We start from the raw sequence: 55,614 nt of genomic DNA, 5'->3' as shown, positions 1-55,614 counted from the left end.
CATACGCGGGTTATGTCCCGGGATTTGTCCATCGATCAGGGTCGGGCAGTTGGCATCGATGCGCCCGACGAAGCGGATCGGACCGCTGACGTCCTGATAACCCTGGTCGCGGATCAGCTTCTGGATATTGAAGTCCTTCGGCTGGGTCGCGCTGAAGTTGGTCAACTCCACGTTCTTGATGTGATCGAACGGAATGCCGTAGACCTTGGGATCCAGCTCGGACAGGGTACAGAGCAGGATGGGGCCATCGGGCTGGTTCAGGATGCCGAGGGGATTGATGCGGTCATAGCAGAGCCAGACAGTACGCTCCTTGATGACACGCTGGATCTCGGCGCTGAATTTGCGGCCACGCCAGAGGGCGTCGCGGATCAGGGTGCTGCGGCGGATCTCCGGATTGCCAGCGAAGGGGCGAGGTGACTGGTGCACGCTCTCCAGCCAGCGCTCGGCCAGTTCGCTCTGGCTGTCGCGGATCACCTGGCCAGCCTTGTCGATCAGCGGGTTCAATTCGGTCAGCACGCTTGCCGGCAACAGTTGGCTCGCCTGGTCGCTCCAGGTTTTCAGGGCCACTGCCAGCGAGAGCGGCATGATGTTGGCAAAGTCATTGAGACCATGGCGCTCGAAGCACCAGCCATGAGGCTTGCTGCGCTCATCGGAGGTGAGGTCGAACAGTCCCATGCCGGACATCTCTTCCAGGTCCCGTTGCACGGTACGGAGACTGACGTGAATGCCTTCCTCTTCCAGTTTTACCTGGAGTTGGCTGGCGGTCAGCTTGTAAGGGCGGTGCGGGATGCAACGCGCCAAGGTCAGTTGTCGTAACAGCTTCTTACTCATGGTGCATGCCTTCACTGGTTTAGCGTTGAGTGTATCCTAGCCATGGCCTGCGACAGTCTATGTCGCAAGTTTTGCTGCGACAACTGTCGCCATTTTCATACATGAAGAAACAAAGCATTGATAAATAAAACAAAATAACAAGTAAAAGGGGTTGTTTGAGCCCTTTTTTTATTGAAAACAAGCCTTGCGAGAATGCTCGCGACCAGGGTGACTGGAAGGAAATGGAAGCAGTATGGAGGGGGAGGTGGGAAGGAGGTGAGGGACGGGCCCCCACCTCGACACGTCGTTATGCCAGCCAGGACCAGGCTGATTTGGTGATGGCTGCGCCCACCATGTAGCCGAATACTGCGAGAGCGGCCACTCCGGCCACCAGCTTCTGACCGCGGGCAGGACGCTTGAGCGCCATGACGCCCAGGCCGATGTAGATCACCAGGGCAATCAGCTTGGCCATCAACCAGGGCTGCTGGCCAGGGCTCATCTGCAGGGTCACCGCCAGCAGCACGCCAAACAGCAGCAGGAAGGTGTCGTTGATGTGGGGCAGCACCTTCAGCCATTTATGTTGCAGCCGCCCGCTGCCCGCCAGCGCCAGGCTCCAGCGGTAGAGGAAGAGCAGCAGGCTGACCAGGGCCAGGGTCATGTGAAGGTGTTTGAGCATGGGGTAATAGGCAATCATGTTGCTTCCTTGTCGTTGTCGGGCAGACCGCTGTTCCATTGATGGGCGTGGGTACGCTCCTGTCCTTCCTGATCGTCTTGCAGCAGGTCGGAGAGGATGTCGCGGTATTGCAGGCTCTTGTTGATATAGGTGTGCTCGTCGTCCAGGTAGTTGACCTGTTCCCGCAGCAGCCGGTTGTCATACTGCTTGAACATCTGCCCCGCACGCCAGGCCTGATTGGCCCTGAATCCCAAGAGGGTGAGTGCTTCTACCCCAAGATCCACGGCCGACCCCAGGGTTTCGCGGTGCACGCTGTCTATCCCGTGGCGCAGGATCTCGTGGGCATGGGGTCTGTCCTGGGCACGGGCCAGTATTCTGAGGTGCGGGAAGTGCTTTTTCACCATCTCGATCACTTCGAGGGAGGTGGCCGGGTCATTGAGGGAGAGCACCAGGAGTTTGGCCTTGTGGGCGCCGGCCGCGTGCAGCAGGTCGAGTCGGCTGGCATCCCCATAAAACACCTGGTAGCCGTACTTTCTCAGCATCTCTATCTGGCTGGCATCCTGCTCCAGGATGGTGGTGCCAATACCGTGGCCGTGGAGCAGGCGCCCCACTATCTGACCGAAGCGACCGAAGCCGGCGATGATGACCGGGTGTTCCACCAGCTCGGGCTGTTCGTGTTCGGGGGTGTCGCTCTGGTTGCGGTAGTCGAACCAGGGCTGGATCACCCGATCGTTGAGGATAAGCAGCAGCGGTGTCAGTGCCATGGAGAGGGCGACGACCAGAGTCAGCAGTGAGATGGTGCTGCCCGGCAGTACCTTGTTCTGGGCGGCGAACGAGAATAGCACGAAGGCGAACTCCCCGCCCTGGGCCAGGGCCAGGGCGAAGGTCCAGCGCTGGTTCGGGGAGAGGCGAATGACAAAGCCGAGCCCCATCAGCACCAGCCACTTGAGCACCATCAGACCGATCACCAGTGCCGGGATCAACAGGGGATGGGCGGCAAAGAGGCTGAAGTCGATGCCGGCACCCACCGACATGAAGAAGAGGCCGAGCAGCAGCCCCTTGAACGGCTCTATGTCTGCTTCCAGCTCGTGGCGGTATTCGCTGTCCGCCAGCACCACGCCGGCGAGGAAGGAGCCGAGGGCGGGGGAGAGGCCGACGGATTCCATCAGCACGGCGATGGCGATCACCAGCAGCAGGGCGGCAGCGACGAAGATCTCCCGCATGTGGGACTGGGCGATGGCGCGAAACACCGGCCGCATCAGGTAATGACCACCCAGCACGATGCCGGCGATGGCGGCCACCACCAGCAGGCCGTGCTGCCAGCCTGCCAGCTCTGAGCTGCCGCTGCTGGCGACCGGTGCGATGGCCAGCAGCGGCAGGATCGCCAGGATGGGGATGACGGCGATGTCCTGGAACAGCAGCACGGCGAAAGCGGAGCGGCCGCTCTCGCTCTGCATCAGTTTGCGCTCCTGCAGGCTCTGCAGCACGATGGCGGTGGAGGAGAGCGCAAGAATGAGACCGATGGCGAGCCCCTGCTGCCAGGGCAGACCCAAAAGATAACCCACCCCGGTCAGGGCGACACCGGTGAGCAGCACCTGCAGACCACCGGTGCCGAGGATGGGCCCTTTCAGTTGCCACAACAGGGCCGGGCGCAGCTCCAGACCGACCAGAAACAGCATCAGCACCACCCCGAACTCGGCGAAGTGCATCACGTCTTTCTGCTCGCCCACCAGACCAAGCAGGAAGGGACCTATGATGATCCCCGCCAGCAGGTAGCCAAGGACAGAGCCCAGCCCCCACCGCTTGGCCAGCGGGACGGCGATCACCGCCGCCGAGAGGTAGATCAGGGCATCAAACAGCAATCCATGTCCCATCAGCGGCTCCTCCTTAACATGATGAATGCCGGTGAGGGCTGGCCGGGCCTGCGCCCGGATCGAGTGTGTGTCATGGGAGTACCCCCAGCAGATCGCGCAGATAGGGGCTCTCGGCCAGCTGGGCCGGGGTCAGCTGCTCGTCACGCAGGGCGCACAGCAGTTGGCGATAGTCCTGGCCGCAGCGGCGCAGCGCCTCGGGATCCTCGAGTTTGTGGAAGGAGTGCAGCACGAAAGGGGGCAGCCAGCGCATGCCGCACAGCTGTGCGGTCTGCTGGAAGGGGAGCAGGAAGTCGAGCAGCGGGCGCTGGTTGTAGCCGGCGCGGCAGTAGGATTCGGGGCCGCCCCCCGTGGTGATGGCGCTGAGCCACTGCTTGCCGCTGAGGGCGTGGGCCTCGGGGCCGTAGGCATAGCCGTACTCCAGCACCAGATCCATCCACTCTTTCATGATGGCCGGGCAGGAGTACCAGTAGAAGGGGTGCTGGAAGACGATGATGTCGTGCTCCGCCAGCAGGGCCTGTTCCCGTTTCACGTTGATGAACATGTCCGGATAGCGCTGGCAGAGATCGTGCAGGGTGATCCCCTCCAGCCCCTCGATGGCGTGCAGCAGTTGCTTGTTGGCCCGGGAACTCTGCAGCGCCGGGTGTGAAAAGATGACCAGAATGCGTTTCATGGGATTCCTGAAGAGGGTCTGCTGCCGGCACATGCGACAGATTGTGAGCTGAAACGTTATCAAGAAGCTCCCTGGCCCGCCAGTTCCGGGATCAGTGCGCGCAGCGCCGGATTCAGGGTCTGGTGGGCGGGGTAGCAGAGGCCGATGCGGCGGAACATCCGGGGGCCGCTCACGGGCAGGGTGCACAGGCCCGCTTCGTCCTCCACCAGCCCGTCGGGCAGGAAGCTGATACCCACCCCGGCCAGCACCAGCGCCATCACCAGCCCCTTGCTCTCGGCCTTGGCCACCAGATTGAGGGTGAGCCGGTCACAGGCCAGCAGGCCTATGGTTTGCTGATGGGCTTCGCAGGGTGGGCACTCAATAAAATCATAATGTTGCAACTCAGCCAGCTCGATACGCGCCCTGCCCGCAAGAGGGTGTCCCCTGGGAACGCACAGCACGTACTCCTCTTCCCAGAGCGGCAGGAAGATTTCGTCCTCCCGGCGCAGGGCATCCAGGGTCAGTCGGCAGTCGGCCGGGGTGCCGTAATCGGAGAGGGTGAGATCCAGCTCGGGCAGTACCCCCTGCACCCGCCGAAGCAATCCCGCCAGCCGACGGCGGCTGAGGTCGGGCATGATGGCCATGTTGAGTCTCGCACGCGTCGCCTTCTGGCGAAACAGGGTCGGCAGGCGACGCGCCTCTTCCACCAGCTTGACGGCGTGGGGATAGAGATAGTGGGCCGGATCCTTCGCTTCCACCCCCTTCTTGCCCCGGATGAAGAGGCTGTCCCCCAGGCTCTCTTCGAGCTGGCGAAGGCCGGCGGAGAGGGAGGGTTGGCTCACGTGGCAGCGGGCTGCCGCCGCCGTGATGTTCTTCTCTTCATAGATGGCGATGAAGAAGCGCAGCAATCTCAGGTCCAGCATGGGGATACCATAGTTAATTCAGATGATAACCAGCGGAAAACTATATTTATCGCCGATGGATGTAGCGACTATAGTGACTGGGTCCCGTGCTGGCCAGCCCTTGTTTGACGCCCATTTCAACGCATCAGAAGGAAAACTCCATGTCCAAGTCCCTCGTGGTGATCACCGGCGCGTCCGCCGGGATCGGTGCCGCCATTGCCCGCGCCTTCTCCGCCGCCGGCCATCCGCTGCTGTTGCTGGCCCGCCGGGTCGAGCCCATGCAGGCGCTGAACCTGCCCGATACCCTCTGCATCGGGGTCGATGTCACCGACACCGCCGCCATGAAGGCCGCCGTGGCGCAGGCGGAGGCGCAATTCGGCCCGGTGGGATGTCTGGTCAACAATGCCGGCGTCATGCTGCTGGGACAGGCCGACGTGCAGGATCCCGCCGAGTGGCAGCAGATGCTCAACATCAACGTGATGGGGGTTTTGAATGGCGTGCATGCGGTACTGGCCGGCATGAAGGCCCGCCGCAGCGGCACCATCATCAACATCAGCTCCATCGCCGGTCGCAAGACCTTCCCGAACCATGCCGCTTACTGCGCCACCAAGTTCGCCGTCCACGCCCTGACCGAAAATATCCGGGAAGAGGTGGCCGATGTGGGCGTGCGGATGGTGACCATCGCTCCGGGCGCGGTGGAGACCGAGCTGCTCAGCCACACCACGGACGAGAGCATCAAGGCGGGCTATCACGACTGGAAGGATCAGATGGGAGGCGTCATTGCACCCGAGGTGATCGCCGACGCCGTGCTCTACGCCTGGCACCAGCCGGCCAACGTCTGCGTGCGGGAGATCGTGCTGGCGGCCACCCGCCAGCAACCCTGATGCAGACGGGGGAGGGGTTGACCCTCCCCCTGGGCCAAGGGTTACCATAGGCCCTCTTTCGTCATTGAGTCGTCTCATGGTCCTGACCCGTCGCCAACTCGCTCGCGCCCGCCGCTGGCTCCCCCTGTGGAGTCTGGTGCTGGTGCTGATGTCGTTTGGCAGCCGTGCGGCCACCGATCTCTGTACCCTGACGCCCCATTGCAGCCAGAGCGAGCGTACCCTGGAAAAAGCCATGCCCTGCGGCAGCTTCACCTCGGCGCTCGCCATGACGGTGCTCACCAGCGACAGCCTGACGGTTGCCCGGCTTGAGCCCGACAGGCCGACATACCTCTCTCCCTCTCTGTTCATGCCGGAGGCGCCCCTGGAGCGTCTCGAGCGTCCGCCCCGTCACCACGGCTGAGTCGAGTTTCCCTTTCCGGGCATTTCTTCTTAACCGAGGTGAGATATGTACAAGTCCCTGTTACTGGCCGTGCTGGCCGGTACCGTCAGTTTTTCTGCTCTGGCAACCGGGCAGATGACCGTCTACAAGTCCCAGTATTGCGGTTGCTGCAAGACCTGGATCAAGCACATGGAAGAGAACGGCTTTGAGGTCAAGGTCGTGGAAACCGAGCAGCTTGACCCGATCAAGCAGCAGCATGGCATCACCCCGCAGCTGGCCTCCTGCCACACCGGGGTGGTGAACGGCTATGTGGTGGAGGGGCATGTGCCCGCTGCCGACGTGCAGAAGCTGCTCAAGGAAAAACCGGCGATCCGCGGTCTGACCATTCCGGGGATGCCCCAGAGTGCGCCGGGCATGGATATTCCGGGTCAGCCCTATCAGGTGCTGAGCATCAGTGACGAGGGCGCGACCAAAGTCTGGTCGAGCTACCCCGGCTGATGGATGCTGACCGTGAGCAGACACACTTCCATCATGTGAGGCACACCTGAGCGAACCCGTGTCGCCCACGGTCAGGGAGGAGGGCCGCCATCGCGAGATGGCGGCCCTTTTTCGTCGATTTGGGGGGGAATGTCCGGGGAGCCCTTGCAACCCCGGGCGACAAGGGGCAGATTGATCGCCAATTTTTATTTTCTCAGGGACGCTTTTCCCGCTGCCTGCCGGTGTGCCGTCTGGATGCGTGCAGCACCAGCGGGAGGGGCTGCCCTGTGACAGCGCAAAGGATGCGACATGTTCACCTTTTCCCGGGGGTTGCTGCTGGCTTGCCTGCTTGCTGCGCCCTGTTCCCATGCCAACGAAGAGTCCGCCATGCCTACAAGCGATACTTCCACCCAGCCTGTCATTGTCCCCCCGGTGGCTGCCAAGCACCCCCATACCCTGAAAAAACACGGGGACACGCGCGTCGACAACTACTACTGGCTGCGTGACGACGAGCGGCAGAAGCCCGAGGTGCTGGACTATCTCAAGGCCGAGAATGCCTACACCGAGGCCATGCTTGCACCGATCAAGCCGCTGCGCGAGCAGCTCTACAAGGAGATGGTGGCCCGTATTCCCCAGCAGGACGAGTCTGTCCCCTATGTGAAGAACGGCTACCGCTATCAGACCCGTTACGAGCCGGGCAAGGAGTACGCCATCTACTCCCGCAGCAAGGTGGAAGGGGACGGGGCGCCCGCCCTGCTGCTGGATGGCAACCAGCGCGCCGAAGGCCACGAGTTCTATGCCCTGGGGGCGCTCGAGGTGAGCCGCAACAACCGCTGGCTGGCGGTGGCGGAAGATTATCTCTCCCGCCGTCAATACAGGATCCAGTTCCTCGATCTGGAGAGCGGCGCCTGGGCCGCCGACACCCTCGAGAACACCTCTGGCAACCTGGTGTGGGCCAACGACAGCAAGACGGTCTTCTACGTGCGCAAGCACCCCAAGACCCTGCTGCCCTACCAGGTCTATCGCCACGAGCTGGGCACGGACCCCGCGAAGGATACCCTGGTCTACGAGGAGAAGGACGACTCCTTCTATGTGAGCCTCTACGCCACCACCTCGGAAGATTTCATCGTCATCTCCCTCTCCAGCACCACCACCAGCGAGGCGCGCCTCATCGATGCCAATGTGCCGGGTCAGACGCCACGCCTGTTCCTGCCCCGCCAGGTGGATCACGAATACAGCCTGGATCACTACCGCGGTCGCTTCTATGTGCGCTCCAACAAGGACGGCAAGAACTTCGGCCTCTATGAGACCAAGGAGAGCCCGGTGGATCGCTGGAAGGCGGTGATCGCCCCCAATCCGGACGTGCTGCTGGAGAGCTATGCCCTGTTCAGGGACTGGCTGGTGCTGGAGGAGCGCAGCCAGGGGTTGACCCGGTTGCGTCAGGTCAACTGGCAGAGCGGCGAGCAGAAGGAGATCGCCTTCGACGATCCCGCCTATGTCACCTGGCTTGCCTACAACCCGGAGCCGGACACCAGCGCCCTGCGCTATGGCTACTCCTCCATGACCACGCCGTCCTCCACCTACGAGCTGGACATGGACAGCGGCAAGCGGACTCTGCTCAAGCAGCAGCCGGTGGCGGGCTTCGTGCCTGCGCAATATGCCAGCGAGCGACTCTGGATCACCGCCCGTGACGGCGTAGCCGTGCCGGTGTCGCTGGTCTATCGCAAGGACAAGTTCAAGAAGGCAGGGGGTGGTGCAGGCACCAATCCCCTGCTGGTCTACGGCTATGGCTCCTACGGCGCCAGCATGGACCCGGACTTCAGCAGCTCACGCCTGAGCCTGCTGGACCGGGGTTTCGTCTACGCCATCGCCCATATCCGGGGTGGCGAGGAGCTGGGCCGCACCTGGTATGAAGAGGGCAAGCTGCTCAAGAAGCAGAACACCTTCAACGACTTCATCGACGTGACCGAGGCGCTGGTGGCGCAAGGCTACGGCGCCAGGGATCAGGTCTATGCCATGGGAGGCAGCGCCGGCGGCCTGCTGATGGGGGCCGTCATCAACCAGGCGCCCCAGCTCTATCGCGGCGTGGTGGCTCAGGTGCCCTTCGTCGACGTGGTCACCACCATGCTGGACGAGTCCATTCCCCTCACCACAGGGGAGTATGACGAGTGGGGCAACCCGAACAAGAAGCGCTACTACGACTACATGAAGGCCTACAGCCCCTACGATCAGGTCAAGGCCCAGGCTTACCCGAATCTGCTGGTGACCACGGGGCTGCACGACTCCCAGGTGCAATACTGGGAGCCGGCCAAGTGGGTGGCCAAGCTGCGTGAGCTGAAGACGGACGACAACCAGTTGCTGCTCAGCACCGACATGGAGGCCGGTCATGGCGGCAAGTCGGGCCGTTTCAAGGCCTATGAGGACATCGCCCTGGAGTTCGCCTTCATTCTGGAGCTGGCTGGCAGCAAGGCGTGATGGCCGGGCCCAAATGAAATCAGCTTGTTACCAAACCCCGTTCCGGCAGCCCCGGATCGGGGTTTTTGCATCTTGGCGACAAAAGCGTCATTAACGTCGTGTTTATGCTGTTCAGTAAGCACTTCGCAATATAACGGACCAGGTTTCTAATCCTTGCCAGTCAAGGGTTGCGAAAGAATCTGGGCGTGCTTTTTATTGCTTCCCTTTGATAGTTCATGTAATTAATCTGCCCTTGAGAAATGAATGATCCGCTTCAAACTTCTCGCTATTTAAATCCGCCATTTTGCTGTTTTGTTTGATTTATGTTGGTGTTATGTGCTTAATCGGAGCGTTAATGCTTTTGAACTGACCCGTTTCTGGTCAGATCACCTCCGATCGGCATGACGCTGATTATCTCACCGCAGGATGATGGTGGCTTCTGGAAGGGCGCGTGCCGCTCGACCATTTCCTCGTACGAGGTCGTATAGGCGAACCCAGTCTTGATGCGGGTCTGTCTCATATTCTCCCGGGAAACGGGTGAAATAAATCAATGAAAAGGATGAAGAACATGAAAGGATTATCCTTGGCGTGCGCCTTGTCGGCGGCTCTGGTCGGTGTGTCGTTTGGTGGTCCGGTGCAAGCGCAGGAGCGCTTCGTGACCATAGGCACCGGCGGTCAGACCGGCGTCTACTACGTGGCGGGCCAGTCCATCTGCCGCTTCCTCAACCGCGGCGCCGCCGATCACCAGATCAAGTGCAACGCCCCGGCCAGTGGCGGCGGTGTTGCCAACGTCAACGGCATCCGCTCCGGCGAATTCAACTTCGGCATCATGCAGTCCGACCACCAGTACAAGGCGATGAAGGGCGTCGAGCCGTTCAAGGCTGAAGGTCCGATGGATGACATCCGCGCCGTCTTCTCCCTGCAGAGCGAAGTGTTCACCATCCTGGCCCGCAAGGACGCCAAGGTAGCCAGCTTCGACGACCTGAAGGGCAAGCGCGTCAACATCGGCAACCCGGGTTCCGGTCAGCGTGACACCTTTGAAGAGATCATGACCGTGAAGGGCTGGGACAAATCCGCCTTCAGCCTGGTTTCCGAACTGAAACCCGCCGAGCAGGCCTCTGCCCTGGGTGACAACAACATCGATGCCATGAGCTACTTCGTCGGCCACCCGAACGGCGCCATCCAGGAAGCCTCTACCACCACGGACACCGTGCTGGTGCCGGTCACCGGCCCCGAGATCGACAAGCTGCTGGCCGAGAAGAGCTACTACAGCAAGGCCGAGATCCCGGGTGGTCTCTACAAGGGCAGCCCGAACCCGACCCCGTCCATCGGTGGCAAGGCGGTGCTCTCCACCAGCGCCAAGGCTGACCCTGAAGTGGTCTACCAGCTGGTCAAGTCCGTGTTCGACAACCTGGACCGCTTCAAGCGCCTGCACCCGGCCTTCGCGGATCTGAAGGAAGCCGACATGATCAAGGTGGGTCTCTCCGCTCCGCTGCATGAAGGCGCTGTGCGTTACTACAAGGAACGTGGCTGGATGTAATCCGGCTGCGTCTTCGGATGTGCCCCGGACTCGCTCCTCCTTCGGGGGAGCGAGTCTCATTTATTGCAGTACCTACAGAGTCACACTATGCAGCAAACACAACAACAAGAGGCGTTCTCGGCCGAGGAGCTGATCGCCCAGGACGTCGGCGCCAGGCTGCCCGTCGGCCCCATGAGCTGGATCATCGCGGGTCTTGCGCTGATCTGGTCCCTGTTCCAGCTCTGGATTGCCTCGCCGCTGCCCTTCTCCCTTGGCATCGGCGTCCTCAACGACACTGAAACACGCTCGATTCACCTGGCCTTCGCCATCCTGCTCGCCTACCTGGTGTTCCCCGCCATGCGCAGCTCACCGCGAGACAGGGTTCCCCTTGCCGACATCGCCCTCGGCCTCGTCGGTGCCGCCGTCGCCAGCTATCTGTTCGTGATGTACCAGGAGCTTGCCCAGCGTCCCGGCAACCTGACCACCATGGACTTCGCGGTGGCCTGCGTCGGCATTCCGCTCCTGCTGGAAGCGGCCCGCCGCGCCCTGGGCCCGGCCCTGGCGGTCATCGCCATCGTCTTCCTGGCCTACAGCCTGGCCGGTCCCTGGATGCCTTCCCTGCTGGCCCACCGCGGGGTGAGCCTGCATGCGCTGGCCAACCACCAGTGGATCACCACCGAAGGGGTGTTCGGCATCGCCCTTGGGGTCTCCACCAGCTTCGTCTTCCTGTTCGTGCTGTTTGGCGCCCTGCTCGAGCGCGCCGGTGCGGGCCATTACTTCATCCAGCTCGCCTTCAGCCTGCTGGGTCACCTGCGCGGCGGCCCGGCCAAGGCGGCCGTGGTCGCCTCGGCCCTGACCGGCGTCATCTCCGGCTCCTCCATCGCCAACGTGGTGACCACGGGCACCTTCACCATCCCCATGATGAAACGGGTCGGTTTCTCCAAGGAGAAGGCCGGCGCGGTGGAAGTGGCCTCTTCGGTCAACGGCCAGATCATGCCGCCGGTCATGGGGGCTGCGGCCTTCCTGATGGTGGAGTACGTGGGCATTCCCTATGTGGAGATCATCAAGCACGCCTTCCTGCCGGCGGCCATCTCCTACATCGCCCTGCTCTACATCGTGCACCTCGAAGCGCTCAAGCTCGGGATGCAGCCCATCGGCAACCGTCAGCCGCGCCCCTGGCTGCGTCGCTTGACCGGCTTCGCCTTCGGTGCCGCCCTCATCAGCGGCCTCTCCATGGCGGTCTACTACGGTCTGGGCTGGCTCAAGCCGGTACTGGGTGACTATGCCCTGCCGGGGATCAGCGTGCTGCTGGCCGTCGCCTACCTGGGACTGCTGAAGATCGCCGCGAGCAACGCGCCGCTGCCGGCGGAAGACCCGGACAAGCCACTGGACGAGTTGCCCGAGACCCGCGCCGTGCTGCTCTCCGGCCTGCACTTCCTGCTGCCCGTGGTGGTGCTGGTGTGGTGTCTGATGGTGGAGCGCCTCTCCCCCGGCCTGTCGGCCTTCTGGGGTTCGGTGATGCTCATCATCATCCTGCTGACCCAGCGACCGCTGCTGAACTGGCTGCGCACCGACGGCAAGCATGACTACGGCTCCTTCACCGATGGCGTGGTGGACCTGCGCGAGGGGCTGATTGCCGGTGCCCGCAACATGATCGGCATCGGCATTGCCACCGCCACTGCCGGCATCATCGTCGGGGCCGTCTCCCAGACCGGCGTCGGCCTGGTGCTGGCGGATCTGGTGGAGTTCCTCTCCATGGGCAACCTGCTGCTCATGCTGATCCTCACCGCGCTGCTGAGCCTCATCCTCGGCATGGGGCTGCCGACCACTGCCAACTACATCGTGGTATCGAGCCTGCTGGCGCCGGTGATCGTCACCCTGGGTCAGCAGAACGGCCTCATCGTGCCGCTCATCGCAGTTCACCTGTTTGTCTTCTACTTCGGCATCATGGCGGACGTGACCCCGCCGGTGGGGCTGGCCTCGTTCGCCGCGGCCGCCGTCTCCAAGGGCGACCCCATCAAGACCGGGATCACGGCGTTCTACTACAGCCTGCGTACCGCGGCGCTGCCGTTCCTGTTCATCTTCAACACCGATCTGCTGCTCATCAACGTGGACTTCGCCCACGGCGTGCTGATCTTCTTCGTGGCCACCATCGCCATGCTGATCTTCGCTGCCGCCACCCAGGGCTTCTTCCTGGTGAAGAGCCGCTGGTACGAGAGCGTGCTGCTGCTGCTGGTGGCCTTCACCCTGTTCCGTCCAGGCTTCTGGATGGATCTGCTGCACGACCCGTATCGCGACACCGCCCCGGCCGAGCTGGCCCAGACCATGGGTCAGGTGGAGGCCGAGAGCACCCTGCGCCTGCGCATGGAAGGGGAAGATGCGGTGGGCAAGTTGCGCCGCTTCACCGTGCTGCTACCGGTGCCGGATGGTGCGAGCGGTGAGGATCGTCTGACCAAGCTGGGGATCCAGACCTATGAGCAGGGCGGCAAGATCCTGATCGACACCGTCACCTTCGGCAGCCAGGCGGCCGATCTGGGGCTGGAGATGGATCAGCAGATCCTGAGCGTCAAGGCGCCCACCGAGCGCTGGCCCAAGGAGCTGATGTGGCTGCCGGGCTTCCTGCTGTTCGGGGCCGTGGTCTGGCTGCAACGCCGCCGGGTCGCTCGACCCTGATCATCACCCAATAAAAAACGGCGCCTTCGGGCGCCGTTTTTTATGGTGGGCTGTGATGCCGGCCGCTTCGGGCCATCAGTCCAGGGCATCAGTTGGACTGGGTCTGCTTCTGTTTTTGCAGTTGGTCGAGGGTCTGCTGCTCCTGCGGGCTGAGGCCAAGCTGCTCGCAGGCCTGTTCAAAGCTGATGCCAAGATGGCACATCATGATATCGATAGCGGGCAGGTAGTTGGTCATAGCGTCTTCCATGGTGATCCTCCAGAACTGTCTCTTATGCCCGAGGGCGGGGATGGGGGCAATTAGACTTTAGGTGTAGGGTGCCATCTGCTTCAGCCTCTGCCACTGGCCGGGGGAATTTGCTACTCTTGCGGGCACTAAAGAGGTTGCCGCCCCAGGGTGAGCAGCCGGTGAGGAGCAGGGCATGTTATTGAGTTTCTTGATCATCGCATCGGGCTGGTGGCACATCCGCGCGGCTTACGGCTCAGACTCCCGTCAGTTCTACATCAGCAAACCCCTGACCATGCTGTTCATCATCGCCCTGGCGTTTGGCTACCAGAGCGACGATCACAACGGCTCCCACGCCTGGATCCTGCTCGGTCTCTGCCTGTCGCTGGCGGGGGACGTGCTGCTGATGCTGCCACGGGATCGCTTCATCCAAGGGCTGGCGGCATTTTTTGTCGCTCACCTCTGCTACATCGTCGGTTTCGCCCAGGGGCCCCTGGTGCTCAAGCTGGTGGACGGCCTGCTGCTGTTGCTGGTGGCCGGCATGGTGTTCGGGCTCCTGTGGGGCCAGCTCGGCGAGATGAGGATCCCCGTCTTCTGCTACATGCTGGTGATCATCGCCATGGCCTGGGTGGCCGCCGGTGCCTGGCATGCCTCTCTCACTGCCGGCAGCGCCGCCGCCCTGGTGGGGGCGCTGATGTTCCTCTTCTCCGACAGCATGCTGGCGCTGGACAGATTCCGCCGCCCCTTCCCCCATGCCACGGCCTGGATCATGAGCAGCTACTTCGCGGCACAGTTCCTGATCGCCGCCTCCCTGGCGGGCTGACTGGCGGGCAGCCATGAAAAACGGGCCTTCTGGCCCGTTTTGCTATGTGATCCCCACCTTTCACGCCTCGACCGGTTCTGCGTCAGGGGCCCTCGGGGCCGGCTGCTTGAGCAGCAGCATCAGGGCGCTGGCGATCAGCAGGAAGATACCCATCACGTAGAACACCTGGTTGTAGGCCATGATGGCCGCCTCGCGGCTGATGGTGTTCGACAGCATGGCCCGGGCCTGCAACTGGGCCTGCTCCGGCCCGGCTCCCTGGGCCATCATGTTCTGGGCCAGCTGCATCAGATAGGCCTGCCCCTCGATGCTGGTGGCGGCCAGGGTGCTGCCGATCTGGCTGACATGAGTCCGGGTGTCGTTGTCGATCAGGGTGGCGATGATGGCGATGCCGAAGGCGCCCCCCAGGTTGCGCAGCACGTTGAGCAGGGTCGAGGAGGAGGGGATCTCGTCCGGCGTCAGGCTGGCGGTCGCCACCAGGGAGAGGGGCACCATGATGAAGGGCTGCCCCAGGGCCCGCACGATGAGGGACTGGATCAGCTGGGGCCCGGCGTAGTCGGCATTCATGTTCACGTTCATGAAGCAGCTGATGGCGAAGACCAGAAAGCCGAAGCTCACCAGATAGCGCGGATCTATCTTGTGGGTCAGCTTGGGCACCAGGGGGAGCACCAGCAACTGGGGCAACCCCATCCACATCAGCACCTCACCGATTTCCAGGGCGTTGTAATTGTGGATCTGGGTCATGTAGAGGGGCAGCACATAGATGGAGCCCATCAACCCCATACCGAGCACCAGGTAGGCGAAGCAGGCCAGGGCGAAGCGCGGGTTGTGCAGCAGCCGCAGGTTGACCAGGGGGTGGCGGCGCAGCAACTGGCTGATGACGAAGAACACCAGGGCCACCACCGAGATGACGGTGAGCCGCACGATGAAGCTCGAGCCGAACCAGTCCTCCCGGTTGCCCTCTTCCAGCACCACCTCCAGGAGTCCGAGACCCACCGCCATGGTGAGGATGCCGATGAGATCCACCCGCTTGATCACCTCCCAGTCCACCGGCTTCCTGTCCAGTCCGTGGGCCAGCATGGCCATCACCAGCAAGCCGGGCGGCACGTTCAGATAGAAGATGTAGTGCCAGGACATCTGCTCCGTCAGCCAGCCCCCCAGGGTCGGACCGATGGCGGGGGCGAAGGTGGCGCACAGGCCGAATAGCGCCATGCCGGTGGCTCGCTTGTGCAGCGGCAGCAGGCTGACGATGAGGGAGAAGGCCATGGGGATCAGGGCCCCGCCGGTAAAGCCCTGCAGCGCCCGAAAGACGATCATGCTGGTGAGGTTCCAGCTGAACGAGCAGAGCACGGAGGCGACGATGAAGGCGCCCGTGGTCCACAGCAGGTAGCGCCGCACGCTCAGTCCCCGGCTCAGCCAGCCGCTCAGCGGAATGGCGATCATCTCCGCCACCAGATAGGAGGTGGAGATCCAGGAGCTCTCGCTCAGGGTGGCCGAGAGCGCCCCCTGAATGTCTTTCAGGGAGGCGTTGGTGATCTGGATGTCGAGGATGGCCATGAAGGCGCCGATGAGGCCCCCCATGACCGCGATCCAGTTGCGGCGTGGTATGGCGTCCATCAGTGGGCGGCCACCACGGGATCAGGGGTGCGGGTGTCGACGATCACCTCGGTGGAGAGGCCGGGCAGCAGCTTGCCCGCCAGGGCGCCCGGATCCGGGATGCGGATCTTGACCGGCACCCGCTGCACGATTTTGGTGAAGTTGCCGGTGGCGTTCTCCGGCGGCAGCAGGGCGAACTTGGCGCCGGTGGCCGGAGAGAGGCTGTCGATGATCCCCTCGACCGGTTGATCCGGATAGGCATCCAGGATCACCTCCACCTTCTGGCCCGGCTGCATGTGCTGCAACTGGGTCTCTTTGAAGTTGGCCTCGACCCACACCTGGCTCAGGGGCACCAGGCTGGCCACCTGCATACCGGACTGGACGTAGAGCCCTTCCCGCAGGCTGCGCTTGCCGATGATGCCATCAGCGGGGGCTCGCAGCTCGGTGTAGCCGAGTTCCAGCCTGGCTTGTTCAAGCTGGGCCTCGCTCAATGCCAGCCTGGCCTGGTTCTGCTTGGCTTCGGCATCCAGCACCAGCAGCCGCTCGCGGGCGGCCTGCAAGGCGGCTTTGGCCTCCAGTGCCTGGGCCTGGTTGACCTGCAAGCCGGCACGTACCTCGTCCAGGCTGTCCTGGGAGCTGTAGTGACGCTCATTGAGCTGGCTGACCCGGCGCACCTGCTGCTGGGCCCGGACCTGCTCGGCGTTGGCCGAGCTGACTTTTGCCTCGGCCTGGCGGATGAGACTCAGCTGCTGGATACGGGTGGCGGCGAGGTTATCCGCCGTCGCCTGGTTGAGGTGCTGATCGGCCTCGGCCTCCGCCACCTTGGTCCTGTATTCGCGGTCGTCGAGCCGGGCGATGAGCTGGCCGGCCTTCACCGCCTGGTTGTCGGTCACCAGTACTTCGCTGATGTAGCCGGAGAGCTTGGAACCGATGCCGGTCACCTCGCTTTGCAGGTAGGCGTTGTCGGTGCTCTCGAAGTAGCGGCCATGCAGATACCAGTAACCGGCAAACAGCAGGCCGAGCAGGGCCAGCACCAGGGCGGCCAGCAGGGGGATCTTCTTGTGTTGACTCATGATATTGGTTTTCCTGAACTGTGGCGGGCAGGCTAACATCGTGCAACTGTTTCGATTAGTATCCATTCATGAGATATACAGTTTCACTGGTGAAACAATGGACCTGAATGCTGCCTTAATCCTCGTTCGTATCGTTGACAAGGGCTCCTTTACCGCCGCAGCCCAGGAGCTGGGCATGACCAAGGCGACGGTGAGCCGCCGCATTGCCGAGCTGGAGCTGCGTCTCGGCGCGCGGTTGCTCTATCGCTCCACCCGGCAGCTCACCCTGACGGAAGCCGGTGAACAATATTATCTACGCTGCAGCAAGGCGGTGGAGGAGCTGGCCCAGGCCGAACTGATGCTCAGTGCCAGCCAGCAGGAGGTGACGGGGACCCTCAAGCTGGCGGTGCCCATCGAGACGGGACAGCTGGTGGTGGGCAGGCTGGTGGCGAACTTCCTGCAAGCCTATCCGGGCATGAAGGTGGAGCTGGAGCTGACCAACCGCATCGTGGATCCCATCAGCGAGGGGCTGGATGCCATCGTGCGGGTCGGCGACATGAGCGACTCCAACCTGGCGGCGCGGCGTCTCTGGAGCACCGAGCGGCTGCTGTGCGCCAGCCCGGACTATCTGGCGCGCCACCCGGTGATCCAGAGGCCCGCCGATCTGGTGCATCACGAACGGATCGCGGTCAGCACGGGGTTCCTCGCCTCACACTGGTGTTTCGAGCTGGATGATCGCGAAGTGCTGGTGGATCCCCCATCCCGCTTCCAGGTCAACAACATCACCTGTGCCAGGGAGGCGGCGAAGGCGGGGCTGGGGCTGGCTTCCCTGCCCGCCATGCTGTGCCATGATGAGCTGGCGAACGGGACGCTGGTCTCCTTGCTGCCGGAGTGGCAGCAACCCAGGGTGCCCATCTACCTGCTGTTTCCCGAGCGGCGCCTGATGCCGCGCAAGCTGAGGGCATTCATCGATTTTCTGGTGGCCAACGGCCCGGCTTACGGCATCGACAAGCTGCTGTGAAGAGCCCGATGCGGCGATGATTGAACTGGCAAGGGTTTCGAGGACAACGTATGGAGCGGTGGATGAACCTGTATCGGGCATCTCACTCCCGGAAGATGCTCGCCCTGGAATGATGGTAGTGCTGGTGATGACGGCACTGGCAAGGGTTTCGAGGACAACGTATGGATCAGTGGATGAATCTGTATCGGGCATCTCACTCCCGGAAGATGCTCGCCCTGGAATGATGGTAGTGCTGGTGATGATGGCACTGGCAAGGGTTTCGAGGACAACGTATGGATCAGTGGATTAACTTGTATCGCGCCTCTCACTCCCTGGAGGCGCATGCCCTGAAAGGGGCCTTGGAGGTAGAGGGAGTCAGGGTGCGCCTCAGCGGCGAAGGGCTCTCCGGCGCGCTCGGGGAGCTACCGGTGGATCTGCTGCAAGTGACCCTGATGGTGAACGAGCGGGATCGTCAGCGGGCAGGCCGGATCATCGAGCGCTACCAGCAGCGCCAGGGCAATGGCTGGCTGTGCGGCCAGTGCGGGGAGGAGAACGGCGCCAACTTCGATATCTGCTGGCGCTGCCATCACGATCCCCAGGATCATTGAACGCCCCTCGCGCCCTCAGCGCAGGGTGAAGTCGATGTCATCCCCCGCATGGGCATCGTGGTAGGTAGCGAGATCCAGCTCCTTCTCGCTGCGGGCGATGAGCACGGAGACCAGGATGTCGCCGGAGACGTTGACCGTGGTGCGCGCCATGTCGAGGATCCGGTCTATGCCGGCGATGAGCGCCACCCCTTCCAGCGGCAGTCCCACGGCAGTGAGGGTCAGGGTCAGCAGCATCAGCCCGGTACCGGGTGTGCCCGCCGTGCCGATGCTGGCCAGTGTGACGATGCTGATGATGGTCAGGTAGTCCACCAGATGCAGATCCACCCCGAAGGCCTGGGCCACGAACAGGGCGGTGACCCCCTGATAGAGGGCGGTGCCATCCATGTTGATGGTGGCGCCGATGGGCAGCACCTTGGCGGTGATGGCGGGGGAGACCCCGAGCCTGCGTTCGGCGCAGGCCAGGCTGATGGGCAGGGTGCTGCTGCTTGAACTGCTGGTGAAGGCCACCGCCTGGGCATCGACGATGCTCTTGAAGTAGTGCAACGGGTTGAGGCGCGCCATCAGGAGCAGCAGGCTGCTGTAGACGCCGAGCACGTGGAGCAGGCAGCCGAGGTAGACGGCGCCGATCACCTTGAGCAGCGGCAACAGCAGGCTGACGCCGTACTTGCCGGTCATCCAGGCCATCAGGGCGCAGACGCCATAGGGGGCCAGGGCCATCACCATCTGGGTCAGCTTGAACATGCCCTCCGCCAGAGAGGTAAAGAACAGGATGGCGGGGCGGCCGCGTCGCCCGGTGGCGTTGAGGGCGAGAGCGAGGGCCACGGCGAACACGATCACCTGCAATATCTTGCCATCGCCCATGGCCTGCACCGGGTTGCGCGGCACCAGGTGGCTCAGCACGCTGGCCAGGGTGGGTTGCTGCGCCATGGCGCCCCGTTCATAAGGGCCCATGTTGGCGCCCATGCCCGGTTCCAGCAGCCAGCCCATCATCAGGCCGATGCAGATGGCGACGGCGGTGGAGCAGAGATAGAAGCCGATGGCCTTGCCGGCGATGCGGTCGAGCCGCTTGCCCTTGAGCAGGGCGGTGAGGCCTGCCAGGACGGAACAGAAGATGAGGGGCACCATCAGCATCTGGATGGTGTTGACGAACAGGACGCCGATGGGCTTGAGCAGCAGGGCCTGCTCGCTGAAGCAGAGTCCCAGACCTATCCCGGTCAGCATGCCGAGCAGGGTCTTCAACCAGAGCGGGCGACGGGTCCAGATCCGCCAGGGTTTGAAGACCAATCCATGGAACAGCATGACGCCAATGTCCTTATTTCTGTCTGCGGTGGCAAAAAGGGGCGACAGTGTAGCCATCCCCCCGTCAGGTTGCCACATTATCGACAAAGCGGCGCTCACGACCAGCCCGCTGGCGTTAAAAAAGGCGTTTTGTTGGCCTATATCAAGAACCCTCTCCGGGCTTCGGGCTTTAATTGTCATCTGACATGATGATTAAAGAGGTTCGAGATGTCCCAATCGATACACGGTCACGAAGTGATGGAGATGATGCTGGAGCAGGAGAATCCGTTTACCCGGGCCAGCCTCAGGGCGGCGATCGCCTCGCGCTTCGGTGCCGAGGCCCGGTTCCACACCTGCAGCGCCAGCGAGATGGACGCTGACGCCCTGATCGACTTCCTGGCCAGGCGCGGCAAGTTCATCGACTCGGAGTCAGGGTTCCAGACCCGCGCTGACAAGATCTGCAACCACGGATGATCGCCAGTGGCGAGCGCGGTGGGGCGCTCGCCGAATCCCGCCACCTTTGTTATATTTCGCCCTCCTTCCCCTCTTGTTGAAAGGTTCTGCCCGGGCGCTCTATGGACACATTCTCCGCTGCCGTCATGCTGTTTCTGATCATGGATCCGCTGGGCAACCTGCCGGTCTTCCTCTCCATCCTGCGCCATGTCGACCCCAAGCGTCGACGCAAGGTAATGCTGCGGGAGCTGTTGTTTTCACTGGTGATCATGATGGGCTTCCTGTTCGCCGGTCAGCAGATCCTGAGCTTCCTCAACCTGCGTCAGGAGGCGGTCAGCATCGCGGGGGGCATCATCCTCTTCCTCATCGCCATCAAGATGATCTTCCCGAGCCCCGGTGGCGTGACCGGGCTGGCGGCGGGGGAGGAGCCCTTCCTGGTGCCCATGGCCATCCCCATGATTGCGGGCCCCTCCATCCTGGCTTCCCTGCTGCTTCTGGCCAACCAGGAGCCGACCCGGATGGTGGACTGGTCATTGGCCCTGCTGATGGCCTGGGGGGCCAGCGCCGTGATCCTGATGTTCTACGAGCTGTTCAACAAGCTGCTGGGTGAGCGAGGACTCACCGCGGTGGAGCGGCTGATGGGCATGCTGCTGGTGATGATCTCGGTGCAGATGCTGCTGGACGGGGTACACCACTATCTGGCGGTGACGGGTCAGAACTGACGGGGCGAATGCTGATGTCAACGTGAAACGGGGCTTCTTGAGCCCCGTTTTTTTGCGCGTCAGGCGGCAGCGGCCGGGCCATCCGCCGAGGTTTCCAGCTTGCCCATGATGAGGGCGAGCAGGGTCTCCCGCAGCCAGCGATGGCCCGGATCCTCCTCGTGGCGTTGATGCCAGATGAGCAGGTGGGAGATGCTGTCCAGGGCGATGGGCAGCGGCAGCGGCACCAGGGGATAGACCTGGGTGGCGTGGCGGGCATAGAGCCGGGAGAGGGTCACTATCATGTCAGAGTGCATGCCCATGCGCAGGGCCGCCTCGAAGGAGGGCACGGTCGCCTCGATCCGGCGATAGAGATCCTGCTCCGCCAGCTTGTGATCCAGCATCCAGCGATCCCGCCCCTCGCAGTAGGTCTGTACGTGGGGGTAGGCGAGGTAACGGGCGAGATCCCACTCGGGCTCCTGCAAGGCAGGGTGATCCCGCTGCACCAGGCAGGTGAGATCGTCGATGGTGAGCAACCGCTGACAGATGGCGTTGGGCAGGGTGTCGAGGCGAAAATCCGAATTGATGCAGTTCTCCCGCACCGTGAAGGCGATATCCACCTGGCCCTGGCTCATCTCGGTCAGGCTGTGCTCGGTCCACTCCTCGTAGCGCAGGCGGATGCCAGGAGCCTGACGCTTCAGTTCGCTCAGGTAGAGGGGGGCAAACAGGGTGAAGGCGCTGTCCATGCTGGCAATGACGAACTCCCGCTCCGTGCTGGCGGGATCGAAGTCTGGCGGCTGGATCAGGTTGTCCAGGGAGAGCAGTATGGGTTGTAGCTGCTGCTGGAGATCCAGGGCGCGGGGAGTGGGATCCATCCCGTAGGCCGAGCGCACGAACAAGGGATCGTCAAAGGTCTCCCGCAACCGTCCGAGGGCCTTGCTGACGGCGGACTGGCTCAGGTGCAAACGGCGTGCAGCCCGGCTGCCGTTGCGCTCTTCCAGCAAGACTTGCAGGATTATCAACAAATTAAGGTCTATGCGTGCAAGCTGTTCCAGCAACATGATATGAATCCTCTTCAATTCCTAGATGAATATATACCATTTGTTTTCATATCTTGGCGATCCTATGCTCGACGGGTCTCTCGCCCTGGTGGCGGCTGGTACAGGATGTAGCGGTTGAGGGGACAAGTAGCACCGACTCATACGGCGGCCCATGGTCGCCGTATTTTTTTGCGCCTCGTCGCCGTTTTTGCGCGATTTTTTCGCCAACTTGCACCTGCCTTGATTTTGCCCAACAATCGATACGCTTTCTTTTGATACAACCTCCAGGTATCTAACAGTCAGGAGTCTCCCTATGGGACTGGGTGGCATTCATATCTGGCATCTGCTGATCCTGCTCGTGGTCGTCGTCGTGGTGTTTGGCAGCAAACGCCTGGCTGGCGCCGGTGAGGATCTGGGCACTGCCATCAGGGATTTTCGCAACGCCTTGCGCGACGATGACAATATCCGGAATAAGTAGGAGTAAACGTATGTCTGTAGACGAGAAAGTGGAACTGAACGAGACCTGTGACAGTTGCGGCTGTTTTGCCGAAATTGGCACCATCATCGGCGAAGGTGACGACGTCATGGAGCTGGTGATCGAGGCCGCTGCAGAAGCCGACGCCCGCGAGAAATTTGCAGCTTACGAGGCGCTGGCCAAGCAGGTCACTGCCGACGCCAAAAGCAGCAGCGAGCTGAGCCAGGGCCCGGATGGCGTGATCCTGAAGGCCCGCCTGCAATTCACCTGCACCGCCGAGAAGCTGATCTTCGAGATGCGCGCCCGCTCCCTTTGAGATCGTGATGACACGGCAGGCTTGCCTGCCGTCTTGCTCTGCCCCTCGCTTTTTCCCTCCCTTTGCGTTGTATAGTGAGTTATCCCACGGACGATCCGTTTTCCGTCCGGCATGCGCCGATCGGCAGAAGATCCCGCGACGCCCCATGACTTGGCGCAGGCGCCTTCTCTGACAGACCCGACGGTGCGCACCGGCCCACAGCGAGGTGGTTACATCATGATGCGGCGATGGATCTGGGCCCTGCTGGCTCTCTGCTCTCTCCCTCTGCTGGCGGCGGATCTCAAGCCGCAGTTGCTGCCCCAGGCCGGTGATCTCGAACACATCCTGCAAAAAAAAGAGCTCAGGGCCCTGGTGGTCTATGAGCGGGGGTTTTTCTTTTTCGACAAGGGAGCCCAGTACGGCATCCTGGTCAATCAGCTTCAGGGATTCGAGCGCTGGTTGAACCAGACCTACCTGGCCAAGGAGAAGCTCAAGCTCAAGATCATTTATATCCCGGTGCGCCAGGACAAGCTGCTGGACTACCTGGCCGAGGGGCGCGGGGATCTGGTGGCCGCCAACCTGACGGTCACCCCCACCCGGCGCGAGCAGGTGACCTTCTCCCAGCCGCTGATCGCCCCCATCGAGGAGTGGGTGGTGAGCCAGCGGGATCTCCCTGCCTTCAATCGCATCACCCAGCTGTCCGGCCGGCGGATCTGGGTGCGAGCCAGCTCCAGTTATTTCGAGAGCCTGCACCAGCTCAACTGGCTGTTTCGGGAGCTGGGGTTGCCCCCGGTCTACATCGAGACGGTTCCCGAATACCTGCAGGACGGGGACCTGCTGGAGATGGTGTCAGCCGGGATCATTCCGCTGACGGTCACCGACAGCTTCAAGGGGCGGATCTGGCTCGACATGATTGGCGGCCTCAAGGCCCACAGACTGATACCGCTGCGGGACAAGGGGCGTAGCGCCTGGGCCCTGCGCAACAACAGCCCGGAGCTGCTCAAGGCGGTGAACGCCTACATCTCGGAGTCGAGCAAGCGGACCCTCTACAGTGACATGACATTGCGCCGCCTGCTGGCGCAAAGCGACCGCATGAGCAACATACTGGCGCCGGACCCGCTGGGGCGCCTGTCGACCATTCGCAAGGTACTGGAGGCCCAGGCGGACAAGTATCAGCTGGACTGGCTGATGCTGGCCGCGCTGGCTTACAAGGAGTCGGGGCTCAATCCCAATGTCGGCTCTCACCGGGGGGCCGTCGGCATCATGCAACTGCTGCCGAGTACCGGCAAGGAGGTGGGGATCCGAGGCGCCAGACTCACCAGTCTGGAGGGCAATGTGGAGGCGGCCTGTCGCTACATGCGGCTCATCCTGGACACCTACTTCAATGATCCCGGGATGGACAGGCTCAATCGCCATCTGTTCGCCCTGGCCGCCTACAATGCGGGTCCGAACCGTGTCCAGGCATTGCAGGCCAAGGCGGCCGACAAGGGGCTGGATCCGAACGTCTGGTTCGGCAATGTGGAGCAGCTGGTGGCCAACGACGTGGGCCAGGGGCCCATCAACTACGTTGGCACCATCTACAAATACTACGTGGCCTACCGTTTCAGCCTGCCCCAGCTGGAGGGCAAGTCAGAGGCCATCGAGGCGGTGCAGCCCTGAGCCTGTCAATGCTGGCCGGGGAGGGGATCCTCGTGATGCTGCGCAAGGGGTTCCCAGCCCAGATCCCGGTGCTGCTGGTACCAGGGCATCAACAGCCTGGCCGGGGTGGGATCCGGTTGGCTGGCATGGGGTCTCTGACTGAGGGAGGGGTGGTCGCGCAGTTCCATCATCGGCTCCTTGACACTGGGCTATCGGGGCGGTTGTCTGGGTTATGCCACCATCAGATGACAGGGAGATGACCCTTGATCCCGGCAGACTTTGCCTTGCTCGCCGATCCCGGCGCCGCCCTCAAGGCCCGATGCCAGTTGATCCGCCAGGCTCGCCACCGGATCCTCGCCCAGTATTACAGCTGGGAAGAGGACGGCAGCGGCAAGCTGCTGCTGGCGGAGCTGGTGCGGGCGGCCCGGCGCGGAGTGGTGGTGCAACTGCTCATCGACGATCTCTACGGCGGTGAGAACCGCTTTCTGGAGGCGGTGGCGGCGGAACCGGGCATCGAGGTGCGCCTGTTCAACCCCTTCTGGCTGCGGGGCTGGCGTCCTCTGACCCTGCTGCTGGAAGGGGTGCTGAGCTTTCGCCGCATCAACCACCGGATGCACAACAAGCTGCTGCTGGTGGATGGCAGCCAGGTGGTGATCGGCGGGCGCAATATTGGTGATCGTTACTTCGGGCTGGGGATGCCGCCTCACTTCATCGACCTGGATCTGCTCTGCCGCGGCCCCCTCTGTCAGCAGGCCGAGCAGGGGTTCGCGCTGTTCTGGCACAGTCGCTGGAGCCACCCGGTCCGTCGTCTGTTGAGACGCCCCTTGCTGCCAGCCGAAACCCGGGCCCTGAATGACTTCCTGCTGACCCTGACCGACCCCGCCATGGCGGCCGCCTATGATCTGCCGGCCACTCTGTTTGATGAGTGCCCCGTTCCCCTTTGCTGGCATCCCGGGCGAGGGCAGTGCTGGTTCGATCGCCCCGGCAAGGGGCTGGTCGCCCGACCGACCACGGCGCCCCTGCTGGGACGCATGCTGGCGAGCAATCAGGGGGCCCTGAGGTTGGTGAGCCCTTACCTGATCCTGACACGGGGGCTGCGTCGCCGGCTCAAGGGGCAGCGACGGCAGGGGGTCGACATCGAGATCCTGACCAACTCCCTGGCCAGCACGGACGTGCCCCTGGTCTATGGCGCCTATCGACGTCACCGCCCCTGGCTCGAGCGTCAGGGGGTCAACCTGTTCGAGCTGACGACGGAGGCGTTCAGTCTGCATGCCAAGCTGATCCTGATGGGGAAGGAGGAGGCGCTGCTCGGCAGTTTCAACCTGGATCCCCGCTCCCTGATGCTCAACACCGAGTTGATGCTGCACCTCCATAGCCCGAGGTTGTGCGACGAGTTGCAGCAACTCATCGATGGCTGGTTGCAGCAGGCCGTGCACCCGGTGGCGGCGTCCCCCTCTGCATGGCGGCGGCTGCTGGCGCAATTGAGCGATTGGTTACCTTTGCACCGTTGGTTGTGAGTGGGATCCGCCTTGTGCGAGATCTCGCAAAGCCTTGTGCGCCTTCGAAGATAACGTTTGCCATCCAAAAACGGGACTGGATTGCATCGTATTGTTTTTAATCGATTTATATTAAGAGCGGAGTAACAATCCAGGTTCCTCGACTGCATAGAGGTGCGTGTAGAACGGTTTTTTATTTTATTTAACTGCGTAGTATCTCGAGTGCAAGGACAAACACGGCGGCTGGTCTGCCGTGTGGGTGACGGCAACAGGGGAAATGGGCCAACCGGATTGCTCCGGCAGGCGAGGCAGATCGGGAGCGGAAACCCGTGATGCCAGACAGACCCCCGTGGTTGCGGGAGCCCAATATGGAACATGCTATTTGCGAGGGGGTGACATGCGAATGTTGCCCCATTTTTTTTATGCCCGCCGTCCACTTGCCCAATCAAAAAGACCGCCTGCTGGCGGTCTTTTGCGTGATGTCTCGGCGATCAGGCGAGGCCCGCCAGCAGACGACTCCAGTTGCGCTTGGCAACGAGGAAACCGTCTCGCAACGTGCGGTACTCCAGTTGCAGCCTGAGCCTGTCGTAGCGTGCGAGGGCTGTGCGCTTGCGCTGCTCCAGCAGTGACTTGCGGCTGGCATAGTAGTGCTGGATCTGCAGGCTCAGCTTGTCGTACTCCTCCTGCAGCAGTGCCTGCCAGCGTTCCCTGTCATCCTGCTGGTGCACTCTGGCCTGGGCGCGCTTGAGTTGCATCTCCAGCCTGGCCTGCTCGATGCGTTCCTCCGGGCAGGATCTCAGGTCTTTGGCGAGCCCGCACCAGGCGGCGGTGCGGATCAGCCACTTGGTGGGATCGAACTGCCACCACTGGATGCCGTTGCGGTAGTCGTTCTCGAACAGGTGATGGAAGTTGTGATAGCCCTCGCCAAAGGTGAAGAAGGCCAGGATGCCGTTGTCCCGGGCGCTGTTGCGATCCGTGAACGGTTGGCTGCCCCAGATGTGGGCCAGGGAGTTGATGAAGAAGGTGGTGTGATGGGTCATCACCATGCGCAGCGCCCCGGCCAGCAGCAACATACCAAGCAGATCCCCGTGCAAGAGGCCGAGCAGCAGCGGAATGCCGATGTTGGTGACCAGAGCCAGGGCCAGATAGTGCCTGTGCTGGAAGGCGACCACGGGGTTGTTTTGCAGGTCGCGCACATTGCTGTAGTCGTGGTAGGTATCGCGCTGGTATTCCCGCAGCATCCAGCCGATGTGGGAGTACCAGAAGCCGCGACCCGCACTGTAGGGATCCTTCTGGTTGTCATCCACGTGGCGGTGGTGGCGGCGATGATCCGAGGACCAGTGCAGCGCCGAGTTCTGCAGGGCTAGCGCGCCTCCGATGGCGAAGATCCATTGCAGGGCCGGGTGCGCCTTGTAGGCCTTGTGGGACCAGAGCCTGTGGTAGCCGGCGGTGATGGAGATGCCGCAATAGCAGAACAGCAGCAGGAAGCAGAGCCACTGCCATAGGTCGTAGCCCTGGCTCAGTCCATACCAGGGGACCGCTATCAGTGCCGTCAGCCCGGAGAGGGCAAACAGCAGGGTGTTGGTCATGATGATCGGGGGGCGGTCCATTTCACTCGGCTCCTTTCAGCGAACAGCTGTTCACTATTCTCCATTGAGCCGGAATGCGGGTCAATGGTAAAAAAGTCGGAGACAAACCTGATCCCGGCCCCGCCTTCGGGTTATCATCTGGCCTCGCTAATCTCAAGGTGACTGTTTTCGTGGGTATTCGCGCGCAACAAAAAGAAAAAACCCGGCGTACGCTGATCGAGGCGGCGTTCAGTCAACTCTGCGCCAACCGCAGTTTCTCCAACCTCAGCCTGCGGGAAGTGGCCAGAGAGGCGGGCATAGCGCCGACCTCCTTCTATCGCCACTTTCGGGACATGGAAGAGCTGGGGCTGACGCTGGTGGACGAGGGAGGGCTGACCCTGCGCCAACTGATGCGCCAGGCGCGCCAGCGCATTGCCGGTGGTGGCAGCGTCATCAGCACCTCGGTGCAGACCTTCATGGAATTCGTCGAAAACAACCCGAACATCTTCCGGCTGCTGCTGCGCGAGCGCTCCGGCACCTCGGCTGCATTCCGTCAGGCGGTGGCCCGGGAGATCCAGCACTTCATCGCCGAGCTGACCGATTATCTGGAAGCCACCACGCAGGCGCCACGGGAAGAGGCCTATATCCAGGCCGAGGCCATGGTGACCATCGTCTTCAGCGCCGGTGCAGACGCCCTCGACATGACCCCGGAAGAGTGCAAGGCACTGTCGGAGCGCACCATCAGCCAGTTGCGGATGATCGCCATGGGCGCCGAGGTGCAGAACCGCAAGCGCCACGAATCTCTCACATAACGCAAGGATGGACAGCCTCATGCATGAACCGAACGCGATTCCGAAGAAGCCCCTGGTGCTGGCCCTGCTGATCGGTATCTGTGGCGATGCCTTCCTGTCGGCCTTGACGGAGTCGGTCGTCCCCTTCTCCTTCTACCCCCTCATCGCCCTGTTGCTGGCGGCCAGCCAGCTCTATCAGCACTATCGCCATGAGCCCATGGTGGGCAACACACCCAGCTGCATTCTGCTCTGCTTCTTTATCGGCGTGTTCGGCCATTCTGCCCTGGTCAAGGTGCAGTACCCCGAGCTTGGCAGCAACTTCTTCTCCCTCATTGCCATGCTGCTGCTGCTTGCCGCCCTCTCCATCAAGCTGGGAATCAGCCTCGGAAAAACGCAGAAGGAGTGACGAATCACTCCTTCTGGTCGGGCCGGGGGTGGCCTAATCGGCCCTAGGGGGGGTCTCTCCCTTCTTCCTGGCGTCTATGATGGCCTGCAGCTTGGTGCGGATATCCATCATGCCGAACACCCCGAAGATCAGCACCTGGGTGAATTCGAGACGAGTGACCGCGAAGTAGGGTTTGCATGCCGCCTTGATCATGCTGGCCTGTACCCAGTGCATCAATATCACGATGACGCCGCACACCGGCAGAAAGCCGTTCAGTTTGCCCGGCAGGGTGCCCAGCAGGGCGAGTGCCACACCGAACCAGAAGAACAGCAGCACCCCCATCGCCAACAGATTAAACACCCGCTTCATCGTTTACCTCCCGTACATAGAGTTGATAGCAGGCCTGATGTGATCGACCTGCTTGTCCTTGAGCCGTTGTCCAAATTGACGGAGAAGGGGACTGTACCCATCTCCCCTTTAAACAGCTGCGTCATGCTTGGTGTCCCGCAGATAGAGCTGATAGCAGACCTGACCAGCCTGCTTGTCCTTGAGTAGTTTCCAGCTGGCGGGCAGCGCCAGATCGGCCATCTCTTTTTCCCGCTCCAGATAGATGAGGGCATCGGATGCCAGCCAGCCGCGCTGCTCGAGCAGCTCGCACACCTGGGGCAGCAGCTCGCGACGAAACGGTGGGTCCAGAAAGACCAGATCGAACGGCGTGGCCGTGCCTTGCAGCCAGCTCACGGCATCAGCCTGGATCACCTGCCCCTGGCTGCTGCCCAGGGTCGTCAGGTTCTTCTTGAGCTGGTCGGCGGCGCCTCTGTCCATCTCGATCAGGGTGACCTGTTCGGCATAGCGGGACAAGGCTTCCAGCCCCAGCCCGCCGCTGCCGGCGAACAGATCCAGGCAGCGGGTACCGCGCACGTGGGGAGCCAGCCAGTTGAAGATGGTCTCCTTGACGCGATCCGTGGTGGGTCTGAGCCCTTCCACATCCCTGACGGGGAGTTTGCGCCCCTTCCATTGGCCGCTGATGATTCGTACCACGCCCGCTCGCCCCTGGGGGGCCGGGCTCTTGCTCGGGCTGTTACGGCTGGATTTCACTCTGGGCATCGCGTTTCGTCGTCAGAAAATAAAGTGATAGTATAAGGCGGTTCATTTTTATGCCGACCCGCCGAGGGACGGCTATCTTAGCAGTCAGCCTTTGATGTGAGTATTTTTAGATGGCAAAAGGTTTGTTTTCCTGGCTGGGTTTCGGCCGCAAGAAAGAAGAGGCTGAGGCCGTTCCATCGCAGGCGCCCGACGCTACCCCGGCGGTAGTCGAGTCGGAGGCCGCCGCTGTTCCCGCGCCTGTCGCCGATGTTGCCCCGGCTGATGCCCCCGCCGCCAAGCCCGAAGCGCCGCTGAGCGGCCCTGACGAAGGCCCCCTGGTTGTGGAAGAGCCGGAGGGCGAGCTTGAGCCCGTCATCGTCAATGAGGCCTTGATCGCCACCGAAGCTCAGGTCGCAGAAGAAGCCATTGTCGCCGCCGAAGCCCGCGCCGCAGAAGAAGCCCGTGTTGCCGCCGAGGCTCGTGCTGCAGAAGAGACCCGTATTGCCGCCGAGGCTCGCGCTGCTGAAGAGGCCCGTGTTGCCGCCGAAGCTCGCGCTGCGGAAGAGGCTCGTATTGCCGCCGAAGCCCGCGCCGCAGAAGAGGTCCGTGTTGCCGCCGAAGCTCGCGCTGCGGAAGAGGCTCGTGTTGCCGCCGAGGCTCGCGCTGCGGAAGAAGCTCGTATTGCTGCCGAGGCTCGCGCTGCGGAAGAGGCTCGTCTTGCCGCCGAGGCCCGTGCCGCGGAAGAAGCTCGTATTGCCGCCGAAGCTCAGGCTGCCGAGGAAGCCCGTGTCGCCAAAGAGGCTCAACGAGCGGAAGATTTGCGTCTGGTCGCCGCGATGGAGGCTGAGGCCGCCGCTCTGGCCGCTCTGCCACTGGCCGCCAAGGTGGACGACGACACTCAGGAGAAGCCGCAGCGGGAGGGCTTCTTTGCCCGCCTCAAGCGCAGCCTGGTGCGTACCAGGGAGAATATCGGTTCCGGTTTCTTCGGCCTGTTCCGTGGCAAGAAGATCGATGACGATCTGTTCGAAGAGCTGGAGACCCAGCTGCTGACCGCCGATCTTGGCGTCGACACCACCACCCGCATCATCGAGGGGCTGGTACAGCACGCGGATCGCAAGCAACTCAAGGACGCCGAGGCGCTCTACGGTCTGCTCAAACAGGACATGGGCGAGATGCTGGCCAAGGTCGAGCAGCCCCTGGTGATCGACACCAGCAAGAAGCCTTACGTCATCCTGATGGTCGGCGTGAACGGCGTCGGCAAGACCACCACCATCGGCAAACTGGCCAAACAGTTCCAGGCCGAGGGCAAGAGCGTGATGCTGGCCGCTGGCGATACCTTCCGTGCCGCGGCGGTCGAGCAGCTGCAGGTGTGGGGTCAGCGCAACAACATTCCGGTGATTGCCCAGCACACCGGTGCCGACTCCGCCTCCGTCATCTATGACGCCATCGAGGCAGCCCGCTCCCGCGGGGCTGACGTGCTGATCGCTGATACCGCCGGCCGCCTGCAGAACAAGAGCAACCTGATGGAGGAGCTCAAGAAGGTGGTGCGGGTGATGAAGAAGCTGGACGATGCGGCGCCCCACGAGATCATGCTGACTCTGGACGCAGGCACCGGCCAGAACGCATTGAGCCAGGCCAAGCTGTTCAGCGAGGCGGTGGGCCTGACCGGCATCACCCTCACCAAGCTGGACGGCACTGCCAAGGGTGGTGTCATCTTCGCGGTGGCCGACAAGTTCCAGATCCCGATCCGCTACATCGGGGTGGGCGAGGGGATCGACGATCTGCGCCCGTTCGTCGCCAACGACTTCATCGAGGCGCTCTTCAGCCGCGAAGAATAAATCCGGCTGACATGAGTCGGCCCGGCCGTGACGAGCATGTGTTCCATACCCCGACTCCGGTCGGGGTATGTCACTATGAGGGCGCAGGCATGGCTCATCCGGGCAAGGATGACATGCAGCATGGTTGCGACCGATGTTGTCATCCAGGTGTTGTGCCGGTACGGGGGAGTGAGCGCCCCATGCTTTATCCCGTTCGGGGTTTGTCAATCTCAGGGAACCGTTATGATTCGTTTTGACAAGGTCAGCAAGGTGTACAGTGGCGGTCATCAAGCGCTGCAAAAGGTCAGTTTTCACCTGCGCAAGGGGGAGATGGCCTTCCTGACCGGCCATTCGGGGGCGGGCAAGAGTACCCTCCTCAAGCTCATCAGCGTGATGGAACGACCGACCGACGGCCGCGTCTTCTTCCACGGCGATGACGTCAGCCACATCCAGCGCAGTCAGATCCCCTACGTGCGCCGCCAGATCGGCATGATCTTCCAGGATCACCGCCTGCTGATGGATCGTACCGTGTTCGACAACGTCGCCCTGCCCCTGGTGATCGATGGCTACAGCCATGGGGACATCAACAAGCGGGTGGCGGCGGCGCTCGACAAGGTCGGGCTGCTCGGCAAGGAGCGCTACCAGCCTCGCATGCTCTCCGGCGGTGAGCAGCAGCGGGTCGGCATCGCCCGCGCCATCGTCAACAAGCCGCCCCTGCTGCTGGCTGACGAGCCGACCGGCAACCTGGATCCCCAGCTTTCCATGGACATCATGCGCCTGTTCGAGGAGTTCAACCGCTTCGGCGTCTCCGTGCTGATTGCCACTCACGATCTGGGGCTGATCGCCCGGATGCGCTACCGCACCCTGACCCTCAAGGCGGGTCGCATGTATTCGTCCGGGGAGGATCGCTGATGGCTATTGTTCGTCATAAACAGCCGCCGTTGCGTCGCTTGATGATGTATGGGGTGGATCATGTGCGTCAGGCCTTTGCCAGCCTGGGTGAGCTGTGGCGCAACCCGCTCGCCTCCCTGATGACCCTGGCAGTGCTTGGCGTGAGTCTGGCGCTGCCTTCCTGTTTCCACGTATTGCTGAAGAATGCCGAAGTGGTAGAGGGGAGCTGGCAGACCAGCTCCCAGATCTCTCTCTATCTGCGCAAAGATCTGCCGGAGCAGAGCATCCTCGACATGAAGCAGCGGATCCTGCTCTATCCGGAGGTGGAGTCTGTCACTTATATGAACCGTGACGAGGCGCTCAGGGAATTTCGGGAGATCTCCGGTTTCGGTGATGCCCTGGATTATCTGGACAGCAACCCGCTGCCGCCGGTGCTGAGCGTGATCCCGGATCCGCGCTGGCAGAATCCCGAAGGGGCCGCCGAGCTGCTCGCCAAGCTGGAGAACGAGCCCGGTATCGAGCAGGGCAAGCTGGATCTGCAGTGGTTGACCCGGTTGCAGGGGATCATGAACCTGCTGCGCCACACCATTACAGGTATCGCGGTGTTGCTGCTCTCCGCCGTGTTGCTGATCGTGGGCAACACCCTGCGCCTGAATATCCTCAACCAGCGTTCCGAGATTGAAGTGCTCAAGCTGGTGGGCGCGACCGATGCCTTCATCCACCGTCCCTTCCTCTATACGGGCATCTGGTTCGGGGTCATCGGCGGCATGCTGGCCTGGTGGCTGACCGAGGTGATGGTGATCTGGAGCGAGGGGGTGGTGAAGGAGCTGGCGGGGCTCTACAACAGCAACTTCCGTCTGGTGGGGATGGGGGCGTTCGACGGTTTCAATCTTATACTGCTGGGCGCCCTGCTAGGGTTGATCGCCTCCTGGTTCTCGGTGCACAGGCACATTCGCGACATAGAACCGTCCTGATTAATTTGTCAGCATTTTAAAGCGCTGGATTTTGCGAACTGGATCAAGTAAAAGAGTGGCCCGTTTCTGGCACGGGCCACTTTCTCAGAGTAATCTGAATGGTGTCTGCGCCGAGGATCATATGTGGATCCTCTGAACCTTTTGATTTATCAATGGTCTATTGACTGCAGCAGAATGAATACGGGTATGGCCCCTATGCCTTGCTCGTCTGACTTGGCAAGCATGTGAAGGTTGCGAGCTCCGCAACAATGGACTTAGCATGCTACTTTTCAGGGGTCCTTTACTGTGACCCCTTTTTTTTGACTGTTCATTTATGATTCATGCCGTCAGCCTAAGATAGGCCGGGTTCATGCTGGGGTGATGTATGATGCAGCACGCAGAATGATACCTGGTCGGTAGACACGTCTTCTCAGGGTGTTAGACTGATTCGATTGAAAAGTAAGAGGTAGAACATGGGAACTTCATTGCAACGCACTATGGCTCTGATTCCGCAAGGTAGTCTGGAAGGCTATATCCAGGCCGTCAACTCGATCCCTGTGCTGAGCGCAGAGGAAGAGCGCGAACTGGCGATGCGTCTGCAGCAGGATGGCGATCTCGAAGCTGCACGCCAGCTCGTTATGTCGCACCTGCGTTTTGTCGTTCACGTGGCCAAGAGCTACTCCGGCTATGGCCTGCCTCAGGCCGATCTGGTGCAGGAAGGCAACATCGGCCTGATGAAAGCCGTCAAACGCTTCGACCCGAGCGTGGGCGTGCGTCTGGTCTCCTTCGCCGTGCACTGGATCAAGGCCGAAATCCACGAATATGTGTTGCGCAACTGGCGCATGGTCAAGGTGGCGACCACCAAGGCCCAGCGCAAGCTGTTCTTCAACCTGCGCAAGTCCAAGAAGCGTCTGGGCTGGCTGAACCACGAAGAGGTGCAGGCCGTGGCTGCCGACCTCGGGGTATCCGCTGCCGACGTCACCGAGATGGAAGCGCGCATGAGCAATTACGATCAGGCCTTCGACCTGGTCGGTGACGATGAAGACGAGGGTGGCTTCGCGCCGGTGCACTATCTGGAAGACAAATCTTCCGATCTCGCCGCGAACATCGAGAACGACAACTGGGACAGCCATGCCACCCGTCGCCTGAGTGCGGCCATGGCGACCCTGGACGAGCGCAGCCAGCACATCATCCGTGCCCGCTGGCTCGATGACGAGAGCAAGACCACCCTGCAGGAGCTGGCCGATACTTACGGCGTCTCGGCCGAGCGGGTGCGCCAGCTTGAGAAAAACGCGCTCAAGAAGCTGAAAGATGCCATGGATGCCTGACGGCCTCCTCCGGTAAGAAGCAGGGCCTGATGGCCCTGTTTTTGTTTTGCGGGGATCTGGTCGGCCTTGCCTTGGTTACCCTTGTGTATGGTATGTTGCCGCCACTGCCACAGTAGGGAGAGCAGAAGTGAAACTGTTGAACGACTTGTTTACCAACAACCGCGAGTGGGCGGAACGGATCAAGGCCGAGGATCCCAATTTCTTCGCTACCCTGTCCGCCCAGCAGGCACCCGAGTACCTCTGGATCGGCTGTTCCGACAGCCGGGTTCCCGCCAACCAGCTGATGGGGCTTTTGCCGGGGGACGTCTTTGTCCACCGCAACGTCGCCAACTTGGTGGTGCACACCGACTTCAACTGCCTCTCGGTGCTGCAATACGCGGTGGAGGTGCTCAAGGTGAAGCACATCATCGTCTGCGGCCACTATGGCTGCGGTGGCGTCAAGGCTGCGATGCAGAACCAGGAGCTGGGTCTCATCGACAACTGGCTGCGCAACATCAAGGACGTCTACTTCAAATACGGCGAACAGCTCGAAGCCATCGAGGATGAGCACGAGCGCTTCGACTACCTGTGCGAGCTGAACGTGGCCGAGCAGGTCGCCAACGTCTGCCACACCACCATCATCCAGAATGCCTGGCGCAAGGGGCAGGAGCTGGCGGTGCACGGCTGGATCTACGGCATCAAGGATGGCCTGCTGCATGATCTCGATCTTTGCATCAGCGGCCCTGACCAGATCCCGGACGTCTATCGCGCCTGGCCGGACATGCGTCCGCCCCACCGTCGTCGCTGAGGACCAGCCGGTGGCTCCTGCGCTCTACCTTCAGATAAAGCAGCACATCCTGGACGGGATCCGCGAACGCCACTATCAGGCGGGCGACCGGATCCCGACCGAGGCCGCCCTGTGCGAGCAGTTTGCCGTGAGCCGCATGACGGTGAACAAGGCGCTGCGTGAGCTGGTGGCCGAAGGCTGGCTGGTGCGCACCGCCGGATCCGGCAGTTTCGTGGCCGACAGGCGTACCGAGTCGCCGCTCCTGGCGATTCGCAATATTGCAGACGAGATCGCCGAGCGGGGCAGCGAGTACAGCGCGCGGGTGATTCGGCTGCAACGTCAGGCCGCCGACGAGAAAGTGGCGGTGCGTCTGGGCCTGCGGGTCGGGGCGCCCACCTTTCACAGCCTCATCGTCCATCAGGCCGATGGGGAGCCGCTGCAACTGGAGGAGCGCTTCGTCGATGCCGAGCGACTGCCCGGCTATGGCGAGCAGGATTTCACCCAGCAGACGCCAAACAGCTATCTGATGGAGATCTGCCCCCTCTCCGAGATGGAGCACGTGGTAGAAGCCGTGTTGCCGAGTGCTGGTGAAGCCGGACTGCTGCAAGTGAGGGTCGACACCCCCTGCCTGCTGCTGCACCGGCGCACCTGGTCAGACGGCTGTCTGGTCTCCTATGCCAGATTGTTGTCGCCGGGTTCCCGCTACAAGCTGAGCTCCAAGACGCGACTCGCATAATTGTATATACAAATTAAGCATTTAAAAGCCTACCTCTCGGTGGGCTTTTTTGTGCTTACACTCTAATAAAGCCGCTGTTATCAAGATGTGAAGTTGATCCTTCCTTTCTTTTCAGAGATCGGCTATAAATTATTGTATATACATTTAGAGGTCGGTATGAACAAGGAACTGTTGAACTGCGAGCGGGTCTGGCTCAACGTGACACCCGCCACCCTGCGCCCCGATCTGGCGGACTACGGCCTGCTGGAGCCCCATGCCCTTGGCGTGCGGGATGGCAAGATCCACGCTCTGGTCCCCATGCAGGATCTCAAGGGCCCCTATGCCGCCTCCTGGCAGGACATGAAGGGGAAGCTGGTCACCCCCGGTCTCATCGATTGCCACACCCACCTCATCTTCGCCGGCAGTCGCGCCGAAGAGTTCGAGCTGCGCCAGAAGGGGGTCCCCTATGCGGAGATCGCCCGCAAGGGGGGCGGTATCATCAGCACGGTGCGCGCCACCCGGGCAGCCAGCGAGGAGCGGCTCTATGAGCTGGCGTTGCCGCGGATCAAGTCCCTGATCCGGGAAGGGGTCACCACAGTCGAAATCAAGTCCGGCTACGGCCTCACCCTGGAAGACGAGCTCAAGATGTTGCGGGTGGCCCGTCGTCTGGGAGAGGAACAACCCATCCGGGTCAAGACCACGCTGCTGGCAGCCCATGCGGTGCCGCCGGAGTATCGCGACGATCCCGACTCCTGGGTCGAGACCATCTGCCAGGAGATCATCCCGGCGGCGGCCGAGGCAGGTCTCGCGGATGCGGTGGATGTCTTCTGCGAGCACATCGGCTTCTCCCTTGCCCAGACCGAGCAGGTCTATCTGGCGGCGGATCAGTACAACCTCGCGGTGAAAGGGCACATGGATCAGCTCTCCAACCTGGGGGGCAGCACGCTCGCCGCCCACTTCGGCGCCCTCTCTGTGGATCACCTGGAGTACCTGGGTCAGGACGGGATCCAGGCGCTGGCCCACCGTGGCGTGGTCGCCACCCTGCTGCCCACCGCTTTCTATTTCCTCAAGGAGACCAAGCTGCCCCCGGTCGCCGCCTTGCGCAAGGCGGGGGTACCCATGGCTGTCTCTTCCGACATCAACCCGGGCACGGCCCCCATCGTCTCCCTGCGCATGGCCATGAACATGGCTTGCACCCTGTTTGGCCTGACCCCGGTGGAGGCCATGGCCGGGGTGACCCGCCACGCCGCCAGGGCGCTTGGCGAGCAGGAACGGCTGGGGCAGCTCAAGGTCGGCATGCTGGCGGATTTCCTTGTCTGGAACTGCGGCCATCCGGCCGAGCTCAGCTACCTCATCGGCGTCGATCAGCTGGTGAGCCGTGTGGTCAACGGGGAGGAAACCCTTCATGGATAAGTTCAACGGGATCGACATGTCGGTCTGGCAGGGGCGTCAGGATCCCGAAGACGGCGAGCTGGCCCTGCGCTGGCACGATAGGGTGCAACCCTGGCAGGGGAATCGCGAACCCGGCGTGGTGCTGCTCGGCTTTGCCTGTGACGAAGGGGTGCGCCGCAACAAGGGGCGGGTCGGCGCGGCCGGTGCACCGCTGGCGGTGCGCAAGCTGCTGGCCAACACGGCCTGGCATCTGGGCGCTCCCGTCTATGACGGCGGGGATCTGGCCTGTGAGGACGGCGATCTCGATGCCGCTCACGGGCGCTTGGCCGAACGGGTCGCGAGTGCGCTGGATCAGGGACACTTCCCCCTGGTGCTGGGAGGCGGCCACGAGGTGGCGTTTGGCAGCTGGAGCGGCCTGAACCGTCATCTTGGCGGCGAAGGGCGGGTCGGGATCATCAATTTCGACGCCCACTTCGATCTGCGCATGAAACAGGAGCAGGCGAGCTCGGGCACCCCCTTCTTCCAGATTGCCGAGCAGTGCGCTGCCCAGAGCACCCCCTTTCACTATGCCTGTCTCGGGGTGGCCGAAACCGCCAATACCGCGGCGCTCTTTGCCCGCGCCGAGGCGCTGGGAGTCTGGCACGTGCTGGACGAAGCGATGACGCAGACCGAGCTGCCAGCCTTGCTAGGCGGGCTGGATGCCTTCATCGCCCGTTGCGACCACCTCTATCTCACCATCGATCTCGACGTGCTGCCGGCGGCAGTGATGCCGGGAGTGAGCGCTCCCGCCGCTCGCGGCGTGGAGCTGGCGGTCATCGAACCGCTCATCGCCCATATCCGGGCCAGCGGCAAGCTCAGGCTCGCCGATCTGGCCGAGTACAACCCGAACCTGGATCAGGACAACCGCAGTGCCCGCGTGGCCGCGCGCCTGGTTCACCAGTTGACCAAGTAGTGGCGCACCGCGCCGCCTGACTGCATCGCTAAACAAGGAGTGTCTATGTCTGTACAACACCAGGATCCCCGCCATGATCCGAGCCGCGTGATCCGTGCTCCCCACGGCACCCAGCTGACCGCCAAGAGCTGGCTCACCGAAGCGCCACTGCGGATGCTGATGAACAACCTGGATCCGGATGTTGCCGAGCATCCCCAGTCCCTGGTGGTGTACGGCGGCATCGGCCGCGCCGCCCGCAACTGGGCCTGCTATGACAAGATCGTCGAGGTGCTGACCCGGCTCGAGGACGATCAGACCCTGCTGGTGCAATCCGGCAAGCCGGTCGGGGTGTTCCAGACCCACAAGGATGCGCCGCGGGTGCTCATCGCCAACTCCAACCTGGTGCCCCACTGGGCCAACTGGGAGCACTTCAACGAGCTCGACAAGAAGGGCTTGATGATGTACGGCCAGATGACCGCCGGCTCCTGGATCTACATCGGCACCCAGGGGATAGTGCAGGGCACCTACGAGACCTTCTTCGCGGTGGCCAACCAGCACTTCAATGGCGAGCCCAAAGGGCGATGGATCCTGACCGGCGGGCTCGGCGGCATGGGCGGCGCCCAGCCTCTGGCCGCCACCATGGCCGGTTTCTCCATGATCGCCGTGGAGTGCGACGAGACCCGTATCGATTTTCGTCTGCGTACCCGCTACGTCGACAAGAAGGCCCACAGCCTGGATGAGGCGCTGGCCATGGTCGAGGAGGCCAAACGCAGCGGCACCGCCGTCTCCGTCGGCCTGCTCGGCAACGCCGCCGACGTCTTCGCCGAGCTGGTGGCTCGCGGCATCACGCCGGACGTGGTGACCGACCAGACCTCCGCCCATGACCCGGTACACGGCTACCTGCCCCAGGGCTGGAGCGTGGCCCAATGGCGCGACCTGCAAAAGAGCGCACCGGACGAGGTCAACGTGGCGGCTCGCCGCTCCATGGCCCGTCAGGTCGAAGCCATGCTGACCCTGCAATCCCGCGGCGCCGCCACGCTCGATTACGGCAACAACATCCGCCAGATGGCGCTGGAAGAGGGGGTCAAGAATGCCTTCGACTTCCCGGGCTTCGTGCCGGCCTACATCCGCCCGCTGTTCTGCGAGGGCATTGGCCCGTTCCGCTGGGTGGCGCTCTCCGGCGACCCGGAAGACATCTACAAGACCGACCAGAAGGTAAAAGAGCTGATCCCGGACGATCCCCACCTGCACAACTGGCTCGACATGGCCCGCGAGCGCATCGCCTTCCAGGGACTGCCGGCGCGGATCTGCTGGGTTGGCGTCAAGGATCGGGTGCGCCTGGGCCTGGCCTTCAACGAGATGGTGAAGAATGGCGAGTTGAAGGCACCGGTCGTCATCGGCCGTGACCACCTTGACTCCGGCTCGGTGGCGAGCCCGAACCGCGAGACCGAGTCGATGATGGATGGCTCCGACGCCGTTTCCGACTGGCCGCTGCTCAACGCCCTGCTCAACACCGCCGGCGGCGCGACCTGGGTCTCCCTGCACCACGGTGGCGGGGTCGGCATGGGCTTCTCCCAGCACTCCGGCGTGGTGATCGTCTGTGACGGCACCGACGATGCCGCCAAGCGGGTCGGCCGCGTGCTGCGCAACGACCCGGCCACCGGGGTGATGCGTCACGCCGACGCCGGCTACGAGATTGCCATCAACTGTGCCGTTGATGCGAAACTGGATCTGCCGATGATCGACTCCACCGGCAAAGGGGTGAAATAAGATGTTCGAACTCAATCTGCAACCGGGCAAACTCTGCCTCGCCACCCTGCGCCGTGTCAGCCGCGAGCCGGTACACGTCAGCCTGGATCCGGCTGCCCTGGCGGGGATCCACGCCTCCGCCGCCGTGGTCACCAAGGTGATCGAGCAAAACCGGGTGGTCTACGGCATCAACACCGGCTTTGGCCTGCTGGCCAACACCCGCATTCCGGTGGAGCAGCTGGACGAGCTGCAGCGTTCCATCGTGCTCTCCCATGCGGCAGGGATTGGCGAGTACATGGAGGACGCCACCGTACGGTTGATGATGGTGCTCAAGGTCAACTCGCTCGCTCGTGGCTTCTCCGGCATCCGGCTGACGGTGCTCGAGGCCCTGATGACCCTTATCAACGCCGAGGTCTACCCCGTGGTGCCGAAGAAGGGCTCCGTCGGCGCTTCCGGCGATCTGGCGCCCCTGGCCCACATGAGCTGCCTGCTGATCGGTGAAGGCAAGGCCCGTCACAAGGGCGAGCTGATCGACGCCGCCACTGCCCTGAAGATTGCCGGGCTGGAGCCCATCGCCCTGGCGCCGAAAGAGGGGCTGGCCCTGCTCAACGGCACCCAGGCGAGCACCGCCTTCGCGCTGGAAGGGCTGTTCCATGCCGAGGATCTCTACGCTGGCGCCATCACCATAGGGGCCATGAGCGTTGAAGCGGCGCTGGGCAGCCGCCGGCCGTTCGATGCCCGCATCCACGAGGTGCGCGGTCAGCGCGGCCAGATCGACGCAGCCGCCTGCTACCGTCACCTGCTGGTGGACGGCAGCGAGATCGGCATGTCCCATCACAACTGCGAGAAGGTGCAGGATCCCTACTCCCTGCGCTGCCAGCCGCAGGTGATGGGTGCCTGCCTGACCCAGATCCGCCAGGCGGCCGAGGTGCTGGTGTGCGAGGCCAACGCCGTCTCCGACAACCCGCTGGTGTTTGCCGAGGATGAAGACATCCTCTCCGGCGGCAACTTCCACGCAGAACCCGTGGCCTTTGCCGCCGACAACCTGGCCCTGGCCATCGCCGAGATCGGGTCGCTGTCCGAGCGGCGCATGGCGCTGCTCATCGACTCGCGCATGTCCGGCCTGCCGGCCTTCCTGGTGAACAACGGCGGGGTGAACTCCGGTTTCATGATCGCCCAGGTCACCTCGGCGGCGCTCGCCTCCGAGAACAAGACGCTGGCCCACCCGGCCTCGGTGGACAGCCTGCCCACCTCGGCCAACCAGGAGGACCACGTCTCCATGGCCACCTTCGCCGGTCGCCGGCTGGCGGACATGGCCGAGAACACCCGCGGCATCCTGGCGGTGGAACTGCTGGCAGCGGCCCAGGGGCTCGACTTCCGTGCTCCCCTGCGCTCCACCGAGCTCATCGAGCTGGCCAAGGGCCGTCTGCGGGAAGAGGTCAGCTTCTATGACAAGGACAGGTACTTTGCACCGGACATCGAGGCGGCGGCCGCCCTGCTGGGCCGTGCCAGCTACAACGACCTGATCCCGGCCGGGACCCTGCCCAGTCTCTGAATTGGAGCCTGAGCAACCATAAAAAAGACCGCCCATGGGGCGGTCTTTTTATTTTCGTCTCTCGCGCCCCGCGTCGGGGCCATCGGAAGCGCGCTGCGCAGAGTGGCAGCAGACAGAGGCGGCGGCTTTATCCGTGTTCAAACATCCGGAACAGATAAACCACGAACAGCACTGGGGTGAGTGCTGGCAGCCTTATCCGTGTTCAAACATCAGGAACAGGTAAACGACAAACAGCACAAGATGGGTGGCGCCGTGCAGGGCGTGGGTGCGGCCGCTGCTGAAGGTCACTTTACAGACCATGAGGGTGGTGATGAGCAGCACCATGTCGGCAGGGGAGAGGCCCAGGCGCACTTCCTGCCCCATCAGGGAGCCGATGAAAAGCACGGAGGGTACCGTGAGGGCGATGGTGGCCAGCACGGAGCCAAAGTAGAGATTCATGGCCCGCTGCAATTGGTTGTTGAAGGCCGCCTTGATGGCGCCGACCGCTTCGGGGGCGAGCACGATACAGGCGACGATGAAACCACCCAGCGCCATCGGGGCTTCCATCACGTGTACCCCGTAGTTGATGGGGATGGCCAGGGTCTTGGCCAGCAGGATCACCACCACCAGGTAGGCGAGCAGCAAGAGGGTGTGATAGACGTTGCTCTGCAGCGGGCCGTGGTGATCCTCGAGATCCTCGTGATCGCTGTCGACGAAGAAGTGGCTGTGGCTGCGGGTCTGGATCAGCAGGAAGACACCATAGAGCAGGATGGAGATGATGATCAGCATCCATGACATGGCCTTGGAGAGGCTCCCCAGGGTGCCGCCCTGGGTGAAGTTCGGCAGAACCAGACAGAGCAGTGCCAGGGGAATGATGGCCACCAGATAGGATTTGACCCCGTCCAGATTGAAGTTCTGGGTGTGATAGCGCCAGCCGCCAAACAGCAGGGTGAAGCCCACCAGACCGTTGGTGACCAGCATCACCACCGCGAACATGGTGTCCCGTGCCATGGTGGGATTGGGATCGCCGGTCAGCATGACGGAGGAGATCATCACCACTTCCAGGGAGATGACCGAGAGGGTCAAGATCAGGGTACCGAAGGGTTCCCCGAGCTTGATGGCAAGGGCGTCAGAGTGACGCACGACGGAGAAGATGGCCCAGGTCACGATGGCAAGCAGGGCCAGCGACACCGGCAGGTAGACCGCAAGGGGGGTTGTCTCTGCCAGCAGGTCGCTCCCCAGGGTTTTGAAGAAGAGCAGGGTCAGCAGACCGGCAGGCAGAGCAATCTCTTGTCGGATAAAAGACTTCATAGGCAGTGGTTCTCATCTCGGGGCGGCCTCGGCCGACGGGGTATGGAGCGACTTGGTGCACCCAGGGGGCACAGACCCATGATAAGGGGAGATGCTCCTCATGCGGAGCATCATTTTGTTGCAAAGGGTGAGAGGCGGGGCAGATACCGCCTCAGTGCGGGTCGGAGGGGCTGGTTGTCTCGCCCTCTTGCCATGCCATCAGCCAGATCTTCAGTTTGCTCAGGGGCATGGGCTTGGCATAGACGTAGCCCTGGATCAGGTGGACTCCGTGGCGATGCAGGTATTCCACCTGCTCCTGGGTTTCGACCCCTTCGGCGATCATCTCCATGCCCGATTTGAGGCCAAAGGCGATGGTGGCATCCAGCACGCTGCGCTTGAGATCGTCCGTGCCTATGGTATCCACGAACATCTTGTCGATCTTGATCTGGCGAATGCCGAGCCGTTGCAGGTAGGCAAAGCCGCCATAACCGGTGCCGAAGTCATCCAGCTTGAAGTGATAGCCCCTCTCCTGCAGAGCGGCGATCTCCGCCATGGCCCCCTGGATGTGCTTGATGGGATCCCGCTCGGTGAGTTCGAAGGTGAGGCGGGCCGGCGAGGGCCAGCCATGGCGCTGCAACTGGGTGCGCAGACGAGGCTGCTCGATATGGCCCGCCACCAGATTGACACTGACCCACTGATGCGGGGCCAGGACGGGGAGATCCGCCAGGATGCGCTCCAGCAGTTGATCCGTCATCGGCAGGATCAGCCCCTGCTCCTCCGCATAGGCGATGAAGGTGCCTGGCGACACCAGATCCCGTCCTCGCTGCCAGCGCAGCAAGGCCTCGAATCCCACCACCCTTCGGTTTCTGCTGTCCACTATGGGCTGATAGAAGGGGATGAACTCCCGCCGAGCCAGCCCTCTTTGCAGCAATCCTTTGAGGGAGCGCCGGTAGTTTCTAAGGCCCCAGTAGAGGGCCGCCAGCAGCGCCCCCAGCGCCCCGGCCGACCAGAGGCCATCGCGGTGTATCTGTGAGCGGGCGTAGCGTTTCAGTGCCTCGCCAGCCCAGAGGGTCTGCTCCACCTGATGCTGGGGGTCGAAACTGAGCAGCCGCATCGGGTGTGCCTCTTCTCGAATGTGCTTGTTGCCACGGGGGAAAAAGAGCCCGGACTGGGTCGGGTGCTTGTGGTTGAACTCCAGGTAGAAACAGTCGTTGCAGGGGGTGCGCAGCAGCTCATGGCTCCAGCTGCTGTCGAGCACCCAATAGGTCAGATTGCCGTTGCGCCTCGCATAGACCAGGGTTTCGCGTTCGGTATCGAACATGGGGGCCGTGCTGGATATATGAAAGTCGGGGGAGACCGGTATGCCGGCGTCGGCAAGCTGGGGCAGGGCGGGGCCCAGGGTGGAGCAGCCGCTCCCGTTGGCAAGCTGCAGGCCGGCCAGGCGAATATGGCGGTTGTAATACTGGGGTGAGCGCAGCAGCGCCATGTCTGTGGGGCCGCAATCGAAGGCAAAGTGGGCGAGTTGAGCGGGGACATCGTGATCCAGGAGCTGGTTGCGCTCCTGCTGGTAGTCGAGCAGAGCCCTTTCCTTTGTCTGCAACAGGTGGTGAGCCAGCTTGTCGCTCAACAGGGGGGTGAGCAACAGCATCAGCAGCGGGGGCAAACAGAAGAGGCCCAGAGGAATCCATAACGGAGATCGTGCAGACATGGTGGGCCCCCTTCTTCCCTGAAATGAAACAACCCGATTGAGACTCAAGCATCATAGCATTAGCTGCATCGATTTGAGCCAAGTTGGTCACACTTGGAACAAAAACTATAATTAATTGATAAATAAAGGATATGGCTACACACCTGAACAAGATTCAATCGCTGACCTGTCATAAATGACAATTGTCCAGCTTATCTGAAGTGGCTAAAGTAGCGGTGCGGTTTGACTCACCGTGTGTTCAATACTCCTGTATCTATTTTTGTCAGTAGCACAGAGTGTTAGTTTTGATATGAGTGTTTCTTTTGGTCCCCGTTGTGGGACCATTTTTCTGTCCGTTCCTCAGCCTGTGTCCCCTCGTTCTCTCCCTTGATGCCTCTTTTGCGGCCCGCACAACGGCGCCGCATGACGCATCCGCCCGCTTATTTGCAGAAGCGGGATCTTCATCCATAGGCGGCGTTTGGTCTGGGCTGATACCATGATGCCCTATGGATGCTGTCGGCTACGGAAAGGCACATGAAACTGACCACTCAACTCGTCTCTTTTATTACGCTGTGCGTGATCTCGGCCATGGCCATGGTGATGCTCGGCGGGGTCTTCAGTTTTCGCCAGATGGGAATGGAGCTGCAGCAGAACCGTGTCGACTCCCTGGTGGAGATCATCGACAAGCAGCTCGGGGTGACCGATGACCAGCAAGCCCTTGCCCGCTGGCTGCCCTCCCTGTTGCGGGCCTCCCATGTGGTGGAGCTGGAGATCCGTCAGGACAAGCAGCGGGTCTACTGGTTTCGCGATGTGCAGCAGCAGACGGACGAGAGCCTGCTGATCGCCTACAGCGAGGCGATCCCCAATCAGGCCGGGATGCGGGCCGACTTCAAGCTGGACAGGCCGTTCAAGGAGTTCGAGTACTCCATGAAGGCGATGTTCGGTATCTCTCTGGGTATCTTCATCGTGGTGTTCGGGCTCTGGTACTCCATCCGCTGGCTGCGTCAGCAGTTGCGCGGTGCCGAGCTGCTGGCGGAGCGTGCCCAGCTGATCCTGGATGGCAAGCTGACCAAGCTGGCCCATGACCCTGCCGAGGAGTGGCCTGTTTCGGCCAGTCAGGCCCTCACCCATCTGCTGACCGAGCTGGCCGACGCCCGCAAGGAGCGCAGCCGCTTCGACAACTTCATCCGCAGCAACGCCTTCGTCGACAAGACGACGGGCATCGGCAACCGCCTCTTCTTCGACAACCGGCTGGAGAGCGCCATCATGGAAGCAAGCGTGATCAGCGGCGGTGTGCTGCTGATCGAGCTGGCCGGTCTGGAGGAGCTGGATCCCGAGCTGAGCGGGCGCCCGAGCCAGGAACTCCTGATGGAGGCGAGCGCCACCATCGCCGCCTTCGTGCGAAAGCACAGCGGAGCCCTGCAGGCGCGCTATGCCGGTCAGGTCTTTGCCGTGCTGCTGCCGAACATGTCTGAGAGCGAGATGGTCGACGGCGCCAGCCAGTTGCTCAAGAGTCTGCAACGACTGCACTGGCCCGAAGCGGTCAATGCCGACACAGCCGTCTATCTCGGTGCGGTCTGCTATCAGGCACAGGATTCCCTGCTCAAGGTGCAGGAAGAGGCGGAGCTGGCGCTCAAGAGCGCGCGCCTGCAAGGACACAGCGGCTGGTTCCTGTTCGAGAAATCCCTCAACGAGGAGGCGAGCAGCAAGGGAACGGTGCGCTGGCGCACCCTGATCAGCCGTCGCATCGAGGAGCAGGGCATCGACTTCTACGTCCAGCCTGTGCAGCAGGAGCGGGATCAGGTGGTGTTGCAGCAGGAGCTGCTCATCCGCCTTCACGACGAGCAGGGCCGGGAGCTGCAGGCGGGGGTCTTCATGCCCATGGCGGAGAAGGCCGGTCTGCTGCTGCCGCTGGACAGGCTGGTGGTGGCCCGAGCCTTGCGACTGCTGCGCCAGCGACCGGCATCGAGCTGCCCTATCAGCCTCTCTCTGTGCGCCCAGAACCTGCTCACCCGCGAGTTCCAGCGCGAGCTCTTCTTCGAGCTGTTCCAGTTGCCGCGCAGTACCAACGAGGGGTTGATCCTGCAGTTGTCGGAGTCTCAGGTGACCCGCCACTACGAAGCCCTCAAGCGGCCGCTTCGGGCGATGCGCATGCTGGGGTGCAGGCTTGCCATCGATCATGCGGGCCAGGACGTGGTGAGCACCCAGTACATCAAGGAGTTCGAGATCCACTTCCTCAAGCTGCACCCCAGCCTGGTGCGGGAGATCCACCTGCGCCAGGTCAACCAGATGGCGGTACGCAGTCTGGTGGGGGGCTGTGCCAATACCCAGGCCCGGGTCATCGCGGTGGGGGTGGAGAGTGGCGACGAGTGGAAGATGCTGCGACACCTGGGCGTGCATGCCGGTCAAGGTCCCTGGTTTGCCGACCCCGAGCCCCTCAACCTGCCTGACTAGCGCCCCGGCCGGGGTGACAGGCGGCCCTGCTCCTGCAGGCCCGCCAGACCCTGCAAGCCACCGGTGTGGATGAAGATGATCTTGCTGCCGCGCGCAATGCGGCCTGCCGCCAGTTCGCGAAACAGCCCCCACATCGCCTTGCCACTGTAGATGGGTTCCAGCGGCAAGCCGGTTTCGGCACTGAATGCCTGCACCCATTGCCAGAGTGCCGGACTGAACCTGGCATAGCCGCCGTCGTGGTGATCCAGCGCGATGCGCCAGCCCGGGGTGGTGGCCGCCGCCGGATGCAACCGGTATACCTCGCCGGTGATGAAGTCGGCCCCCTTGAGCACCGCGATGGCCAGGATCTGCTCCTGCGCCCGCTTGCCCGCGATGAGCCCCGCCAGGGTGCCACCGCTGGCGCAGGGCAGCACCCAGAGATCCGGCGAGAAGGGCACCTCGTCGACCAGCTCGGCCACCCCGGGGATGGCCAGCGGGCTGCTGCCTCCTTCCGGTACCAGCAGGGTGTCGTTATCCTCGAACCGGGCAAGCCATTCGGGATCCTGGCGCCGGCGATAGTCCTGCCGGTCGACAAAAACGAGATCCATGCCCCAGCCTTTCGCCGCTTTCAGGGTGGGATTGCTGACGGTATCCCCTTCACCGCGTATGATGCCCGTGGTGCGCAGTCCCAGTCTGAGTCCTGCTGCGGCCAGGGCGTGGATGTGATTGGAGTAGGCGCCGCCAAAGGAGAGGATGTGGCCCTTGCCCAGCACCTGTGCCTGTTGCAGATGGTATTTGAGCTTTCGCCACTTGTTGCCGGAGAGGGTCGGGTGGATCAGATCATCCCGCTTGCACCAGAGCGTGACGTCATGGGCGGCCAGCAGAGGATGCCGGATCCGGTGCAGGGGGGAGGGGAGCTGAAGGGGGGCCATGGGATCGTCTCCCGTGGGTGCCAGCGTGGCCGTCGATGCATCGTTTGTCATAAAGTTGGAGGCTAATAGCCTGTTTATGTTAAGGTTTAGTCCGTTTTACGCGGCCAGGTGAAGATCCAGATGAAGTCACTGTTCAGGCGTTCTCCCTCCAGCCATCAGGTCGGGATCCTGCTGGCCAGCGATCGCATTCTGCTGGCCTGCGTGGACCCCGTTCCTGTGTTTGCCAGCCAGCCTGTCAACGGCCCCCACGACTGGTCCAAGGCCCTGGCCGAGCTGTTTTCCCGGCACGGTCTGGCCAAGTCTAAGGTGCGGGTGGCCCTCGCGGCCAGCCTTTATCAGCAGATCCAGATCGACAAGCCCGCCGTCCCCGATGCCGAGATGGCGGGGGCCCTGCCCTGGGCCATCAAGGATTTCGTCAACGAGCCGGTGTTGCAGCTCGCCATGGATTATGTGGACCTGCCGACGCCCCCTGCCGGGCGTCCGCGCATCAACGTTATCTGCATGCCCAAGAGCCGGGTGCAGCAGGTGGCGGATGCGGTCAACGGCGCGGCGACCCTGGAGGCCATCGTCAGTGACGAGCTGGCCATGACGGCCCTCTACGAGGCGGACCAGATGGTGCGCATGCTGCTCTGGCAACCCCGGGGGCAGGAGCTGCAACTGCTGGTCTTCCATCGGGGCGGACTCTGTTTCTCCCGCCAGTTGCGTGGATTTGTGAGCCTCACCGGCAGCCATGAGCCAGATGCCGACCAGCTCGACGCGCTGGCGCTGGAGATCCAGCGATCCATCGATTATCTGGCCGGCCATCTCAAGCTGCCCGAGCCCGGCCAGTTGCAACTGGCCATCGCCTCCTCCGCCATGGGGGTATTGGTGCGTCACCTGGAACAGACATTCGGTTTCCCGGTGTCGGCCATGGCAAACAAGGCGGTACTGGCAGGAGTCGAATACCTCAGTGCCTATGGCGCGGCCCTGGGCAGGAGCGACTGATGAAACACCATATCAACCTCTATGGCGCCGAATTCCGGCCAAGACGCCTGTGGGCCAGCCTGCCCCAGATGGCGTTGGTCTGGGGCGGCGTCCTGCTGCTGCTGCTGGGGGCCACCCTCTTCTATGGCTGGCAACAGCAGGGCCTCGATCGTGAATTGGCTGGCGTGCGGGCACAGCTCGACGTGCAGCGCGGCGAGGCCAGGCGTCTCGATGCGGAGCTGGCGCGCCATCTGGCGAATGCAGACTTGCAGCGGCAACTGGCCGACAAGCGGGAAGAGCTGGGGGCCAAACAGGCGCTGATGCAGCAGCTTGGCCACCTCTCCCTGCAAAAATCCCAGGGTTATGCGGGGGTGATGGCGGACCTTGCCCGCCTGCGGGATCCCCGCCTCTCCCTGCAACGGATCGAGATAAGCGACGGGCGCATCAACCTCGCGGGCGTGGCCGAACGCAGTCAGGACGTGCCCGCTTGGGTGAACCGCTTCAAGCAGACCCCCTCCCTGGCGGGCAAGCAGTTTGGCGAGCTCACCCTGAGTCGGGACAAGGAGGGCCAGCTTGCCTTCCAGCTCAGTGGCATAGCGCGGGAGACTCCCTGATGGACATGAAGGCACAATGGCAGGGATGGGCGCAGCAGATCGCAGCCCTCAGCCTGCGTGAGCGGATCCTCATTCTGTTGACCGGGGTCGTGCTGCTCGGGGCCATGGGCATCTATGGCTGGCTGGATGACGCCGACACCCGGCTGGGCCAGGATCGGCAGGCCCTGGCTGCGGCGCAGCGGGATCTGGAGATCCTGACCCTGGAAAACCAGGGCAAGCAGGCCAGGCTGGGGCGGGATCCCGATGCCCAGGTGCGCGATCAGCTCGCCGGCGTCGAGACGTCCCTGCGCCAGATGGATGCCGAGCTGCTGGCTCAGACGGTGGATCTGATCCCCGCCCACGAAATGCCCGCGGTGCTGGAAGCCCTGTTGTCCCGCTCCGCCAACCTGCATATGCTGGCGCTCACCTCCCTCAAGCCCGAGCCGCTGATGGCCGGGGAGCAGAAGGTGAACCTGTTCAGGCACGGCATCCGGCTTCAGCTGGAGGGCGGCTATTTCGATGTCTACCAGTACCTGAAAGCGCTCGAAGCCCTGCCTCGCCACTTCTACTGGAAGGGCTTTGACTACCGGGTGGTCGAGCATCCCAAGGCGGCGGTAGCGATGGAGATCTACACCCTCAGCACCAGCAAGGAGTTCATCCGTGGTTAAGCGGCATGTCGGCGGGACGGGATCCCGCATTTTTGCCTTCCCATCCTGGCGCTGGCTGGCCCTGTGGGGGAGCCTGCTCGCGCTGCAGGCCCAGGCCGAGGTGCTGCAGGATCCCACCATGCCCCTGGCGGGATCCGGCTCTGCGGCGAGTGTCGCCAAGGAGGCCGGTCTGCCCAGGTTGCAGAGCGTCATCCTGGGGAGCGGGCCCGCCCTGGCGGTGCTCGACGGTCAAAGCTACCGGGTCGGCCAGCAGGTCAACGGATTCCGGCTGGTGGGGATCAGCGCCGACAGCGTGGTGCTGGAAAAAGCGGGCAAACGCCAGACACTGACCCTGTTTGGCAGCAAGATCCGGATGTGAAGTGGGTGTCGCACGGGATGGTGCGGGCCAGGTTTGTCGAGTTTCATAGCGAGTCAGGTGCACGAATAACATGAAAAAACCCCCTTTTTGTCTGCTTCCCCTCGCGCTGGCGGTGGCGGGTTGCACTACCTATCGTCACCCCGAGCCGGTACAGGCCAAAGATGCACTCAAGCAGGCGATGAGCGAGCAGAGCCCGACCGCCCCCCTGACTTCCCTGCCGCCCTCGGTGCAGAGCGAGCTGTTGCAGCTCAATCGTCCCCAGCAGCCGATGACCATTCCCGAGAAGCGGATGCGCATCGCGGCCCATGACGTAGACGCGGTGGAGTTCTTCGGCTCCCTGTTCAAGGGCTCCCGCTACAGCGTGGCGGTCCATCCCGGTGTGGCGGGCGTCATTTCGGTAGAGCTCAAGGACGTGACCCTGCAGGAGGCGCTGGCGACCGTCGGCGACATGTACGGCTTCGACGTACAGCGCAAGGGCAACGTGTTCCACGTCTATCCAGCCGGTCTGCGTACCGAGACCATTCCGGTCAACTACCTGATGATGGCCCGGCGCGGTCTCTCCCGTACCTCGGTGAGCACAGGCGGGGTGACGGCCAACGACAACAACAATGGCAATAACAACTTCGACAACGGCCTGAACAACAGCGGCAACAACAACAGCCAGGGCAACACCGCCAGCGGTGACAACAACACCAACAGCAACGGCACCCGCATCGAGACGGACAGCAACAACGACTACTGGACCGATCTGCGGGATGCCCTGCAGACCCTGATCGGCACAGGGGAAGGGCGGGCCGTCATCACCAGTCCCCAGGCGGGCCTGGTCACGGTGCGTGCCTATCCCAAGGAGCTCAAGGCGGTGCGCGAGTTCCTGGACCAGTCAGGCGAACACCTCAAGCGCCAGGTGGTGCTGGAGGCGCGGATCCTGGAAGTGTCCCTCAACGAGGGTTACGAGCAGGGGGTGGACTGGAGCGGCCTCTCCGCAAGCTGGGACGGCGGCAAGGGCATCACGGGGGGCGGCTCCCTCATGGACAGCCCCATCGCTTCGACCCCCAACCAGATCTTCCGGGCTCTGGGGGGCGGCGCCGGTTTCACCATCTCCGATGGCAACTTCAACGTCGCGGTCAGCCTGCTCAAGACCCAGGGGGACGTGAACACCCTCTCCAGCCCGCGCGTGACGGCCACCAACAACCAGAAAGCGGTGATCAAGGTGGGGACGGACGAATACTTCGTCACCAACGCCTCTACCACCACCACCACCTCGGGGACTTCGGCCCCCATCGTCACCCCGAACGTGGAGCTGACCCCCTTCTTCTCAGGGATAGCCCTGGACGTGACGCCCCAGATCGACGAGCAGGGCAAGGTATTGCTGCATATCCACCCCTCCGTCATCGACACCGAGGAGCAGAGCAAGACCATCAGCGTCGGCACCGCCGATCCCCTGGTGTTGCCGCTGGCCAAGAGCTCCATCCGCGAGTCCGATACCGTGGTGCAGGCCAACAATGGGGACATCATCGTCATCGGTGGTCTGATGAAGACCGACAGGCAGGAGATTGTCAGCAAGGTGCCCCTGCTGGGTGACATCCCCTGGGTCGGCGAGGCCTTCACCAACCGCCGGGAGAGCAACCGCAAGGTGGAGCTGGTGATCCTGCTCAAGCCCACCGTGGTGGAAAAGGACACCTGGCAGAAAGAGCTGCAACGCTCCTCCGAACTGCTCGATAAATGGTATCCCCCCAAGGGCTGATCCGGGATGACGCGCCTGTTGAGCACTCCTTCTCCCATGCGGCGGCGCCTCCCGGCTGCCGCCACTCTGCCCTACCCGACGGCGGTGGCGCCATGTCGCTGATCCGGGGCTGTCTGCGGCTGCGCACCCTGGACTCTGGCCGGGAGGGTACATGTATCTGAGTCACTTCGGACTGCGGGAAGCCCCCTTCGGTCTGACCCCGAACACCGGTTTCTATTACGGCCTGCCCCCCCACGAGGAGGCCATGCAGGTGCTCAACTGGGCGCTCTCCCAGGGGGAGGGGTTCATCAAGGTGACCGGCGAAGTCGGCACCGGCAAGACCCTGCTCTGTCGCAAGCTGCTGAGCGAGCTCGGCTCCGAGGCCTGCCCGGTGCGCCTGGCCTGGCTGCCCAACCCCCATCTCACTCCGGGGGAGCTGCGCACGGCCCTGGCCCTGGAGCTGGGGTTGACGCTGGCGGGGGAGAGCGAGCTGGATCTCACGGATCGTATTCACCGCCATCTGATCTCCCTGCATCGGCAGGGGAGCCGGGTGGTGGTGCTGATCGACGAGGCGCAAGCCCTGCCGGACGAGACCCTGGAGGCGATCCGGCTGTTTGGCAACCTGGAAACCGAATCCAGCAAGCTGCTGCAAATCGTGCTGTTCGGCCAGCCCGAGCTGGATGCCAGGCTCGGGCAGCCCCGTCTTCGCCAGTTGCGCCAGCGCATCGGTTTTTCCTACCGCCTGCGGCCGCTGCGGCTCGACGAGACCCGGGCCTATCTGGAGTACCGACTGCAGGTGTCCGGTTATCGCGGGGCCGCCCTGTTCGATGGCCGCGCCCTGCGCAGGCTGTGGCGCGCATCCCGCGGCATTCCCCGCCTCATCAACATACTGGCGCAGAAGTGCCTGATGCTGGCCTATGGTCGCGGTGTACGGCGGATCGACAGCGCCCTGGTCCGGCTCGCCATCCGGGATACCGATGATGCCCGCCGTGGCCGTCTCACCCTCTGGTGGCCCCTGTTGTTGTTGCTGGGCACCGCCCTGGCGTATGGAGTCTGGTCATGAGCGTGATCAATCAGATGCTGAAAGATCTGGATAGGCGTCAGCAAGAGGCCGAGGGAGCCGCCGTCTATGTGGCGCCGGTGCGCCAGCAAGGCTGGTGGATGCTGGTGCTGACCCTGCTGTGTACCCTGGCCCTGGGGATCCTCGGCTGGCGCACCTGGATCTTCTGGCAGCAGAGCCAGCGAGCCTCCCTGCCAGCGGCGCAGGTCGAGGCCCCCCGCACCGCCCCTGCGGTGGCGCCATCCGCGCCCCTGGCGGTGGTGGCCACCACGCAGGCGGTCTCCTCTGCCGCGCCAGTGGCAAAGGTGCCCGCCGCCAGTGCCGAGTCGACCGCCGCGAGAGTGGCCCCCTCCGCAGCCGAGCAGGCTCCGGCCGATGAGGCCGTGCTCGCCGATGAGGGCAATCCGGAGGAAGCGCTGAGGGACGAGACGATCCCGAGCGACGAGGAGCTGCAGCCGGACCTCTATGCCGAGCTGGCCGCGGAGCAGAGCGCCGAAGAGGCGCCTGCACCCGCCGCGCCGCGCAAACCCGGGATCCTGAAGATCGAGACGGTGGAACTCTCCGACGCCGAGCTGGCCACCCTGGCCGAGCGCAAGGCGACCACGGCCATGGCCAAGGGACGGATGCAGGAGGCGCAGGATGGCTACTACGAAGTGCTGGCCCACGATCCCCACAACCAGGGGGCGCGGGAACAGCTGGCGGGCCTGCTCTATGGCGCCGGACGGCTGACCGAGGCCGCCCAGGTGCTGGAAGAGGGGCTGAGGCTGGATCCCGCGCAGGCGGACCTGCGTCTGCTGCTGGCCCGTGTGGCCATCAGCGGCGGGGATCGGCAGAAGGCGCTGGATTGGCTCACCGGCTATCAGCCCGATATTGCCAGCAATCTGGATTATTACGCCACCTGGGCCGGCCTTGCCCAGGAGCTGGGGCAGCCTGTCCAGGCGTCCGAGATGTACGTCAGGCTGCTGAGCCAGCAGCCGGATCTGGGGCGCTGGTGGCTGGGACTGGGGGTGGCGGAGGATGGTCAGGGACACCGTCAGCGGGCACTGGATGCCTATCGCAATGCCCAGTTGCACGGCAATCTGGGGGAGGCCTCCACCCAATGGCTCGAACAACGAATTGGCCAACTGACCCATTGATAGAACGGCAGTTCGATGAGCCCATGCCATCGGACCAGGCAGCGGGCGTGAAGCAACAGAGATCGGAGCAATAATGGCACAACCCAGACTGAAAATGCGCCTAGGCGACCTGCTGGTACAGGAACAGATCATCTCGGATGATCAGCTGCAGCTCGCCCTGCAGCAGCAGCGCCAGACCGGCCGCAAGCTGGGGACCACCCTCATCGATCTCGGCTTCATCAGCGAGGTGCAACTGCTGACCTTCCTCGCCCGTCAGCTGGATGTGCCCTTCTTCGATCTCAACAACCTCACCATCGACGTCTCGGCCGTGGCGCTGTTGCCCGAGGTGCAGGCGCGCCGCTACCGGGCGCTGGCCGTCAACCTGAGCGACGACAAGGTCACCGTGGTGATGTCGGATCCGGCGGATCTGAGCGCCCTCGACGCCATCGCTGCCCTGCTCAGCCCGCGGGAGCTGGTGCTGGCCGTGGCCCGTGAAGGCCAGCTGCTGGAGTATTTCGACCGCCTCTATCGCCGCACCCGGGAGATAGAGAACTTCGCGGTGCAACTGCACGAAGAGCACCAGGAGACCGGCTTCGAGCTGGGGGCCGGCAGCCTCAATGCCGCAACCGACGAGGGGGAGGCGACGGTGGCCAAGCTGCTGCGCTCCCTGTTCGAGGACGCGGTACAGGTGGGTGCTTCCGACATCCATATCGAACCGGACGAGAAGGTGCTGCGCATTCGCCAGCGTATCGACGGCGTGCTGCATGAGAACATCCTCAACGAGGTGCGCATTGCCCAGGCGCTGGTGCTGCGCCTCAAGCTGGTGGCCGGGCTCGACATCTCGGAGAAGCGTCTGCCCCAGGATGGCCGTTTCAACATGAAGGTGCGCGGCCGCGACGTGGATGTGCGGATGTCCACCA

The 55,614-nt window shown here is 62.9% G+C and carries 53 protein-coding genes (2 of these 53 only partly in view); 36 read left to right on the top strand and 17 right to left on the bottom strand.

The window, feature by feature from the left end; all coding sequences use genetic code 11:
• The 5 genes from AB5Y53_RS00655 to AB5Y53_RS00635 form a co-directional block, all read right to left on the bottom strand.
• Nucleotides 1-831 carry the 5' portion of a YafY family protein gene (locus AB5Y53_RS00655; RefSeq protein ID WP_029313511.1) on the bottom strand. Its footprint begins 156 nt before the window's first position, so only the first 831 of its 987 coding nucleotides appear in the window; its start codon is at nucleotides 829-831; its stop codon lies off the left edge, out of view.
• A 286-nt stretch (nucleotides 832-1,117) separates the two neighbouring features.
• Entirely contained in the window at nucleotides 1,118-1,504 is a 387-nt protein-coding gene (locus AB5Y53_RS00650) for a SirB2 family protein (protein ID WP_368180956.1), read from the bottom strand.
• A complete protein-coding gene (locus AB5Y53_RS00645; RefSeq protein ID WP_368180955.1) occupies nucleotides 1,501-3,357 on the bottom strand; it encodes a monovalent cation:proton antiporter-2 (CPA2) family protein in 1,857 nt (618 codons plus the stop codon). The genes AB5Y53_RS00650 and AB5Y53_RS00645 overlap by 4 nt, the downstream gene beginning before the upstream one ends.
• Nucleotides 3,358-3,427: 70 nt before the next feature.
• Nucleotides 3,428-4,027 (bottom strand): NAD(P)H-dependent oxidoreductase, encoded by a 600-nt coding sequence (locus AB5Y53_RS00640; RefSeq protein ID WP_010672574.1) that lies wholly within the window; start codon nucleotides 4,025-4,027, stop codon nucleotides 3,428-3,430.
• A gap of 59 nt (nucleotides 4,028-4,086) precedes the next feature.
• Nucleotides 4,087-4,929, bottom strand: coding sequence for a LysR family transcriptional regulator (locus AB5Y53_RS00635; RefSeq protein ID WP_042015287.1), 843 nt, complete (start codon nucleotides 4,927-4,929; stop codon nucleotides 4,087-4,089).
• A 140-nt stretch (nucleotides 4,930-5,069) separates the two neighbouring features.
• On the opposite strand from AB5Y53_RS00635, the gene AB5Y53_RS00630 reads away from it, so the two are divergent.
• From AB5Y53_RS00630 to AB5Y53_RS00605, 6 genes are all read left to right on the top strand, one after another.
• Nucleotides 5,070-5,792 carry an SDR family oxidoreductase gene (locus AB5Y53_RS00630; RefSeq protein WP_042881944.1) on the top strand — a complete coding sequence of 241 codons (723 nt, stop codon included), beginning with the start codon at nucleotides 5,070-5,072 and terminating at the stop codon, nucleotides 5,790-5,792.
• 76 nt (nucleotides 5,793-5,868) lie between these two features.
• Nucleotides 5,869-6,192 carry a hypothetical protein gene (locus AB5Y53_RS00625; protein WP_041214286.1) on the top strand — a complete coding sequence of 108 codons (324 nt, stop codon included), beginning with the start codon at nucleotides 5,869-5,871 and terminating at the stop codon, nucleotides 6,190-6,192.
• A gap of 45 nt (nucleotides 6,193-6,237) precedes the next feature.
• Nucleotides 6,238-6,669, top strand: a complete 432-nt coding sequence (locus AB5Y53_RS00620; protein WP_010672577.1) for a DUF411 domain-containing protein — start codon at nucleotides 6,238-6,240, stop codon at nucleotides 6,667-6,669.
• Between the two features lie 288 nt (nucleotides 6,670-6,957).
• Entirely contained in the window at nucleotides 6,958-9,123 is a 2,166-nt protein-coding gene (locus tag AB5Y53_RS00615) for an oligopeptidase B (protein WP_049637321.1), read from the top strand.
• 547 nt (nucleotides 9,124-9,670) lie between these two features.
• On the top strand, nucleotides 9,671-10,642 hold the full coding sequence (locus tag AB5Y53_RS00610) for a TAXI family TRAP transporter solute-binding subunit (RefSeq protein WP_029313514.1): 972 nt from the start codon (nucleotides 9,671-9,673) through the stop codon (nucleotides 10,640-10,642).
• Between the two features lie 87 nt (nucleotides 10,643-10,729).
• Nucleotides 10,730-13,294, top strand: coding sequence for a TRAP transporter permease (locus tag AB5Y53_RS00605; RefSeq protein ID WP_368180954.1), 2,565 nt, complete (start codon nucleotides 10,730-10,732; stop codon nucleotides 13,292-13,294).
• Between the two features lie 88 nt (nucleotides 13,295-13,382).
• On the opposite strand, the gene AB5Y53_RS00600 is transcribed toward AB5Y53_RS00605, so the two are convergent.
• A complete protein-coding gene (locus tag AB5Y53_RS00600; protein WP_005332188.1) occupies nucleotides 13,383-13,541 on the bottom strand; it encodes a hypothetical protein in 159 nt (52 codons plus the stop codon).
• 172 nt (nucleotides 13,542-13,713) lie between these two features.
• On the opposite strand from AB5Y53_RS00600, the gene AB5Y53_RS00595 reads away from it, so the two are divergent.
• Nucleotides 13,714-14,340, top strand: coding sequence for a lysoplasmalogenase (locus tag AB5Y53_RS00595; RefSeq protein WP_010672583.1), 627 nt, complete (start codon nucleotides 13,714-13,716; stop codon nucleotides 14,338-14,340).
• Nucleotides 14,341-14,400: 60 nt separating this feature from the next.
• Here AB5Y53_RS00595 and AB5Y53_RS00590 read toward each other — a convergent pair whose 3' ends face one another.
• Nucleotides 14,401-15,954 carry a DHA2 family efflux MFS transporter permease subunit gene (locus tag AB5Y53_RS00590; RefSeq protein WP_010672584.1) on the bottom strand — a complete coding sequence of 518 codons (1,554 nt, stop codon included), beginning with the start codon at nucleotides 15,952-15,954 and terminating at the stop codon, nucleotides 14,401-14,403.
• A complete protein-coding gene (locus tag AB5Y53_RS00585) occupies nucleotides 15,954-17,006 on the bottom strand; it encodes an HlyD family secretion protein (RefSeq protein WP_368180953.1) in 1,053 nt (350 codons plus the stop codon). Before AB5Y53_RS00585 ends, AB5Y53_RS00590 begins: the two co-directional genes overlap by 1 nt.
• Nucleotides 17,007-17,103: 97 nt before the next feature.
• Between AB5Y53_RS00585 and AB5Y53_RS00580 the strand changes: the two genes are divergently transcribed.
• Both AB5Y53_RS00580 and AB5Y53_RS00575 read left to right on the top strand, forming a co-directional pair.
• A complete protein-coding gene (locus AB5Y53_RS00580) occupies nucleotides 17,104-18,006 on the top strand; it encodes a LysR family transcriptional regulator (RefSeq protein WP_069652333.1) in 903 nt (300 codons plus the stop codon).
• Between the two features lie 272 nt (nucleotides 18,007-18,278).
• Entirely contained in the window at nucleotides 18,279-18,593 is a 315-nt protein-coding gene (locus AB5Y53_RS00575) for a DUF2007 domain-containing protein (protein WP_010672587.1), read from the top strand.
• A gap of 15 nt (nucleotides 18,594-18,608) precedes the next feature.
• Here the strand turns inward: AB5Y53_RS00575 and AB5Y53_RS00570 are convergent, their stop codons facing one another.
• Nucleotides 18,609-19,892: a dicarboxylate/amino acid:cation symporter gene (locus AB5Y53_RS00570; protein WP_041214291.1), complete on the bottom strand. Its 1,284-nt coding sequence runs from the start codon at nucleotides 19,890-19,892 to the stop codon at nucleotides 18,609-18,611.
• 207 nt (nucleotides 19,893-20,099) lie between these two features.
• On the opposite strand from AB5Y53_RS00570, the gene AB5Y53_RS00565 reads away from it, so the two are divergent.
• Together AB5Y53_RS00565 and AB5Y53_RS00560 are read left to right on the top strand one after the other, a co-directional pair.
• The gene (locus tag AB5Y53_RS00565) at nucleotides 20,100-20,345 is read left to right on the top strand and encodes a YecH family metal-binding protein (protein WP_368180952.1); all 246 of its coding nucleotides are present in this window, start codon (nucleotides 20,100-20,102) and stop codon (nucleotides 20,343-20,345) included.
• Nucleotides 20,346-20,446: 101 nt separating this feature from the next.
• A complete protein-coding gene (locus tag AB5Y53_RS00560) occupies nucleotides 20,447-21,046 on the top strand; it encodes a YhgN family NAAT transporter (protein WP_010672590.1) in 600 nt (199 codons plus the stop codon).
• Nucleotides 21,047-21,105: 59 nt separating this feature from the next.
• Here the strand turns inward: AB5Y53_RS00560 and AB5Y53_RS00555 are convergent, their stop codons facing one another.
• Nucleotides 21,106-22,083, bottom strand: a complete 978-nt coding sequence (locus AB5Y53_RS00555; protein ID WP_010672591.1) for a LysR substrate-binding domain-containing protein — start codon at nucleotides 22,081-22,083, stop codon at nucleotides 21,106-21,108.
• A gap of 292 nt (nucleotides 22,084-22,375) precedes the next feature.
• On the opposite strand from AB5Y53_RS00555, the gene tatA reads away from it, so the two are divergent.
• The 3 genes from tatA (at nucleotide 22,376) to AB5Y53_RS00540 (ending at nucleotide 24,491) form a co-directional block, all read left to right on the top strand.
• Nucleotides 22,376-22,540, top strand: a complete 165-nt coding sequence (gene tatA, locus AB5Y53_RS00550; protein ID WP_010672592.1) for a twin-arginine translocase TatA/TatE family subunit — start codon at nucleotides 22,376-22,378, stop codon at nucleotides 22,538-22,540.
• Nucleotides 22,541-22,550: 10 nt separating this feature from the next.
• Nucleotides 22,551-22,853, top strand: coding sequence for a YfcZ/YiiS family protein (locus tag AB5Y53_RS00545; RefSeq protein WP_226043637.1), 303 nt, complete (start codon nucleotides 22,551-22,553; stop codon nucleotides 22,851-22,853).
• Nucleotides 22,854-23,069: 216 nt separating this feature from the next.
• Nucleotides 23,070-24,491 carry a lytic transglycosylase F gene (locus AB5Y53_RS00540; RefSeq protein WP_042015292.1) on the top strand — a complete coding sequence of 474 codons (1,422 nt, stop codon included), beginning with the start codon at nucleotides 23,070-23,072 and terminating at the stop codon, nucleotides 24,489-24,491.
• 5 nt (nucleotides 24,492-24,496) lie between these two features.
• Here AB5Y53_RS00540 and AB5Y53_RS00535 read toward each other — a convergent pair whose 3' ends face one another.
• Nucleotides 24,497-24,658 (bottom strand): hypothetical protein, encoded by a 162-nt coding sequence (locus AB5Y53_RS00535; RefSeq protein ID WP_010672595.1) that lies wholly within the window; start codon nucleotides 24,656-24,658, stop codon nucleotides 24,497-24,499.
• 75 nt (nucleotides 24,659-24,733) lie between these two features.
• On the opposite strand from AB5Y53_RS00535, the gene AB5Y53_RS00530 reads away from it, so the two are divergent.
• Nucleotides 24,734-25,987, top strand: a complete 1,254-nt coding sequence (locus tag AB5Y53_RS00530) for a phosphatidylserine/phosphatidylglycerophosphate/cardiolipin synthase family protein (protein WP_368180951.1) — start codon at nucleotides 24,734-24,736, stop codon at nucleotides 25,985-25,987.
• Between the two features lie 470 nt (nucleotides 25,988-26,457).
• Here the strand turns inward: AB5Y53_RS00530 and AB5Y53_RS00525 are convergent, their stop codons facing one another.
• A complete protein-coding gene (locus tag AB5Y53_RS00525) occupies nucleotides 26,458-27,576 on the bottom strand; it encodes a fatty acid desaturase (RefSeq protein ID WP_368180950.1) in 1,119 nt (372 codons plus the stop codon).
• A 149-nt stretch (nucleotides 27,577-27,725) separates the two neighbouring features.
• Here AB5Y53_RS00525 and fabR point away from each other — a divergent pair, with 149 nt between their 5' ends.
• Together fabR and AB5Y53_RS00515 are read left to right on the top strand one after the other, a co-directional pair.
• Nucleotides 27,726-28,346 (top strand): HTH-type transcriptional repressor FabR, encoded by a 621-nt coding sequence (gene fabR, locus AB5Y53_RS00520; RefSeq protein WP_010672598.1) that lies wholly within the window; start codon nucleotides 27,726-27,728, stop codon nucleotides 28,344-28,346.
• Nucleotides 28,347-28,365: 19 nt separating this feature from the next.
• A complete protein-coding gene (locus AB5Y53_RS00515; protein ID WP_010672599.1) occupies nucleotides 28,366-28,731 on the top strand; it encodes a YijD family membrane protein in 366 nt (121 codons plus the stop codon).
• 33 nt (nucleotides 28,732-28,764) lie between these two features.
• Here AB5Y53_RS00515 and AB5Y53_RS00510 read toward each other — a convergent pair whose 3' ends face one another.
• Both AB5Y53_RS00510 and rsmD read right to left on the bottom strand, forming a co-directional pair.
• Nucleotides 28,765-29,079: a DUF1145 domain-containing protein gene (locus AB5Y53_RS00510; protein ID WP_010672600.1), complete on the bottom strand. Its 315-nt coding sequence runs from the start codon at nucleotides 29,077-29,079 to the stop codon at nucleotides 28,765-28,767.
• 108 nt (nucleotides 29,080-29,187) lie between these two features.
• A complete protein-coding gene (rsmD, locus tag AB5Y53_RS00505) occupies nucleotides 29,188-29,817 on the bottom strand; it encodes a 16S rRNA (guanine(966)-N(2))-methyltransferase RsmD (RefSeq protein ID WP_109422015.1) in 630 nt (209 codons plus the stop codon).
• A 110-nt stretch (nucleotides 29,818-29,927) separates the two neighbouring features.
• On the opposite strand from rsmD, the gene ftsY reads away from it, so the two are divergent.
• The 10 genes from ftsY (at nucleotide 29,928) to hutH (ending at nucleotide 41,893) form a co-directional block, all read left to right on the top strand.
• The gene (ftsY, locus tag AB5Y53_RS00500; RefSeq protein ID WP_368180949.1) at nucleotides 29,928-31,634 is read left to right on the top strand and encodes a signal recognition particle-docking protein FtsY; all 1,707 of its coding nucleotides are present in this window, start codon (nucleotides 29,928-29,930) and stop codon (nucleotides 31,632-31,634) included.
• A gap of 222 nt (nucleotides 31,635-31,856) precedes the next feature.
• Nucleotides 31,857-32,525, top strand: coding sequence for a cell division ATP-binding protein FtsE (ftsE, locus tag AB5Y53_RS00495; RefSeq protein ID WP_010672603.1), 669 nt, complete (start codon nucleotides 31,857-31,859; stop codon nucleotides 32,523-32,525).
• Nucleotides 32,525-33,478: a permease-like cell division protein FtsX gene (gene ftsX, locus AB5Y53_RS00490; protein WP_029313524.1), complete on the top strand. Its 954-nt coding sequence runs from the start codon at nucleotides 32,525-32,527 to the stop codon at nucleotides 33,476-33,478. Before ftsE ends, ftsX begins: the two co-directional genes overlap by 1 nt.
• 452 nt (nucleotides 33,479-33,930) lie before the next feature.
• Nucleotides 33,931-34,785, top strand: a complete 855-nt coding sequence (gene rpoH, locus AB5Y53_RS00485) for an RNA polymerase sigma factor RpoH (RefSeq protein WP_029313526.1) — start codon at nucleotides 33,931-33,933, stop codon at nucleotides 34,783-34,785.
• Between the two features lie 127 nt (nucleotides 34,786-34,912).
• Nucleotides 34,913-35,572: a carbonate dehydratase gene (gene can / locus AB5Y53_RS00480; RefSeq protein WP_010672606.1), complete on the top strand. Its 660-nt coding sequence runs from the start codon at nucleotides 34,913-34,915 to the stop codon at nucleotides 35,570-35,572.
• Nucleotides 35,573-35,582: 10 nt separating this feature from the next.
• A complete protein-coding gene (gene hutC / locus AB5Y53_RS00475) occupies nucleotides 35,583-36,287 on the top strand; it encodes a histidine utilization repressor (protein WP_041212197.1) in 705 nt (234 codons plus the stop codon).
• A gap of 156 nt (nucleotides 36,288-36,443) precedes the next feature.
• The gene (hutI, locus tag AB5Y53_RS00470) at nucleotides 36,444-37,679 is read left to right on the top strand and encodes an imidazolonepropionase (protein ID WP_368180948.1); all 1,236 of its coding nucleotides are present in this window, start codon (nucleotides 36,444-36,446) and stop codon (nucleotides 37,677-37,679) included.
• Nucleotides 37,672-38,610 (top strand): formimidoylglutamase, encoded by a 939-nt coding sequence (gene hutG, locus AB5Y53_RS00465; RefSeq protein ID WP_368180947.1) that lies wholly within the window; start codon nucleotides 37,672-37,674, stop codon nucleotides 38,608-38,610. Before hutI ends, hutG begins: the two co-directional genes overlap by 8 nt.
• 45 nt (nucleotides 38,611-38,655) lie before the next feature.
• Nucleotides 38,656-40,359: a urocanate hydratase gene (hutU, locus tag AB5Y53_RS00460; protein ID WP_368180946.1), complete on the top strand. Its 1,704-nt coding sequence runs from the start codon at nucleotides 38,656-38,658 to the stop codon at nucleotides 40,357-40,359.
• 1 nt (nucleotide 40,360) lies between these two features.
• Entirely contained in the window at nucleotides 40,361-41,893 is a 1,533-nt protein-coding gene (gene hutH / locus AB5Y53_RS00455) for a histidine ammonia-lyase (RefSeq protein WP_368180945.1), read from the top strand.
• 192 nt (nucleotides 41,894-42,085) lie between these two features.
• Here hutH and AB5Y53_RS00450 read toward each other — a convergent pair whose 3' ends face one another.
• Together AB5Y53_RS00450 and AB5Y53_RS00445 are read right to left on the bottom strand one after the other, a co-directional pair.
• Nucleotides 42,086-43,183, bottom strand: coding sequence for a calcium:proton antiporter (locus AB5Y53_RS00450; RefSeq protein ID WP_010672612.1), 1,098 nt, complete (start codon nucleotides 43,181-43,183; stop codon nucleotides 42,086-42,088).
• A gap of 151 nt (nucleotides 43,184-43,334) precedes the next feature.
• On the bottom strand, nucleotides 43,335-44,870 hold the full coding sequence (locus tag AB5Y53_RS00445; protein ID WP_368180944.1) for an EAL domain-containing protein: 1,536 nt from the start codon (nucleotides 44,868-44,870) through the stop codon (nucleotides 43,335-43,337).
• Nucleotides 44,871-45,383: 513 nt separating this feature from the next.
• Between AB5Y53_RS00445 and AB5Y53_RS00440 the strand changes: the two genes are divergently transcribed.
• Nucleotides 45,384-47,303 carry an EAL domain-containing protein gene (locus AB5Y53_RS00440; protein WP_010672614.1) on the top strand — a complete coding sequence of 640 codons (1,920 nt, stop codon included), beginning with the start codon at nucleotides 45,384-45,386 and terminating at the stop codon, nucleotides 47,301-47,303.
• Here the strand turns inward: AB5Y53_RS00440 and AB5Y53_RS00435 are convergent.
• The gene (locus tag AB5Y53_RS00435) at nucleotides 47,300-48,214 is read right to left on the bottom strand and encodes a 1-aminocyclopropane-1-carboxylate deaminase/D-cysteine desulfhydrase (protein ID WP_368180943.1); all 915 of its coding nucleotides are present in this window, start codon (nucleotides 48,212-48,214) and stop codon (nucleotides 47,300-47,302) included. The genes AB5Y53_RS00440 and AB5Y53_RS00435 overlap by 4 nt on opposite strands.
• Before the next feature lie 120 nt (nucleotides 48,215-48,334).
• Between AB5Y53_RS00435 and AB5Y53_RS00430 the strand changes: the two genes are divergently transcribed.
• From AB5Y53_RS00430 to mshE, 8 genes are all read left to right on the top strand, one after another.
• The gene (locus AB5Y53_RS00430; RefSeq protein WP_368180942.1) at nucleotides 48,335-49,198 is read left to right on the top strand and encodes an MSHA biogenesis protein MshI; all 864 of its coding nucleotides are present in this window, start codon (nucleotides 48,335-48,337) and stop codon (nucleotides 49,196-49,198) included.
• Nucleotides 49,198-49,791, top strand: coding sequence for a PilN domain-containing protein (locus AB5Y53_RS00425; protein ID WP_368180941.1), 594 nt, complete (start codon nucleotides 49,198-49,200; stop codon nucleotides 49,789-49,791). The genes AB5Y53_RS00430 and AB5Y53_RS00425 overlap by 1 nt, the downstream gene beginning before the upstream one ends.
• Nucleotides 49,791-50,438 (top strand): MSHA biogenesis protein MshJ, encoded by a 648-nt coding sequence (locus AB5Y53_RS00420; protein WP_041212204.1) that lies wholly within the window; start codon nucleotides 49,791-49,793, stop codon nucleotides 50,436-50,438. The genes AB5Y53_RS00425 and AB5Y53_RS00420 overlap by 1 nt, the downstream gene beginning before the upstream one ends.
• Before the next feature lie 55 nt (nucleotides 50,439-50,493).
• Nucleotides 50,494-50,796, top strand: a complete 303-nt coding sequence (locus AB5Y53_RS00415) for an MSHA biogenesis protein MshK (protein WP_029313533.1) — start codon at nucleotides 50,494-50,496, stop codon at nucleotides 50,794-50,796.
• Between the two features lie 70 nt (nucleotides 50,797-50,866).
• Complete coding sequence (mshL, locus tag AB5Y53_RS00410) at nucleotides 50,867-52,540, top strand: pilus (MSHA type) biogenesis protein MshL (RefSeq protein ID WP_368180940.1); 1,674 nt, start codon at nucleotides 50,867-50,869, stop codon at nucleotides 52,538-52,540.
• 151 nt (nucleotides 52,541-52,691) lie between these two features.
• Nucleotides 52,692-53,582, top strand: a complete 891-nt coding sequence (locus AB5Y53_RS00405) for an ExeA family protein (protein WP_010672622.1) — start codon at nucleotides 52,692-52,694, stop codon at nucleotides 53,580-53,582.
• On the top strand, nucleotides 53,579-54,715 hold the full coding sequence (locus AB5Y53_RS00400) for a tetratricopeptide repeat protein (RefSeq protein WP_368180939.1): 1,137 nt from the start codon (nucleotides 53,579-53,581) through the stop codon (nucleotides 54,713-54,715). Before AB5Y53_RS00405 ends, AB5Y53_RS00400 begins: the two co-directional genes overlap by 4 nt.
• A 73-nt stretch (nucleotides 54,716-54,788) precedes the next feature.
• On the top strand, nucleotides 54,789-55,614 hold the 5' portion of the coding sequence (mshE, locus tag AB5Y53_RS00395) for an MSHA fimbrial ATPase MshE (RefSeq protein WP_043154387.1). 887 nt of this gene lie beyond the right edge of the window; the window shows 826 of its 1,713 coding nt (coding positions 1-826); it begins with the start codon at nucleotides 54,789-54,791; the stop codon falls past the right edge of the window.

This window comes from Aeromonas sp. R7-5 (genome assembly GCF_040908015.1).
In the GTDB taxonomy this organism is placed as follows: domain Bacteria; phylum Pseudomonadota; class Gammaproteobacteria; order Enterobacterales; family Aeromonadaceae; genus Aeromonas; species Aeromonas caviae.
This window is presented reverse-complemented; position numbering and strand designations above follow the sequence as displayed.

Excerpts from the sequence above, each read along its gene's own strand:
- AB5Y53_RS00650 (WP_368180956.1), bottom strand. The coding sequence starts at position 1,504 with ATGATTGCCTATTACCCCATGCTCAAACACCTTCACATGACCCTGGCC.
- AB5Y53_RS00645 (WP_368180955.1), bottom strand. The coding sequence starts at position 3,357 with ATGGGACATGGATTGCTGTTTGATGCCCTGATCTACCTCTCGGCGGCG.
- AB5Y53_RS00640 (WP_010672574.1), bottom strand. The coding sequence starts at position 4,027 with ATGAAACGCATTCTGGTCATCTTTTCACACCCGGCGCTGCAGAGTTCC.
- AB5Y53_RS00635 (WP_042015287.1), bottom strand. The coding sequence starts at position 4,929 with ATGCTGGACCTGAGATTGCTGCGCTTCTTCATCGCCATCTATGAAGAG.
- AB5Y53_RS00630 (WP_042881944.1), top strand. The coding sequence starts at position 5,070 with ATGTCCAAGTCCCTCGTGGTGATCACCGGCGCGTCCGCCGGGATCGGT.
- AB5Y53_RS00625 (WP_041214286.1), top strand. The coding sequence starts at position 5,869 with ATGGTCCTGACCCGTCGCCAACTCGCTCGCGCCCGCCGCTGGCTCCCC.
- AB5Y53_RS00620 (WP_010672577.1), top strand. The coding sequence starts at position 6,238 with ATGTACAAGTCCCTGTTACTGGCCGTGCTGGCCGGTACCGTCAGTTTT.
- AB5Y53_RS00615 (WP_049637321.1), top strand. The coding sequence starts at position 6,958 with ATGTTCACCTTTTCCCGGGGGTTGCTGCTGGCTTGCCTGCTTGCTGCG.
- AB5Y53_RS00610 (WP_029313514.1), top strand. The coding sequence starts at position 9,671 with ATGAAAGGATTATCCTTGGCGTGCGCCTTGTCGGCGGCTCTGGTCGGT.
- AB5Y53_RS00605 (WP_368180954.1), top strand. The coding sequence starts at position 10,730 with ATGCAGCAAACACAACAACAAGAGGCGTTCTCGGCCGAGGAGCTGATC.
- AB5Y53_RS00600 (WP_005332188.1), bottom strand. The coding sequence starts at position 13,541 with ATGGAAGACGCTATGACCAACTACCTGCCCGCTATCGATATCATGATG.
- AB5Y53_RS00595 (WP_010672583.1), top strand. The coding sequence starts at position 13,714 with ATGTTATTGAGTTTCTTGATCATCGCATCGGGCTGGTGGCACATCCGC.
- AB5Y53_RS00590 (WP_010672584.1), bottom strand. The coding sequence starts at position 15,954 with ATGGACGCCATACCACGCCGCAACTGGATCGCGGTCATGGGGGGCCTC.
- AB5Y53_RS00585 (WP_368180953.1), bottom strand. The coding sequence starts at position 17,006 with ATGAGTCAACACAAGAAGATCCCCCTGCTGGCCGCCCTGGTGCTGGCC.
- AB5Y53_RS00580 (WP_069652333.1), top strand. The coding sequence starts at position 17,104 with ATGGACCTGAATGCTGCCTTAATCCTCGTTCGTATCGTTGACAAGGGC.
- AB5Y53_RS00575 (WP_010672587.1), top strand. The coding sequence starts at position 18,279 with ATGGATCAGTGGATTAACTTGTATCGCGCCTCTCACTCCCTGGAGGCG.
- AB5Y53_RS00570 (WP_041214291.1), bottom strand. The coding sequence starts at position 19,892 with ATGCTGTTCCATGGATTGGTCTTCAAACCCTGGCGGATCTGGACCCGT.
- AB5Y53_RS00565 (WP_368180952.1), top strand. The coding sequence starts at position 20,100 with ATGTCCCAATCGATACACGGTCACGAAGTGATGGAGATGATGCTGGAG.
- AB5Y53_RS00560 (WP_010672590.1), top strand. The coding sequence starts at position 20,447 with ATGGACACATTCTCCGCTGCCGTCATGCTGTTTCTGATCATGGATCCG.
- AB5Y53_RS00555 (WP_010672591.1), bottom strand. The coding sequence starts at position 22,083 with ATGTTGCTGGAACAGCTTGCACGCATAGACCTTAATTTGTTGATAATC.
- tatA (WP_010672592.1), top strand. The coding sequence starts at position 22,376 with ATGGGACTGGGTGGCATTCATATCTGGCATCTGCTGATCCTGCTCGTG.
- AB5Y53_RS00545 (WP_226043637.1), top strand. The coding sequence starts at position 22,551 with ATGTCTGTAGACGAGAAAGTGGAACTGAACGAGACCTGTGACAGTTGC.
- AB5Y53_RS00540 (WP_042015292.1), top strand. The coding sequence starts at position 23,070 with ATGATGCGGCGATGGATCTGGGCCCTGCTGGCTCTCTGCTCTCTCCCT.
- AB5Y53_RS00535 (WP_010672595.1), bottom strand. The coding sequence starts at position 24,658 with ATGGAACTGCGCGACCACCCCTCCCTCAGTCAGAGACCCCATGCCAGC.
- AB5Y53_RS00525 (WP_368180950.1), bottom strand. The coding sequence starts at position 27,576 with ATGGACCGCCCCCCGATCATCATGACCAACACCCTGCTGTTTGCCCTC.
- AB5Y53_RS00515 (WP_010672599.1), top strand. The coding sequence starts at position 28,366 with ATGCATGAACCGAACGCGATTCCGAAGAAGCCCCTGGTGCTGGCCCTG.
- AB5Y53_RS00510 (WP_010672600.1), bottom strand. The coding sequence starts at position 29,079 with ATGAAGCGGGTGTTTAATCTGTTGGCGATGGGGGTGCTGCTGTTCTTC.
- rsmD (WP_109422015.1), bottom strand. The coding sequence starts at position 29,817 with ATGCCCAGAGTGAAATCCAGCCGTAACAGCCCGAGCAAGAGCCCGGCC.
- ftsY (WP_368180949.1), top strand. The coding sequence starts at position 29,928 with ATGGCAAAAGGTTTGTTTTCCTGGCTGGGTTTCGGCCGCAAGAAAGAA.
- ftsE (WP_010672603.1), top strand. The coding sequence starts at position 31,857 with ATGATTCGTTTTGACAAGGTCAGCAAGGTGTACAGTGGCGGTCATCAA.
- ftsX (WP_029313524.1), top strand. The coding sequence starts at position 32,525 with ATGGCTATTGTTCGTCATAAACAGCCGCCGTTGCGTCGCTTGATGATG.
- rpoH (WP_029313526.1), top strand. The coding sequence starts at position 33,931 with ATGGGAACTTCATTGCAACGCACTATGGCTCTGATTCCGCAAGGTAGT.
- hutI (WP_368180948.1), top strand. The coding sequence starts at position 36,444 with ATGAACAAGGAACTGTTGAACTGCGAGCGGGTCTGGCTCAACGTGACA.
- hutG (WP_368180947.1), top strand. The coding sequence starts at position 37,672 with ATGGATAAGTTCAACGGGATCGACATGTCGGTCTGGCAGGGGCGTCAG.
- hutU (WP_368180946.1), top strand. The coding sequence starts at position 38,656 with ATGTCTGTACAACACCAGGATCCCCGCCATGATCCGAGCCGCGTGATC.
- hutH (WP_368180945.1), top strand. The coding sequence starts at position 40,361 with ATGTTCGAACTCAATCTGCAACCGGGCAAACTCTGCCTCGCCACCCTG.
- AB5Y53_RS00450 (WP_010672612.1), bottom strand. The coding sequence starts at position 43,183 with ATGAAGTCTTTTATCCGACAAGAGATTGCTCTGCCTGCCGGTCTGCTG.
- AB5Y53_RS00445 (WP_368180944.1), bottom strand. The coding sequence starts at position 44,870 with ATGTCTGCACGATCTCCGTTATGGATTCCTCTGGGCCTCTTCTGTTTG.
- AB5Y53_RS00440 (WP_010672614.1), top strand. The coding sequence starts at position 45,384 with ATGAAACTGACCACTCAACTCGTCTCTTTTATTACGCTGTGCGTGATC.
- AB5Y53_RS00435 (WP_368180943.1), bottom strand. The coding sequence starts at position 48,214 with ATGGCCCCCCTTCAGCTCCCCTCCCCCCTGCACCGGATCCGGCATCCT.
- AB5Y53_RS00430 (WP_368180942.1), top strand. The coding sequence starts at position 48,335 with ATGAAGTCACTGTTCAGGCGTTCTCCCTCCAGCCATCAGGTCGGGATC.
- AB5Y53_RS00425 (WP_368180941.1), top strand. The coding sequence starts at position 49,198 with ATGAAACACCATATCAACCTCTATGGCGCCGAATTCCGGCCAAGACGC.
- AB5Y53_RS00420 (WP_041212204.1), top strand. The coding sequence starts at position 49,791 with ATGGACATGAAGGCACAATGGCAGGGATGGGCGCAGCAGATCGCAGCC.
- mshL (WP_368180940.1), top strand. The coding sequence starts at position 50,867 with ATGAAAAAACCCCCTTTTTGTCTGCTTCCCCTCGCGCTGGCGGTGGCG.
- AB5Y53_RS00405 (WP_010672622.1), top strand. The coding sequence starts at position 52,692 with ATGTATCTGAGTCACTTCGGACTGCGGGAAGCCCCCTTCGGTCTGACC.
- AB5Y53_RS00400 (WP_368180939.1), top strand. The coding sequence starts at position 53,579 with ATGAGCGTGATCAATCAGATGCTGAAAGATCTGGATAGGCGTCAGCAA.